Annotated in this window: 50 protein-coding genes, 1 tRNA gene and 1 pseudogene (1 of these 52 running past the window's edge); 32 read left to right on the top strand and 20 right to left on the bottom strand. The window is 69.0% G+C overall.

All coding sequences use genetic code 11. The annotated features are described in order from the left end of the window. The first annotated feature begins 869 nt into the window (after window positions 1-869). The 15 genes and pseudogenes from OHB41_RS38885 to OHB41_RS38955 all read left to right on the top strand — a co-directional run bounded on the left by OHB41_RS38885 (window position 870) and on the right by OHB41_RS38955 (window position 19,713). Complete coding sequence (locus OHB41_RS38885) at window positions 870-2,351, top strand: DUF3375 domain-containing protein (protein WP_266704122.1); 1,482 nt, start codon at window positions 870-872, stop codon at window positions 2,349-2,351. Beyond that, window positions 2,348-2,974, top strand: a complete 627-nt coding sequence (locus tag OHB41_RS38890; RefSeq protein WP_266704124.1) for a DUF4194 domain-containing protein — start codon at window positions 2,348-2,350, stop codon at window positions 2,972-2,974. Before OHB41_RS38885 ends, OHB41_RS38890 begins: the two co-directional genes overlap by 4 nt. Next, a complete protein-coding gene (locus tag OHB41_RS38895) occupies window positions 2,971-6,387 on the top strand; it encodes an ATP-binding protein (protein WP_266704126.1) in 3,417 nt (1,138 codons plus the stop codon). The genes OHB41_RS38890 and OHB41_RS38895 overlap by 4 nt, the downstream gene beginning before the upstream one ends. A 1-nt stretch (window position 6,388) precedes the next feature. Beyond that, entirely contained in the window at window positions 6,389-7,573 is a 1,185-nt protein-coding gene (locus OHB41_RS38900; protein WP_266704128.1) for a Wadjet anti-phage system protein JetD domain-containing protein, read from the top strand. A 172-nt stretch (window positions 7,574-7,745) separates the two neighbouring features. Continuing rightward, window positions 7,746-9,989: an SF1B family DNA helicase RecD2 gene (gene recD2 / locus OHB41_RS38905; RefSeq protein ID WP_266704130.1), complete on the top strand. Its 2,244-nt coding sequence runs from the start codon at window positions 7,746-7,748 to the stop codon at window positions 9,987-9,989. 341 nt (window positions 9,990-10,330) lie between these two features. Continuing rightward, window positions 10,331-10,663, top strand: coding sequence for an MHYT domain-containing protein (locus OHB41_RS38910; protein WP_526025012.1), 333 nt, complete (start codon window positions 10,331-10,333; stop codon window positions 10,661-10,663). Window positions 10,664-11,045: 382 nt separating this feature from the next. After that, window positions 11,046-11,293, top strand: a pseudogene (locus OHB41_RS38915) (single-stranded DNA-binding protein); the annotation flags it as partial. A 285-nt stretch (window positions 11,294-11,578) separates the two neighbouring features. Continuing rightward, entirely contained in the window at window positions 11,579-11,746 is a 168-nt protein-coding gene (locus OHB41_RS38920; RefSeq protein WP_266704134.1) for a hypothetical protein, read from the top strand. 345 nt (window positions 11,747-12,091) lie between these two features. After that, window positions 12,092-12,174 (top strand) — tRNA-Leu (locus OHB41_RS38925). Between the two features lie 274 nt (window positions 12,175-12,448). After that, window positions 12,449-13,672, top strand: coding sequence for an endonuclease domain-containing protein (locus tag OHB41_RS38930; protein WP_323138434.1), 1,224 nt, complete (start codon window positions 12,449-12,451; stop codon window positions 13,670-13,672). Next, entirely contained in the window at window positions 13,650-14,267 is a 618-nt protein-coding gene (locus OHB41_RS38935) for a restriction endonuclease (protein ID WP_266704138.1), read from the top strand. The genes OHB41_RS38930 and OHB41_RS38935 overlap by 23 nt, the downstream gene beginning before the upstream one ends. A 5-nt stretch (window positions 14,268-14,272) precedes the next feature. Next, on the top strand, window positions 14,273-15,004 hold the full coding sequence (locus OHB41_RS38940; protein WP_266704140.1) for a restriction endonuclease: 732 nt from the start codon (window positions 14,273-14,275) through the stop codon (window positions 15,002-15,004). 202 nt (window positions 15,005-15,206) lie between these two features. Continuing rightward, a complete protein-coding gene (locus OHB41_RS52740; RefSeq protein ID WP_266704142.1) occupies window positions 15,207-15,512 on the top strand; it encodes a hypothetical protein in 306 nt (101 codons plus the stop codon). 170 nt (window positions 15,513-15,682) lie between these two features. Beyond that, a complete protein-coding gene (locus OHB41_RS38950; protein ID WP_266704144.1) occupies window positions 15,683-17,839 on the top strand; it encodes an ATP-dependent nuclease in 2,157 nt (718 codons plus the stop codon). Next, window positions 17,839-19,713 (top strand): UvrD-helicase domain-containing protein, encoded by a 1,875-nt coding sequence (locus OHB41_RS38955; RefSeq protein WP_266704146.1) that lies wholly within the window; start codon window positions 17,839-17,841, stop codon window positions 19,711-19,713. The genes OHB41_RS38950 and OHB41_RS38955 overlap by 1 nt, the downstream gene beginning before the upstream one ends. Before the next feature lie 226 nt (window positions 19,714-19,939). Here OHB41_RS38955 and OHB41_RS38960 read toward each other — a convergent pair whose 3' ends face one another. From OHB41_RS38960 to OHB41_RS38980, 5 genes are all read right to left on the bottom strand, one after another. Then, the gene (locus OHB41_RS38960) at window positions 19,940-20,251 is read right to left on the bottom strand and encodes a hypothetical protein (protein ID WP_266704148.1); all 312 of its coding nucleotides are present in this window, start codon (window positions 20,249-20,251) and stop codon (window positions 19,940-19,942) included. 126 nt (window positions 20,252-20,377) lie between these two features. After that, window positions 20,378-21,235: a hypothetical protein gene (locus OHB41_RS38965; protein WP_266704150.1), complete on the bottom strand. Its 858-nt coding sequence runs from the start codon at window positions 21,233-21,235 to the stop codon at window positions 20,378-20,380. Further along, window positions 21,232-21,948, bottom strand: coding sequence for a ParA family protein (locus tag OHB41_RS38970; RefSeq protein WP_266704152.1), 717 nt, complete (start codon window positions 21,946-21,948; stop codon window positions 21,232-21,234). The genes OHB41_RS38965 and OHB41_RS38970 overlap by 4 nt, the downstream gene beginning before the upstream one ends. A 163-nt stretch (window positions 21,949-22,111) precedes the next feature. Next, the gene (locus OHB41_RS38975) at window positions 22,112-22,684 is read right to left on the bottom strand and encodes a helix-turn-helix domain-containing protein (RefSeq protein ID WP_266704154.1); all 573 of its coding nucleotides are present in this window, start codon (window positions 22,682-22,684) and stop codon (window positions 22,112-22,114) included. After that, window positions 22,681-24,189: a MarR family winged helix-turn-helix transcriptional regulator gene (locus OHB41_RS38980; protein ID WP_266704156.1), complete on the bottom strand. Its 1,509-nt coding sequence runs from the start codon at window positions 24,187-24,189 to the stop codon at window positions 22,681-22,683. The genes OHB41_RS38975 and OHB41_RS38980 overlap by 4 nt, the downstream gene beginning before the upstream one ends. A gap of 837 nt (window positions 24,190-25,026) precedes the next feature. Between OHB41_RS38980 and OHB41_RS38985 the strand changes: the two genes are divergently transcribed. Beyond that, window positions 25,027-26,004: a phosphotriesterase family protein gene (locus tag OHB41_RS38985; RefSeq protein ID WP_266704158.1), complete on the top strand. Its 978-nt coding sequence runs from the start codon at window positions 25,027-25,029 to the stop codon at window positions 26,002-26,004. A gap of 21 nt (window positions 26,005-26,025) precedes the next feature. Here the strand turns inward: OHB41_RS38985 and OHB41_RS38990 are convergent, their stop codons facing one another. Then, window positions 26,026-26,943, bottom strand: a complete 918-nt coding sequence (locus OHB41_RS38990) for a helix-turn-helix transcriptional regulator (RefSeq protein ID WP_266704160.1) — start codon at window positions 26,941-26,943, stop codon at window positions 26,026-26,028. A 579-nt stretch (window positions 26,944-27,522) separates the two neighbouring features. On the opposite strand from OHB41_RS38990, the gene OHB41_RS38995 reads away from it, so the two are divergent. From OHB41_RS38995 to OHB41_RS39035, 9 genes are all read left to right on the top strand, one after another. Then, the gene (locus OHB41_RS38995) at window positions 27,523-28,341 is read left to right on the top strand and encodes a crotonase/enoyl-CoA hydratase family protein (protein ID WP_266704162.1); all 819 of its coding nucleotides are present in this window, start codon (window positions 27,523-27,525) and stop codon (window positions 28,339-28,341) included. A gap of 1 nt (window position 28,342) precedes the next feature. Next, window positions 28,343-29,089: an acetoacetate decarboxylase gene (locus tag OHB41_RS39000; protein ID WP_266704168.1), complete on the top strand. Its 747-nt coding sequence runs from the start codon at window positions 28,343-28,345 to the stop codon at window positions 29,087-29,089. Beyond that, window positions 29,086-30,036 (top strand): 3-hydroxyacyl-CoA dehydrogenase NAD-binding domain-containing protein, encoded by a 951-nt coding sequence (locus OHB41_RS39005; RefSeq protein ID WP_266704170.1) that lies wholly within the window; start codon window positions 29,086-29,088, stop codon window positions 30,034-30,036. The genes OHB41_RS39000 and OHB41_RS39005 overlap by 4 nt, the downstream gene beginning before the upstream one ends. A 1-nt stretch (window position 30,037) precedes the next feature. Then, the gene (locus OHB41_RS39010; RefSeq protein WP_266704172.1) at window positions 30,038-31,270 is read left to right on the top strand and encodes an acyl-CoA dehydrogenase family protein; all 1,233 of its coding nucleotides are present in this window, start codon (window positions 30,038-30,040) and stop codon (window positions 31,268-31,270) included. Between the two features lie 5 nt (window positions 31,271-31,275). Then, window positions 31,276-32,505 (top strand): CaiB/BaiF CoA transferase family protein, encoded by a 1,230-nt coding sequence (locus OHB41_RS39015; RefSeq protein ID WP_266704174.1) that lies wholly within the window; start codon window positions 31,276-31,278, stop codon window positions 32,503-32,505. A 217-nt stretch (window positions 32,506-32,722) separates the two neighbouring features. Continuing rightward, window positions 32,723-33,394, top strand: coding sequence for an enoyl-CoA hydratase-related protein (locus OHB41_RS39020; protein ID WP_266704176.1), 672 nt, complete (start codon window positions 32,723-32,725; stop codon window positions 33,392-33,394). Between the two features lie 163 nt (window positions 33,395-33,557). Continuing rightward, window positions 33,558-34,460, top strand: a complete 903-nt coding sequence (locus tag OHB41_RS39025) for a LysR family transcriptional regulator (RefSeq protein WP_266706466.1) — start codon at window positions 33,558-33,560, stop codon at window positions 34,458-34,460. A gap of 136 nt (window positions 34,461-34,596) precedes the next feature. Then, window positions 34,597-35,757, top strand: coding sequence for a CaiB/BaiF CoA transferase family protein (locus OHB41_RS39030; protein ID WP_266704178.1), 1,161 nt, complete (start codon window positions 34,597-34,599; stop codon window positions 35,755-35,757). A 25-nt stretch (window positions 35,758-35,782) separates the two neighbouring features. After that, the gene (locus OHB41_RS39035) at window positions 35,783-36,547 is read left to right on the top strand and encodes a crotonase/enoyl-CoA hydratase family protein (protein ID WP_266704180.1); all 765 of its coding nucleotides are present in this window, start codon (window positions 35,783-35,785) and stop codon (window positions 36,545-36,547) included. 64 nt (window positions 36,548-36,611) lie between these two features. Here OHB41_RS39035 and OHB41_RS39040 read toward each other — a convergent pair whose 3' ends face one another. The 5 genes from OHB41_RS39040 to OHB41_RS39060 form a co-directional block, all read right to left on the bottom strand. After that, complete coding sequence (locus tag OHB41_RS39040) at window positions 36,612-36,824, bottom strand: hypothetical protein (protein ID WP_266704182.1); 213 nt, start codon at window positions 36,822-36,824, stop codon at window positions 36,612-36,614. 1 nt (window position 36,825) lies between these two features. After that, window positions 36,826-37,368, bottom strand: coding sequence for a TetR/AcrR family transcriptional regulator (locus OHB41_RS39045; protein WP_266704184.1), 543 nt, complete (start codon window positions 37,366-37,368; stop codon window positions 36,826-36,828). Window positions 37,369-37,562: 194 nt separating this feature from the next. After that, window positions 37,563-37,994, bottom strand: a complete 432-nt coding sequence (locus OHB41_RS39050; RefSeq protein WP_266704186.1) for a TIGR03668 family PPOX class F420-dependent oxidoreductase — start codon at window positions 37,992-37,994, stop codon at window positions 37,563-37,565. Next, window positions 37,994-38,818, bottom strand: coding sequence for an LLM class F420-dependent oxidoreductase (locus tag OHB41_RS39055; RefSeq protein WP_266704188.1), 825 nt, complete (start codon window positions 38,816-38,818; stop codon window positions 37,994-37,996). The genes OHB41_RS39050 and OHB41_RS39055 overlap by 1 nt, the downstream gene beginning before the upstream one ends. Before the next feature lie 442 nt (window positions 38,819-39,260). Then, on the bottom strand, window positions 39,261-39,599 hold the full coding sequence (locus OHB41_RS39060; protein ID WP_266704190.1) for a MerR family transcriptional regulator: 339 nt from the start codon (window positions 39,597-39,599) through the stop codon (window positions 39,261-39,263). 485 nt (window positions 39,600-40,084) lie between these two features. On the opposite strand from OHB41_RS39060, the gene OHB41_RS39065 reads away from it, so the two are divergent. Next, window positions 40,085-40,459, top strand: coding sequence for a GvpU-like protein (locus OHB41_RS39065; RefSeq protein ID WP_266704192.1), 375 nt, complete (start codon window positions 40,085-40,087; stop codon window positions 40,457-40,459). A 229-nt stretch (window positions 40,460-40,688) separates the two neighbouring features. Here the strand turns inward: OHB41_RS39065 and OHB41_RS39070 are convergent, their stop codons facing one another. The 6 genes from OHB41_RS39070 to OHB41_RS39095 form a co-directional block, all read right to left on the bottom strand. Further along, window positions 40,689-41,006, bottom strand: a complete 318-nt coding sequence (locus tag OHB41_RS39070) for an SCO5918 family protein (RefSeq protein ID WP_266704194.1) — start codon at window positions 41,004-41,006, stop codon at window positions 40,689-40,691. 58 nt (window positions 41,007-41,064) lie between these two features. Beyond that, a complete protein-coding gene (locus tag OHB41_RS39075; RefSeq protein ID WP_451289670.1) occupies window positions 41,065-41,406 on the bottom strand; it encodes a CBS domain-containing protein in 342 nt (113 codons plus the stop codon). A gap of 79 nt (window positions 41,407-41,485) precedes the next feature. Continuing rightward, complete coding sequence (locus tag OHB41_RS39080; protein ID WP_266704196.1) at window positions 41,486-43,042, bottom strand: DEAD/DEAH box helicase; 1,557 nt, start codon at window positions 43,040-43,042, stop codon at window positions 41,486-41,488. Between the two features lie 361 nt (window positions 43,043-43,403). Next, window positions 43,404-43,607, bottom strand: a complete 204-nt coding sequence (locus OHB41_RS39085; protein WP_030224351.1) for a cold-shock protein — start codon at window positions 43,605-43,607, stop codon at window positions 43,404-43,406. A 350-nt stretch (window positions 43,608-43,957) separates the two neighbouring features. Further along, window positions 43,958-46,957 carry a CHAT domain-containing protein gene (locus OHB41_RS39090; RefSeq protein ID WP_266704198.1) on the bottom strand — a complete coding sequence of 1,000 codons (3,000 nt, stop codon included), beginning with the start codon at window positions 46,955-46,957 and terminating at the stop codon, window positions 43,958-43,960. Continuing rightward, a complete protein-coding gene (locus tag OHB41_RS39095) occupies window positions 46,957-47,346 on the bottom strand; it encodes a hypothetical protein (protein WP_266704200.1) in 390 nt (129 codons plus the stop codon). Before OHB41_RS39095 ends, OHB41_RS39090 begins: the two co-directional genes overlap by 1 nt. Window positions 47,347-47,422: 76 nt before the next feature. Here OHB41_RS39095 and OHB41_RS39100 point away from each other — a divergent pair, with 76 nt between their 5' ends. The 4 genes from OHB41_RS39100 to OHB41_RS39115 all read left to right on the top strand — a co-directional run bounded on the left by OHB41_RS39100 (window position 47,423) and on the right by OHB41_RS39115 (window position 51,833). Continuing rightward, window positions 47,423-47,818 (top strand): hypothetical protein, encoded by a 396-nt coding sequence (locus OHB41_RS39100; protein WP_266704202.1) that lies wholly within the window; start codon window positions 47,423-47,425, stop codon window positions 47,816-47,818. Continuing rightward, a complete protein-coding gene (locus OHB41_RS39105; RefSeq protein ID WP_266704204.1) occupies window positions 47,797-48,723 on the top strand; it encodes a hypothetical protein in 927 nt (308 codons plus the stop codon). The genes OHB41_RS39100 and OHB41_RS39105 overlap by 22 nt, the downstream gene beginning before the upstream one ends. A 166-nt stretch (window positions 48,724-48,889) precedes the next feature. Beyond that, window positions 48,890-50,935 carry a phosphocholine-specific phospholipase C gene (locus OHB41_RS39110; protein ID WP_266704206.1) on the top strand — a complete coding sequence of 682 codons (2,046 nt, stop codon included), beginning with the start codon at window positions 48,890-48,892 and terminating at the stop codon, window positions 50,933-50,935. Window positions 50,936-50,987: 52 nt separating this feature from the next. Continuing rightward, on the top strand, window positions 50,988-51,833 hold the full coding sequence (locus tag OHB41_RS39115) for an LURP-one-related family protein (RefSeq protein ID WP_266704208.1): 846 nt from the start codon (window positions 50,988-50,990) through the stop codon (window positions 51,831-51,833). Between the two features lie 73 nt (window positions 51,834-51,906). On the opposite strand, the gene OHB41_RS39120 is transcribed toward OHB41_RS39115, so the two are convergent. Together OHB41_RS39120 and OHB41_RS39125 are read right to left on the bottom strand one after the other, a co-directional pair. Beyond that, window positions 51,907-52,902, bottom strand: coding sequence for a DMT family transporter (locus OHB41_RS39120; RefSeq protein WP_266704210.1), 996 nt, complete (start codon window positions 52,900-52,902; stop codon window positions 51,907-51,909). Then, a complete protein-coding gene (locus OHB41_RS39125) occupies window positions 52,899-53,741 on the bottom strand; it encodes a phosphatase PAP2 family protein (RefSeq protein ID WP_266704212.1) in 843 nt (280 codons plus the stop codon). Before OHB41_RS39125 ends, OHB41_RS39120 begins: the two co-directional genes overlap by 4 nt. Window positions 53,742-53,962: 221 nt before the next feature. Between OHB41_RS39125 and OHB41_RS39130 the strand changes: the two genes are divergently transcribed. Further along, window positions 53,963-54,577, top strand: coding sequence for a TetR/AcrR family transcriptional regulator (locus OHB41_RS39130; RefSeq protein WP_266704214.1), 615 nt, complete (start codon window positions 53,963-53,965; stop codon window positions 54,575-54,577). Between the two features lie 170 nt (window positions 54,578-54,747). Here OHB41_RS39130 and OHB41_RS39135 read toward each other — a convergent pair whose 3' ends face one another. After that, entirely contained in the window at window positions 54,748-55,755 is a 1,008-nt protein-coding gene (locus OHB41_RS39135; protein ID WP_266704216.1) for a DUF2510 domain-containing protein, read from the bottom strand. Between the two features lie 421 nt (window positions 55,756-56,176). On the opposite strand from OHB41_RS39135, the gene OHB41_RS39140 reads away from it, so the two are divergent. Continuing rightward, window positions 56,177-57,502, top strand: the 5' portion of a protein-coding gene (locus OHB41_RS39140) for an ATP-binding protein (RefSeq protein WP_266704218.1). It continues 1,356 nt past the right edge of the window; only the first 1,326 of its 2,682 coding nucleotides appear in the window; the start codon lies at window positions 56,177-56,179; its stop codon lies off the right edge, out of view.

Below are 57,502 nucleotides of genomic sequence, written 5' to 3' on the forward strand. Positions count from 1 at the left end.
CGCCCTGTGTGTCAGCCTCGACCGCCTGGACGTCGAACCCGACGAGAACGGGATCTACTACGTGGGAATGGAGCGTTCGCCGGTGACCGGTCCAGGTGTGGCACTGCTCGCGGCGGTCACGCTGCAACGGATGGGCCGGCGCCCCGAGGACTGTGCTTTCCCGCTCCTCGCGCCCCCCGCGGCGGAGGAGGCAGCAACGCTCTTGGCGGCGTGACGAGGACGCGCAATCAACGTCGAGAGTGGTTCAGGCTGATCAGCCCCGTCGCGCTCTACCGCCTTCTGTACTCGGTGACATCGCCGGGTGCAGAAGGCGTTGAGCGAAGGTGTATGACGTCACCGCGTCGGCTGGGTGGGTGTGGAGCCCGGAGCCGGAGAGTTACCAGGGTGTGGGGCGACGCCCGGGCCGAGACAGTGATCTTGCCGCCGTGTCACGCCCGACCGCAGCGGGCAGCCCTTCTGCCGCGTTCGTGATGGCCGTGCGGGAGTCCTGGTCGAGGGTGGTGGGCTGTTTGCTCTCCCTGTCGTGATCAGGGTGCGATGGGATGGTTTCTTGCTCCCGCAGATGACAGAGGCAGGGAATCGAAATTGTGTTCGTAAAGGGTGCGGTGGCGAAGGGGTGGGATCTATCTGAGATCCGGATGTGTCTGCCCTCCGGTCTGGCGTTTTGCTGCCCAGAGGTCGCCTTGCCCCATCCGCTCGTTGACTCTGCCGAGCTCGGTTGTCAGTGGTGGCCTCTACGGTTTCTTGTATCGGCGCGGAATGACGATGCATGGCTGCGCGGGCATGGGTGCCGGCCGAGTAGGGCGTGCGTTTCCGCCGTTGGCGGGAAATGCGGTCGTACCCGCCGGGGCAGTGAGAGGGCAGGATGTATGGAGTTGGACTACGACCGTCTGGTCGCCCTACGCAAGCAGAGCGCTGCTTGGCGGCTGCTGAAGGCCGACAACGCCGCGCTGATGTTGAGCTTCTTCAACAAGGTGTTCGTCGAGCAGGGAGCGCGCTCGATTGCGGGTGCGGAGCTTGTTGAACGGCTGGACGACGAGCTGTTCGCACTCAACGGTCGGCTGGGGCAGGGCACGTTTCCCAAGTCCGCGAAGGCGTATCTTGACGACTGGTCGGGGCAGGGAAACGGCTGGCTGCGCAAGTACTACCCGCCGGATTTGGACGAGCCGCACTATGACGCTACGGCTGCGGTTGAGAAGGCAATCGCGTGGGTCCGGTCGCTGGAGGAGCGTTCGTTCGTCGGTACGGAGTCGCGTCTGAACACGATCTTCGATCTGCTGCGGCAGATGACGTTCGGCACCGAAACCGACCCCGAAGCGCGGCTGGCGGAGCTCATGCGGCGACGGCATGAAATCGATCAGGAAATCGAGCGTGTTGCAGCCGGCGAGGTGGACGTCCTGGACAGCGCGGCGCTGCGGGACCGTTACCAGCAGGTGACGACGACGGCGCATGGGCTGCTGGCCGACTTCCGCGAGGTCGAGGCGAACTTCCGGGACCTCGACCGAGACCTGCGGAGCAAGATCGCCGCGTGGGACGGGGCCAAGGGCGAACTCCTGGATGAGGTGCTGGGTAGCCGCGAGAGCATCGCGGAGTCGGACCAGGGGCGGACCTTCCAGGCGTTCTACGACTTCCTCCTCGCTCCGAGCCGTCAGGACGAACTCAAGACGCTTCTGGCCGCGGTTGAGGCCATGGAGGCGATCGGCGAGCCCGATCCGCGGATGCGTCGCATGGCCCGGGACTGGCTGGAGGCCGCCGAACGCACCCAGAACACGGTGCGGCAACTGTCGGATCAGCTGCGCCGGTTCCTGGACGACCAGGTGCGCTCGGAAGACCGCCGCGTCCTGCACCTGGTGCGCGGGATCGAGACGCAGGCTCTAGCCCTGCGCGACGTGCCGGGTGTGAATCTCGTCGCCGAGATCGATGCGGCAGCCCCGGCCATCGCCCTGCCGATGGAACGGCCCTTGTACACGCCGCTGGTCAAGGCGCCCATCGACAGCACCGGCATCGAGGCGGGGGACGAGGAGTTCACCGCCGACGCCTTGTTCGAGGCCGTGTATGTGGATCCCGCTCGGCTCACGGCCGCGGTGCATCACGCTCTGGGCTCGCGCACACAGGTGTCCTTGGCCGAGACGCTGCGTGAGCATCCCCTGGAGCAGGGGCTTGCCGAACTGGTCGCCTACTTCGCGCTACCGGAAGACGGATTCACCACCGTGTTCGACGACCACCGCCAAGAAGAGATCACATGGACCGGTGAGGGCGACGTTCAGCAAGTCGCCACCGTGCCCGTGGTCACTTTTGCTCGCACCAGCCCCGGCATCGCCTGGGTCTCCAGCCCGAAGGAGGGGCGATGACCACACCTGCCACCCCCACCCCGCAGCAGCCGTATTCCCTCTCGCTGCCGGTCAACCAGCTACTCAAGGGCCCGGTCTTCCGCGACCAGCATGAGCGGGCCTGGGATGCCCTGCTGCATCACAGTGCCGGCGTGAAGGACTACATCGACGTCATGGGGCTGCGGGTGGTGATCGACGAGATGGAGGGCTACGCCTTCCTCCAGTCCAAACCCGAGGACGAAGACGATGCCCGCGATCCCCGCATGGCGCCGCCGCGGCTGATGCCCCGCCGCTCGCTGTCCTACCCCGTCAGTCTGCTGGTCGTGCTGCTGCGCAAGCGGCTCGCCGAATTCGACACCGGCGCCGACGGCACCCGCCTGATGATCACCCGGGACGAGATGGTCGAGATGATCCGTATGTTCCTCCCGGCCGGCAGCAACGAGGCACGCTTGGTCGACCAGATCGACGGCCACATCAACAAGGTGGTGGACCTGCAATTCCTGCGCCGAGCCCGCGGGCAGGAGCAGCTGTTCGAGGTGCAGCGGATCATCAAAGCCTTCGTCGACGGGCAGTGGCTCGCCGACTTCGACACGAACCTGGCCCAGTACGCGGCCACCCACACCTCTCAGGAGACGCAGCAGTGATCCCCGCCCAGCCTGGCCCCGCCAGCACAAGCGCCTCCACCGATCTGGTTGCGGCAGGCTTCCGACTGGAGCGTCTGGAGGTCTACAACTGGGGCACATTCGACAAGCACGTGTGGTCGTTCGGCCTCGGCGGCGCCAACGCCCTGCTGACCGGTGACATCGGTTCCGGCAAGTCCACCCTGGTGGATGCGATTACCACGCTGTTCATGCCCGCCCGCAAGATTGCCTACAACAAGGCGGCCGGCGCGGAGAGCGGCGAGCGCAGCCTGCGCTCCTACGTGCTGGGCCACTACAAGTCCGAACGCAACGAGACCACCGGGACGACCAAACCGGTGGCGCTGCGCAAGCCGGGCAGCTACTCCGTCATCCTGGGCGTGTTCACGAACCCGGCACTGTCCGCGACCGTCACGCTGGGCCAGGTGTTCTGGCTGGCGGACGCGAATGCCACCAGCCCCGAGCGGCTGTTTCTCGTCGCCGACCGGGCGCTCTCTGTCGCCGGAGACTTCGCTGACTTCGGCACCGAGGTGCGGGCGCTGAAAAAGCGTCTCGAAGCGGGCGATGTCCGCGTCCACAAGACGTTCCCGCCCTACAGCAAGGACTTCCGGCGCCGGATGGGCATCGAGTCCGAGCAGGCGCTGGAGCTCTTCCATCAGACGGTGTCGATGAAGTCGGTGGGCAGCCTGGACGACTTCGTGCGCAGTCACATGCTCGAACCATTCGATGCAGCGGCGATGACCGACAACATCATCAGCCACTTCGACGCGCTGACCACCACCTACAACTCCGTTCAGCGGGCCCGAGCCCAGATCGAGGCCCTCACTCCGCTGCTTGAGGACTGCGACGCGTACGAGGGCCTGGCCGCACGCATCGAGGAGACCGACGCCCAGCAGGCAGCCTTGCGGTACTTCATCGCCGAGCGCACGTCGGTGCTGCACGAAGCCCAGCGCGCCGAGGCGGAGCGGCTGCTCGCCCGTCTGGAGGGCGAGAAGAAGGCTGCGAAGGAGGAATTGGAGCGGCTGCGGGGCCAGGAGCGCCGGTGGGAACTGCAGCGTGAGGGCTTGGGCGGCGGGCGCGTGGGCGAACTGGAGCGTCAGATCAAGGAGACGGAGCAGCAGCGCGCCGCTCAGGAGAAGCGCGCCCGCCAGCACGCCGCCCTGCTGGAGGATGCAGGGCTGGCCCCGGTCACCGATCAGGCGCAGTTCACCGACCGCCTTGAGGAGATCGCCCGGGCCCAGCATGACGTCGCCGCGACGACACAGGAGACGCGCACGGCCCTGGAGACGCTCGCAGTTGAGGCCGCACAGTTGAAGCAGCAGGCCGAAGACCTGAACGCAGACCTGCTCAGTCTGCGCTCGCGCCGCAGCAACATCCCCCGCAAGCAGCTGGAGGTACGCGCGCGCCTGAGCCGCGAACTCGGCATCGAGGACAGTGCTCTGCCCTTTGCCGGCGAACTCATTCAGGTACGAGAGGAGGAACAGGCCTGGGCCGGAGCCGCCGAGCGGCTGCTGCGCGGCTTCGCCGTGTCCCTCCTGGTCCCCGGCGATCAGTACGCTCGCGTCTCCGACTGGATCAATGACCACAACCTGGGGACGAAGCTGGTCTACTTCCGCGTCCCGGACAAGCTCCCGCCGCGACGCCTGCCCACCGATGCGTCCACGGCGCTGTTCACCAAGCTCGAAGTGCGCGAGGACTCGCCGTTCGCCCCGTGGCTGGCCGGCGAGCTCGAACGCCGCGCCTCCCACGCCTGCGTGCCGACGATGGAGGACTTCCGGCACGCCGAACTAGCCATCACCGCACAGGGGTTGATCAAGGGGGTGCGGGGCCGCCACGAGAAGAACGACACCACCCGCATCGACGACCGCAGCACGTATGTGCTCGGCTGGACGAACCAGGCCAAGATTGATGCTCTCCTGGATCAGGCGGGACGGGTCCATGGCGCCCAGCGCGAGATGGAGAAGAAGAAGCTCGGGCTGGGAGCCGCCTACGAGGACGCCATCAGCCGTGACAAGGTCCTCGACCGGCTGACGGCGATGGTGGACTACAGCGAGATCGACTGGGCGTCCGCGGTACGGCGCATCACCGAGCTGACCGCGGAGAAGCAGCGCCTGCGAGCCGCCTCCGGCGATCTGGACGAACTCACCCGCCGCCTCGCCGAGATCGCCGACGAAATCACCGAACAGGGAGCCGTCTACGAGAAGGCCAGCCAGAGCTGGGGACGGGTCGACGGCGAGCGCGACGCCGCTGAACGCGCCTGCGACGAGGCCCTCGCGGTACTCGACGAACCGGCCGCCGACGCTGCACAGGCGCACTTTCCGGCCCTCGAACAGCGCTTGACCACCGCCCGCATGGCGTGCCGGACCGCGCAGGAGTGCGTGCAGACCGAAACCCGGCTGCGCGAGGAGATGACGGCGCACAAGCACCGCTGGGCCAAGGAGCAGACCCGCCTCGCCCAGACGATCGCCGCCCAGATGAGCTCCTTCCGCACCACCTATCAGGTCGAGACCAGCGAACTCGACGCCTCCGTCGCCTCCGCCCCCGGGTTCCGTGCGCTGCACCAGCAGCTCGTGGCCGATGACCTGCCGCGCTTCCAGGACCAGTTCCGCACCTACCTGAAGACCAACGTGATCCGCGAAATCGCCGGCTTTCACGCGCAGTTGAACATCTGGGCCGACGAGATCGGCGACCGCATCAACACCATCAACGAGTCGCTGGCCGGCATCGACTACAACCCCGGCCGCTACATCATGCTCAAGCCCGAGCAGACGCCCAACACCGAGATCCGCGAGTTCACCGCAGAACTGCGCGCCTGCACCAACGACGTCCTGTCCGGCAACGACTCCGACCTGTACTCCGAGGAAAAGTTCCACCAGGTCCAGCACCTAATCGAACGCTTCAAGGGCCGCGAAGGCCACGCGGACAGCGACCGCGGCTGGACCAAGCGCGTCACCGACGTGCGGTACTGGTTCGTCTTCAGCGCCAGCGAACGACGCCGAGAGGACGACTCGGAGTACGAGGTGTACTCCGACTCTGGCGGCAAGTCCGGCGGGCAGAAGGAGAAGCTCGCGTACACCATCCTGGCCGCTTCCCTCGCCTACCAGTTCAAACTCGACACCACCCCCAGCAGGAGCCGTACCTTCCGCTTCGTGGTCATCGACGAGGCCTTCGGACGCGGCTCGGAGGAATCCGCCCGCTTCGCCCTGGACCTCTTCAGGCGCCTGGGCCTGCAGCTCCTCATCGTCACCCCGCTGCAGAAGATCCATGTCATCGAGCCCTACGTGTCCGCCGTCGGCTTCGTCGACAACCCCAGCGGACACCACTCCCGCCTACGCACCCTGACCATCGCCCAGTACCGCCAAGAACGCCTCGCCCACACCCTGGCCGGCCTGCAGCCCGCCGCAGGACAGGGAGGTTGAGATGACGACGCATCAAGACTGCAACTGGACTACGCCGCAGGCCGTCCTCGAACGCCTCCGCAAACGTTGGAACACGGGGACCTACCTCACTCAACTCGCCGACGGGGCACCCTGGGAATCCGTCGAGATCCCACTACGCGGCCCCAAGGCCGGCGACATCACCCGCCACTACGACCAAGTCCTCGCCTGGACCGAATCGTGGGCGCCCAGCGCACACCGGCACCTGCGCATCGAATACCGCCGACTCGGCGGACGACTCGCCGGCGTGAACAACATCCCCGACCGCGTCTGGATCGACGACCGCGACGACCTCTGGCGCCTACTCGGCGTCACCCCCACGGTCGCCCGCTACCAAACCCTGTTGGCCTCTGCCCGGGAATCACTGCCCGCGCTCGTCGACTGGATGATCGCCCACCCCATGCAGGTCCTCCAACGGGAAGCCGACTGGCACCGCCTACAGGCCACGATCCGCTGGATCACCAACTACCGCGGCCCAGGCGTCTACCTGCGCCAGCTCGACGTACCCGGCGTGGACACCAAGTTCATCGAACGCCACCGCGCCATCCTGACCACCCTGCTCGAACAATGCCTTCCCGACGACCGCATCGACACCGGGGCCGAACGTGCTGACTTCGCCGCCCGCTTCCGCTTCCTGCGCAAGCCCGCCTACCTGCGGTTCCGAATCCTCGGCGGCCACTCGCTGGGCGGCTTCAAGGAACTCACGGTCCGCGCCAATGAGTTCACCGCGCCCCCGCCTGACATCACGACCGTGTACGTCGTCGAGAACGAAACCACCTACCTCGCCTTCCCGGACCAGCCCCACAGCATCGTGATCCACGGCAGCGGCTACGCCGTGACCCAACTGTCCGCCCTGAACTGGCTACACGACATGCGCCTTGTGTACTGGGGCGACCTGGACACCCACGGATTCACCATCCTCGACCGGCTGCGCCGGACCTTCCCGCACACCCAGTCCATCCTGATGAACCGGGACATTCTCCTGGAACACCGCAGCCAATGGGTAAAGGAAGACACCCCCACCCACCAGCCGCTCAGCACGCTCACCCCGGACGAAGCCGATGTGTACGACAGCTTCGTGGACGGCGAGTTCGGCCCCAACGTGAGACTCGAACAAGAACGCGTCCGGTTCCACCTGCTCGAAGACACCCTCAATGAGCCCCACTAGGCACCGTGCCTGCGGCAGGCCCCGGGTTTCAGCGTGAGTGAGCGCCGCGCGCCGAGCAGATCAGCGGGCGCCGTGCCATGACGTGCACCTGCCTAAACGTGGGCTTGGGCGGAGTGGCACAGCGTGGGTGGGTAGCGTAGGTCCGTGGATGGGGGCAGAACAGGATCGGGGGATGGGTGTGAGTACGGCCCAGGTGCCGCAGCGGCAGCTCGCCGAGGTGGAAGGGGTGCTGGAGCGCATCACCTACGCCAACGAAGAGACCGGCTACACGGTGGCCCGGGTCGACACCGGGCGCGGCGCGAATGATCTGCTGACGGTGGTCGGGGCGCTGCTGGGGGCGCAGCCGGGTGAGTCGTTGCGGTTGTATGGGCGGTGGGGGTCGCATCCGCAGTATGGCAAGCAGTTCACGGTGGAGAACTATATGACCGTGCTGCCGGCGACCATTCAGGGAATCCGGCGGTATCTGGGGTCGGGGCTGATCAAGGGCATCGGGCCTCGCTTTGCCGACCGGATCACCGAGCATTTCGGCATCGACAGTCTTGATGTCATCGAACAGGAGCCGGAGCGGCTGGTCGAGGTGCCGGGGCTCGGCCCGAAACGGACCGCTTTGATCACGGCGGCCTGGGAGGAGCAGAAGTCCATCAAGGAGGTGATGGTCTTCCTGCAGGGCGTGGGTGTCTCGACCTCCCTTGCGGTGCGGATCTTCAAGAAGTACGGCGACAGTTCGATCGGGGTGGTCAAGAACGAGCCCTACCGGCTCGCCTCCGATGTCTGGGGCATCGGCTTCCTGACCGCCGACAAGATCGCCCAGGCCGTCGGGATCCCTCACGACAGTCCCGAGCGGGTCAAGGCAGGCTTGCAGTACGCGCTCTCACAGAGCAGCGACCAGGGCAACTGCTTCCTCCCCGAGGAACGTCTGATCGCCGATGGCGTGAAACTCCTTCAGGTCGAAGCAGGCCTGGTCATCGACTGTCTCACCGAACTTGTGACCGAAGACGGCGTGGTCCGCGAAAGCGTCCCCGGCCCGGACGGACAGCCGGTGACGGCCGTCTACCTGGTGCCGTTCCACCGTGCCGAGACCTCCCTGGCTAACCAGCTCCTGAGACTCCTGCGCACCGGCACCGACAAAATGCCCGCCTTTTCACCCCGCAGCGACACACCCGTCGACTGGACGAAGGCACTGGGCTGGCTGGCACGCCGGACGGGCGCGGAACTGGCACCGGAGCAGCAGGAAGCAGTGAAACTGGCGCTGACCGAGAAAGTCGCGGTTCTGACAGGCGGTCCGGGCTGCGGCAAGTCCTTCACGGTGAAGTCCATCGTGACCCTCGCCCTGGCGAAGAAAGCGAAAGTGGTCCTCGCCGCACCCACGGGCCGGGCAGCGAAACGGCTGTCGGAACTCACCGGCGCCGACGCCTCGACCGTCCACCGCCTGCTGGAACTGCGGCCCGGCGGCGACGCCGCCTACGACCGCGACCGGCCCCTGGAAGCAGACCTCGTCGTCGTCGACGAAGCATCCATGCTCGACCTGATCCTGGCGAACAAACTCGCCAAAGCAGTCGCGCCCGGCGCACATCTCCTCTTCGTCGGAGACGTCGACCAACTGCCCTCCGTCGGCGCAGGGGAGGTCTTGCGCGACATGCTCGCCCCCCACAGCCCCATCCCCTCCGTACGGCTGACCAAAATCTTCCGACAGGCCCAGCAGTCCGGAGTCGTGACCAACGCCCACCGCATCAACCAGGGCCGCCCTCCGCTGACAGACAACCTCCCCGACTTCTTCCTCTTCCCCGAAGACGACACCGACACCACAGCTGGCCTCACCGTCGACGTCACAGCCAGGCGCATCCCGCGGAAATTCGGCCTCGACCCCCGCCGCGACATCCAGGTCCTGGCCCCCATGCACCGCGGTCCCGCCGGGGCCGGCAACCTCAACATCCTCCTGCAAGCCGCCATTACCCCCGCCCGCGAAGGACTACCCGAACGCCGCTTCGGAGGCCGAACCTTCCGAGTCGGCGACAAAGTCACCCAGATCCGCAACAACTATGAAAAAGGTCAGAACGGCGTCTTCAACGGCACCGTCGGCGTAGTCACCACCCTCAGCACCGAAGAACAGAAACTCACCGTCCTCACCGACGAGGACGAAGAAATCGACTACGACTTCGATGAACTGGACGAACTCGCCCACGCCTACGCCGTCACCATCCACCGATCCCAGGGAAGCGAATACCCCGCCGTCGTCATCCCCCTCACCACCTCAGCCTGGACCATGCTCCAGCGCAACCTCCTCTACACCGCCGTGACCAGAGCAAAGAAACTCGTGGTACTCGTCGGCTCCCGCAAAGCCCTCGGTCAAGCAGTCCGCACCATCAGCGCCGGCCGACGACACACCGCACTCGACCACCGACTCACCCCTGCGTAACCGGGATTATCCTGGCGCGGACCCTGAGGAGGCCCAGCATGGCCCACATGTCTCCAACTGGAAAGGCGGCACACTGCGGTGCACATCGCCGAAGAGGCTATGGCCACCGGACTGCCCGAAGTGTGACTGACCGGAAAGCCGCAAGCGTGCCCGCTAAAGCCTCCACTCGACCGAACACCCAGTATCCGCATAACCGCTGGTAATCTCCCTGCTGGCAGCGTGGCCCTTCTATCATCTGCGCGAGTGCCAGCAGCGAAATACCTACCGAGCAGACTCCGCACTTCAACGTGCAGCATCAACGATGCGGTACTGGTCCACAGGAGTGGATACAGGTTAGTGCGATGGGAGCGGCGGTGTCCGGTATGCACTACACCGGCATGGCAGCCGTCAGCGTGCAACTCGACACCCATGGCGGTCACACAGCGGCATGGCAGACGCCGACGTCGTTGCTGCTGCCGATGCTGATCGGCCCGCTCGCTTTCCTGGTCGTGGCCGCGGCGATCATCATGTTCGACCCGGTCCTCATCCTCGGCGCCGGTGAATGGACCTACGACACCACCACGTCCACCGGCCGTCCGCAGCAGACCAATCCAGCCCATGCACATGCTGTTGACCAGCAGGCTTTCGAACCGCGCTCCCAGAACCCGTCCGGCCACCACCCCAACTGGCCCTGACCACAGAGCCACCGCGCCCAGCGGGCGAGGTGGCTCACGCCGGCAGCCTCTCCTGCCGGCGAGGGGCGGGTATAGCTGTGGGGGCTGGCCCGCTATGGGTACCAGCCCCCACGGTCCGGTGTGCCTTCCGGACGGTGTCTGCCCACAGGCATGGGGAGGCAGGCAGACACACTCGGCGCGGTCGCCCCCCGGTTACCTTGCCGAGCTCCTCCCGCCACCAGGCAGGGTGGCGGGAGCTTCGATCTCTGCTACGTCCATCTGCCGTTTCGAGTTCACTGCACTTCTCTGCGCCGTGTGGGCGCTTGCCCGGCCCCGACTCTTCCGCGGCTCACTTCCTTGCCCGCGGCCGGTGTTGTCGGTGGGGTGTGGAACGCTTTGGGGTATGCGTAATGAGGTGCCGTTGACAGTGATGGGGAGCCTTGTGGACGATCCAGAGTTGCGGTTCACCGCTGCGGGGCTGCAGTGGCGCGGTTCACGGTGGCATCGACACCACGGACGTACGACCGGGAGACGAACGCATGGTGTGATGGCGAGACTTCATGATTGCAGCGCGTGGCGTCAGCTCGCGGAGAACCTGGCCGGGTCGGTGTTCGAGGGAGCCCCGGGTGGTGGTGACGGGCCGGCTGCACACGGACCGGTGGGATACATCCGAGTGGGAAAAAGCTCTCGCATGGTGCTTGATGACGATGGTGGGGGTGCTTTCATGACCTTTGCGACGGTGAAAGTCACGCGTACCGCCCGTCCTGCGCCGGCGCGAGAGAACGCGCCGGACGATCCCTGGGCCACCGCCAGTCCCGTCCAGCCGAATCCCCCTGCGGAGAGTGTAAACACTCCGACCACGCAGGCCACGCTCTGATGCCGCAGCCGTCCGCGAATACGCCGCGGGGTGACAAGCTGGAGGCAGCGGCTGCGGCTGTGACGGCAGCGCAGGAGGTCCTGCAGGCAGCGCGCCGGGACCTCAGGGCCGCCATCGTCGCGTCCCGGCAAGCAGGGGAGACGGTCCAGCAGATCGCAGGACGTACCGGACTGGACCCGGTAGTGGTCCGCAACATCCTGGCCGTACCCCCACCAGCCGCCTCCTGACTCCCCAGCGGTCGTCCTCTCGGGTGAACGCCGGTCCTCACTGGCGCACTTGCCCGCTGTCGCCGTCACGCCCCCGGGCGCCTAGTTGACGCCTGCCGCGCGCCGGTGTAATCCGTGCGGTCTGAGGCGATATTGCCGTGATCATGTTCCGCTGGTGGCGTGCGCTGCAGGCTGGATGTGGCAGACGCTAGAGCCCACGAAGTAGGCGGGAGCGGCGAGTTGGTGGGATATTATGGTGATCGCTTCACGGCACGGTGGTCCGTTTACGGCGTGACGGCGGTACACGGGTCCGCCCTCTGGTCCCGGGCTGAGTCGAGCCCGGGGCAGGGGCGCAGTGGAGTGCTGGGGAGTGTGGCGGAATTGGCAGACGCGCCGGATTCAAGTCCCGGTGTCCTATGGACGTGAGGGTTCGAGTCCCTCCACTCCTACCTCAACGACAGAGCCCGGGCCCGATTGCACGGCCAGCCAGAACTGGTAATTCTCGCGGCTGGAGAATCCGGGGCCGTAACGCGACGGGTTTCCGGTGACGGGGCCGGGAATTGCTGTGTTGTGCCGGGTGGCTAGCCTGGCGGCATGTCAGAGCGTGTTACCGCGACCCGCGCGGACGGGTTGATCTCTCTGGGCGCAGCGGATGCCTTGTGGGCTGGTTTGACGGCTGGCAGCGTTGTGCCGTCGGCTGCTGCGGTGTTCACCTCCTTTCCCGTGCATGCTCAGACGGAGTACGTGGTGCTCGGCGGGCGTGTGGTGGCGATGGTGAAGGCCAGCAGCGGCTCGTGGAGCGTTTCGGAGAGGGAGCTGCGCCGGGCGGCGGCGGAGTTGAGCGCGGTGGAGATGGACCGCCAGGACCTGGTCCGTATCGGCCCGTTCGGCCGCGCGCTGAAGCCGGAACGGAACGAGGGAACGCTGGTGCCGTGGCGCGAGCGTATCTCCCGGGATCTGCAGGAAGCGGGCCGCCCCCGGCCTCCAGGCCAAGGTGGAGACGCCCGGCCGTCCCATCTGGCGGGGATCGACTGGCGGAGGCTGCTCGTGCAACGGCCTCATGGCCGGGCGGCGCGGTCGTGGTGGCTGCCACGCGCGGTGGTCAGGCTCCTGGATGGGGCAGCCCACACGGAAACGCAGTGGCTACATGCCAGGCAGGCCCGCCAGGCGAACACGGCCGTGACCGAGCCATCCGTCCACCCTGGGCAGACCCCGGCCGCCGACGTCGGGCAGACTACGAGCCCCGATGCCCCAGCCGTCCCGCTGCGTCGCTATAACGGGGAACTGCAGGGCCAGCTGTACTCGGTGCTCAGCAGGAAGCCCGGCATGGCGCGGAAAGTAGCCGGGTGGGCGTGCGCGGTCTGCCGCACCGCACCCGCGGCCGTACTGGATCATTGCCATGAACACGGTTATGTCCGTGCCCCGGTCTGCCAGTCCTGCAATACACAGGAGCGCCCCGACCACCTCTACAGCAACGACATCCGCGTGGCCGGCCACTACATACGCCTCTTCGACACCCACGCTGCCGACTGGCTCCGGCACTGGCACCGTTGCCCCGGCTGCCGCGCCCGCACCACCCTGCCCCTCGCCCACCTCGCCGCATGGACCGCCCACGTAGCGTGCCGGTCACAGCGTCCGACCCACCGCGATCCCCGCAGCTCCCGCGGACGCAAACCCTGCGGCGCCCTGCGCGTTTCGTGGACGGGCAGTCACCACGCGCCCCATGCCTGCGTCCTCACGGTCGTCGTCGACTTCTGCCCGTCCGGCGAGCACCGTGTCCTGGCGCACGTCCCCTACCGCGAAGCTGCCGAACAGTTCCGTACCTGGTTGGCCGCGACGGCGCCTGCCGTGGCTGCCGAGGCCGGACCCGACCGCACCGACGACCTACCCGCTCAACCCCGGCCCGTCATCGCCGACACCAGCGGTGACGGCCTGGCCCTGTTCTGAGGAAACCGCACCCGATACGGCCGCGGCTCTCACCGGTCTGAGAGCCGCATGGCCGGCTGTTCTCCTGGGCGTTCTGTGCGCGGCCGTTGTTGTGGCGTGGCGGTTCGGTCGGGCCGCCGTGCGGCGGGAGCGTGACAGGCAGCGTCAGGCGGACCTGCGGATCACCCTCGCCGAAATTGACGCCTTGGACGACCGGCGTTTCGAGTACGCCTTGCGGGATCTGCTGGTCCGGGACGGCTGGCCCGCAAGCCGGGTAGGGGGCGGCGGGGACCAAGGCGCCGATGTCATCGGAGATCACCTGCAGCGCGGTCGGATTGTCGTTCAGGCCAAGCACACCCGTGTCGGAGGGAAGGTCGGCTCCTCGGTGATGTACGCGGTCAAGGGCACAGCCAGGCCTGTCCACAAGGCGGAGCACGCCGTGGTCGTCACCAACGGTGCCTTCACCCGCGACGCCATGACCTGGGGCGACCGGCACGGCGTCCACTGGATCGACCGGGAAAGGCTGCGCCACTGGGCCGAGAACGGCGCCGCCTTGCACGAACTCCTCGGCCTGCCCGCCCGCTCACGCCCCTTCCGTTTCAAACGGGCAGCGTGACCCGCGTGTTCCGCATCTACTTTCGAGCGTCCGGAGGTGTGGTGTTCGAGGAGGACGGGTCACTTGACCCGCTGCTGAAATTCCTGCTGTACGCGGTGATCGCGCTGGCTGTCGGCAAGATGCTGTGGAAATGGCTCACCGAAGACGTACTGCGGTGGATCACCGTGGACCTGTGGTGCCTGGTCGCAGACCATCCATGGTGGACTGCCCTCACCGTTGTCGGCGGCCTGACGCTGCTCCTGCTTCTCGCCGGCCTTCTCTCTGGCCTGTCCGGAGCGGGCGCCTATCGGTACGTGGACGAGGCCGAGACCGCTGACGAGCCGGAGGTGCTGACTTTCAAGATGAAGCAGCTTGCTTCGATGAGCGCGTCGGGGTTCGAGCAGGCGTGCGCCGACCTCCTGGCGCGCGACGGGTTTCGGCAGCCCCGGCGGGTGGGAGGCGCAGGCGATCTCGGCGCCGACGTCACGGCCTGGGACGGCGACGACCGCCTGGTGATCCTGCAGTGCAAGCAGTACTCCAGCCCCGTCGGGTCCGGCCATGTACAGCAGTTCAACGGAGCGGCCCGCCTGCATCATCGATCGGACGTGCCCATCATGATCGCACTGAACGGCTTCACACAGCCGGCGATGGACTTCGCCCGCAGACGCGCCCTGGTTCTCGTGAGTCGTCCGGAACTGAATCTCTGGGCCCACGGCCAGCACCTCTACGACGTCCTCGGCATCGAGAGTGCGGCGTAGCGTAAGGAATCCGGCCTGGAAAGCGTGGGTCCGTCGCCCCCCACAGTAGGGCGACGGACCCAGACAGCCAGTACCGCGGGACCAAGTCCCCGCGAGCGTCTCGCTGGTACTGCTCCAGTGACGGGACCCGGCGTTCCGGCACACTGGATGCGCGCCCGCGTGGAGCATGTCATCGAACGGATGAAGAACTACAGGATCCTGCGTGAGTGTCGGCAGGGTGATGGGGCTCCAACGTACCGTCCAGGCCGTCGACCGGATCGATACCTCACCCGCAGCGCGTGACCAGACGCGCCAGACGACCGGTTCAGCCCGGCTGATCGCGGCGTCCTGCGACACGCTTTGGCGTCGAGCGTGTGAGCGGCGAAGGGGGGTCGGCTTGATGCGTACGGCGGACGTTCGCGGCGTGACCAGCGTCTTGGTTCAGAGAAGGTATTCCATCCAGATTCAGTGCATTATGACCGGCTTTGTCGAGGCGGCTTGTGATAACCCGTTCAATGCCGATTACTGATCTGCTTTGATCGAAGTTGAATGAGTTACGAGAAATGTGCAGTGAGAGATTTGAGGTGGCAGGATGCGGCCCTGAAGCCCGAGGGGACGTGGACGCGGCAGGGGCTGTGCCCTGCTTGTCGCGTGCTCGCGTCGGTGCCCTTGGATACACATGCGCGGCAGGGAGCTGAGATGTCTCAAACCGGTACAAGTAATGCCATTCCAGGGCAGCGGGTTGAGCTGAACGGATCCCAGATCATCGAACCTCCCAGGCCGCCCCGCCTGAGCAGGGCCGTGATCCGCAACTTCAGGCTCCTGCGTGAAGCGGAACTGACTTTCGCTGACGAAGCGACGGTCTGTGTCGGCCGTAACAACACAGGAAAGACATCGCTGGCGAAATTATTTAAGCTGCTCACGGCAAGAAAAGATGCCAAGCTGCGCATCGAGGACTTCTCTGCGGACTGCTACGGCGAGTTCCTTGACGCGTACGATCTCTACGCCAAAGGTGAGACGCAGCAGGCGCACGGCCGCATTCCGAAAATCAGCCTGACCCTCCACATCTCCTACGACGCGGATTCCGGACAGTACGGGCCCTTGGCCCCCTTCGTCGTCGACCTCGACCCGAACTGCTCCGAGGTCGTGATCAACTTCACCTACGCCCTGAACGACGGAGCTCTGGAGGCGTTCCTCGGCGACCTGGTCTCTAGCACGGGCGCGCCCCTGGAGCGCCTTGCCAGACGCATCCCGGCACACTTCGGCCTCTCTGTGACTGCGGTCGACCCGACGGACAACACGAACCAACGGTCGGTCGACCTGGCGGACGTTCACAGACTCGTGAAATTGGACTTCCTCGAAGCCCAACGAGGTCTCGATGACGAAGACCGGGAGACCTCCCAGCCGATCGGAGCGATCTTCGAGCAGTTGTTCACTGCTGCCAAGGGCAGCAAGCGTGTGGAGTGGCTGGAGGACCTCGCCACACGCATCGACGAGAGGCTCACCCATACGTCGAACGACCTCGACACCAGCCTGCAGGACATCCGTAGCCAAGTGGCGCCGGCTCTGAAGTCCTTCGGCTATCCGGGGCTGGGTAATCATGAGTTCGTCACGGCTGCCCAGTTGGATTCCAGGAGACTCCTCAAGAACTTCGCACGCATCCACTACCCAGGAGCGGAAGGCGTCAGGTTTCCGGAGTCATACAACGGTCTCGGAACTCGCAATCTGGTGTTGATGCTGCTCAGGCTCTTCACCTTCTACCGAGAACACACAGCGAAGTCCCATGAGTGGGGAATCCATATGATCTTCTTGGAAGAACCCGAGGCGCATCTGCACCCACAGATGCAGGAAGTTTTCATCCAGCAACTCCTCCTGTTCCCCACACTCTTCCCGAAGCTCGACGCCGAGATGCGCGCAAACACCCCAGAGCGGACAGGTGCAGCGAACGAGAACGCCCCTGGCGCCAGGAACGAAGCATCTTGGAACGCCCAGTTCGTGGTGACCACCCACTCGGCCCACGTAGCGAACCGGGCCCGCTTCTCCAACATCCGGTACTTCCGTAAGGAGGAAGAAGCCGCCGAACCTGGCGAACAGCAGAGGCCCGCCCGAACGGTCATCAAGGACCTCTCCAAGCTGGCGAGCGACGAGAAGTTCCTGCTCAAGTATCTGACGCTCACGCGAGCCGACCTGTACTTCGCGGACAAAGCGATCCTTGTCGAAGGTGCCAGCGAGCGCGTCTTCGTCCCCGCAGCAGAAGAGAAGATCGTCGCCGGAACACCGGGCACGGTGCTGCCGCCGCAGTACGTAACGCTGATGGAAGTGGGAGGCTTCTTCGCCCACAAGTTCTTCCCGCTGCTCAGAATCCTCGGCATCCCAACTTTGATCATCACCGATCTCGACCCCGTCGACACGAGCCAGCCCAAGTCGCCCAAGTGCGCGGCGTCCGAAGGCGGACACACCTGCAATCCGTCCATCAAGGAATGGACCGATGAAGCAGGAACACACCGGGTGGCCGAGCTTCTCGAACGTGCCGAGACGGCCCCGCTCGTCTCCGCAAACCTCTGTCTGGCCTACCAGGTACCCGAACACCCCGAAGGTCCATGCGGTCGCACTTTTGAGGACGCGTTCGTCCTGGCAAACCCATCACTCTTCGACCTCGGAGCCACGGATGGGCTCACCAATGTAGAGGTCGAGAAGAGCGCTCGCGACAAGGTCGTGGGCAAGGCGAGCAAGGTCGACTTCGCCCTGGAGCACGTACTGGGTGAATATGAATGGGAAGTCCCGAAGTACATCAAGCGCGGTCTCGAATGGCTCATCGAGCAGGATGGAACGGCCACGAAGACGGAGTCCGAGTGATGACGACACCGATCAAGAACCTGACACACACGCCATCACAGAGCGTCGTCAACGTGTTCGCGTCCGAGGCGCAGGCCGTACAGGAGGCAATCCTCAGCACCCTGCACGACGGTCGCCACTTTAAGGTCGAAGCCGGAGCGGGCGCGGGCAAGACCAGCTCACTCATCGAGGCAGTGCAAGGCATCATCGCCCACCGACACCGCTACCTCCCGCGACGGGACCAGCGCGTCGCCTGCATCACATACACCAACGTGGCCCGCGACGAGATCATCAGCCGAACCGACAGCAGTCCCTACGTGTACGCGGACACTATCCACGGCTTCCTGTGGCGGCTCCTGTCGCCCTTCCCAAGACACCTGCTGCGCCATCTCGTCGAACTCGACGCCGTTAAGCCAAAGCTGGAAGGCCGAACGTCACTCGACGGCTACACCGTCGGCTACACCACAGGCTTCGCAAAGATCGACCACGAGACACTCCATGTGCAGCTGGCGCACAACGACCTGCCCGCCCTGGCCTGCAAGCTCTTCACCCTGCCTAAATTCCGGGCCATCGTCGCAGACCAATTCCCGGTCGTCTTCGTCGACGAGTACCAGGACACCCCCGCCGGCCTCGCAGAAGCCCTACTAGGCACGCCCGACGAGGAGACACGCTTCCGTGGCCCCCTGTGTGGATTCTTCGGTGACCACTGGCAACAGATCTACGACAACGTGTGCGGAACCATCACCGACCCCCGATTGAAACCGATCATCAGGCGGCGTAATCGCCGCTCCGAGCGCGCAGTGGTGGATTTCCTCAACTCGATGCGCCCTGAACTGAAACAGACCGCAAACCCAAGAGCAGATCAGGGCAGCGTCACGATCTACCACACCAACGACTGGGCCGGAACGAGGCTCACTCACCATCAGAAGGGTCAGATCGGGTGGGACGCGGCACACGCTGCCCGCAGCTGGGTACTGCAAGACGCCCGCACACACCATTGGCGCGCTGAGGAGTCAGTCGGCATCGCCGCCGCACAGACAGTCGCTCCCAACACCAAGATCCTCATGCTCACGCACGAGACCATTGCCGGCGAACTGGGCTACCAGCGACTCCACAAAGCCTTCCGGCGCAACGAGTCCTACGTGAAGAAAGAAGACCACATCATGGCCTTCTTCCTCGACGTCCTAGAGCCCGCCCTGCTCCACCACCGCAACAAGCGCTACGGTGCGATGTTCGACATACTCGGCCACCGCTCACTTCTCACTTCTCCTGCCGACAAGCGCACCTGGGCTGCAGTACTGCATGAAATCGATGAGACACGCGAAACGGGAACGGTTGGGGATGTCCTCGACCTTTGTCTGAAACAACGGTTGTTCGACGGCCTGAGTAAAATACGCGAACGCCAGCAGAAGTCCGAGACGCCAACGGATGACGGCGCGCAGGCCGCAGGCGACGACAAAGCCAAGGCGCGAGCAAAGGAGTACCAGGCACTACGGGCTGTGCCCTACGCGCAACTGCTGGCCCTGCATGACCATCTCGGCGGTGGTACACCCTTCGCCACACAACACGGAGTTAAGGGACAGGAGTTTGACCGGGTTCTCACTGTCATCAGCAAGGGGCACACCCGCTTCCAGATCCCCGAGATGCTGGCAAGCTATTCACGGCGTCACGAACTGACAGGGAAAGACCAGGAAGCGTTTGTCAGGGCGAGAAACCTCTTCTACGTGGCGTGTTCGCGAGCCAAGCAACACCTGGCTCTCCTGTTCACCGCGAGGCTTGACCCAGCCGCGCTCGACACTCTATGTGCCTGGGTGGGCAGTTCACGGATCCACTCTTTGCAGTTCGACGGAGACAGTGTGATGGGTGGTGCTCCCGAAGCGAGCAGTGCCGTGTAGCGAACGCATATCTCTGCTGCTGGCCGGAAGAAGGAAGTTCCAGGGAGGGTGCAGTAACTCCACGGCACTTGGCCGACAGTGAATAGACGACGGGCTGAAGAAGTGGGACGGCTCTACATGACCCGAGAGCGAGCGGAGGCTTCCTTGGGCTCGCAGCTAGAACTTGATTCTCGTCAGTACTCTTTGAGTCGGGGCCTGCGCAGCAGGAGGTAGTGATCGGCTCCGCTCACGAGATATCTGCCTTGGGCGGTTTGACGTCGGGCGGGTAGCCCTTGGCGCGAAGGAATGCGTCGAGTGCAAGCGCGACGATGTCGCCGTGCTGGATGCCATGGTCTGCGTGGTATCGGCGGATGCGCCGCTGGAGTTGAAGAGCGTCGGGGACGGCGTAGTTGATCTGTCCCCGACTGGTGTGGCGGCCGTTGATGACCTCCAGTGTGTCCGGATGAGGCGCCAACGGGTTGTCGGTCGGGTCGGATTGCGCGTCGAGAGCGTCAGCCAGTTCACGCAGCTGACGGGCGTGGTGCGAGAGATCGGGCATGGGCTGCTCCAGGCCGGTCCACTAGTCGACTAGCTAGCCGCCTAGTCGACTAGTGGAATAGTCGGTGGGACGGGTGTCCGCGAACGGGCTGACCGTTCGCGGACACCCTGGGAGATGCACGCGGCGTCAGAAGCCGCGTGCGGTGAGCCATTCGTCCAGGGCGACGGAGACGATGTCGCCGATGGGCAGGTGGTCGAGTTCGTTGTCGAGCGCGAAGCGCTTGATCCGCTTTTTGAGCTTCAGCGCGGCGGGGACCGACGAGTCGAGGCTCTCGCGGGTGATGATGCGCTGGTTGAGGATCACGGCCGTCTCAGGGATGTCCTTGGGACGACCAGGGCCGTGAGCCCATGGCGTTCCTTCGCTGGGTTCTGCATCCGCTCGCACGTACTGCTCCTGGTGAGATCCCGGACCATCGGTCCTCACCGGGAACGCGGCACCGCCCGCGAATGGTGGAGCTGCTGGACGAACTGCCACCTCGGCGGCCGGAGTCGCGCCAGCAGCCGCGGACGTGACGGGAGACGGGCCATGCTGCGCAGCGGGTTCGCTCGGCTGCGCCGGCCGCACCGCAGGAGCTGCAGGTTCGTGGGCCAGGACCACAGGCGTCACCTGCTGCTCCACCGGCTCCCCACCGGGCGCCGCCTCGGGGGCGACGACCTTCACACCAACCGGCGCACTGGCGGCCGACTCCGGCACGAAGCCGGCCGGTGTCTGGGCGGTCTGCTTCGCGTAGCTCTGTGTGACTTCGGGTACCGCTTCAGTTCGGCCCTGCGCCGACGCCTCGGTGGGAACGGCGGGAGGCGTGGACTGAGCCTGCGGCTCGCTGGCAGAGGGATGGCCTTCGTCCTGGGGGGTGGCCTGTTCGGCGGCGTACTGCTCGGGGGTGAGTTCGGCGGTCGGGGGAGGGGGCGGAGGGGTCGTCTTCTTGGCCCCGCTGCCGAGGGCGCGACCCGCGCGGCGGGCCGGGGGTTTCATACGTTCGGTCATGCTGCGGTCAGCTCCTTCATCAGCTTGGCGTACTCGCTCAGTTCGGTCGGGATCTCGCCGAAGGCCTCCATGTAGTGCACCCAGGAGTGGATGGTGGTCTCGGCGAGTGGGAAGGCCTCGTCGCGGTCGGGGCCGATGCCCTCGCCCTGGGCGGGGTCGAGGAGCTGGTCCTTTGCCCGGCTGGGCAGGCTGGTGCGGTCGTCGGCCTTGACCATGACGACGTGGGCGGTGACGCCGTGGTCGTTGCGGGCGGCGGCGCGCTCGGCCTCGTCGAAGGTGGCCACGAGCTTGCGGCGCTCGATCTTGGTGGGGGCGACCGGCACGAGCAGCAGGTTCGCCTCGGTGACAGCCTCGTGGAAGATGCGGGCGCTGCCGCCGCCGGCGTCGACCACGATCGCGCCGAACTCGGTGCGCTTGGCCCGGATGTACTCGGCGATGTCGTCGAACGGGTACCGCTCGACCACCAGGTTCTCGGGAACCTCGAAGCCGGCGGCCTGAGCGACCTTGAACCAGTCGTAGGCGGACTGACTGGTCGCGTCGGCGTCCAGCAGCAACGTGGGCAGGCCGAGGACGAAGGCGTAGTAGAGGGCGATGAACCAGGCGGAGGTGGTCTTGCCGGTGCCGCCCTTGAGCATGCCGACGACGATGACGAACGCGTCCCAGACGTGTTCTGTGGCCGCGGCCAGGGTCTTGTGGCGGGTGTTCTCGTTCACGTGTGCTTGATCTCCTGAAGGGTAGGGGTGTTGTTTGGTGCGCGCGTTGGCGAGCGGGCTGGCGACGGGGGTGCCCGTGCTGGCTTCTGGCGGCCGGACTGGCACACGGCCGCCTTCTTGATCTGCCGGGCAAGGTGGGTAACACCCGCGAGGACGTGGTGGCTCATGGCTGCTTCCTCGTGTCGTGGGCCGGTCCGTGGTGGTGCTGGGGCCGCATGCGGGTGCCTGCTTGGTGCAGGAGGCGGTAGACGGTGGCGACGGAGTAGCTGTGCTCCCTGGCGAGTTCTGGCACCGTGGCTCCGGCCTCGTACCGTGTGCGCAGGGAGAGCGCGGCCTTGTGCCGCTCGGCGGCCCGGGCTGTCGAGCGCATCCGCTGGGTCTGCTGGGTGGTGCGCACGGTGCCGCCGGCTTCGATCAGCAGGCGCCGGGCGCCGCGCCTCGTCTCGCCTGCCGCTGCGGCGAGTTCGGTGAGGGTTGCGCCGTGCTGCTCGTACAGGGTGCGCAGGTGGGCGGCGAGCCGCCTGCGGGCTTGTGGGTTCTGACGCATCCGGCGTGTCTGCCAGGAGCTGCGCATGACGGTCCCGGCGTCGTGCAGCCGGTTGAGGACGGTGCCGTACGACAGGCCGCTGGCGGTGACGAGTTCGTCGACCGTCGCACCGGCCTCGTACTGCTGGCGCAGGGCCTGGGGTGTCACCGTCTCGTGCGTGTCAGGGGTGGCCGTGGGTTCTGGGTTCATGCGACGGACTCCCATTCGCTGAGGGCTTCGGCATGGGCAGCGGCCAGCTCGTCGTAACTGCGCTGGTCCGATGGGGTGATGAGGATCAGGCGGCCGTCGGTGGCGACCCGCCAGTCGGCGGCCGGACGTCCTGTGACCGGGTCGAGGACGCGCCCGTCCGGGGCGTGCCATGTCGGTGGGATCTCGTCGGGGCGCGGCATGGGTACCAGGACCTGACGGCCGTCGCGGACGATCACGAGAGCCCTGCTGCGGTGCTGGGTCAACCGGTCCAGTGCCTCCTGGTAGGCGGCCCGCTCGGCCATGTGCAGGGCCTTGCGCCGGGCCGCGATGCCCCGGGTGCCGTGTTGCTCGGCGACCTTGTCCCAGCCCTGTGCTGGCGCTGCGGTGTGTCCGTTGTCGGTGTCCGGGAGGCGGATACCGAAGCCCTCCAGCGCACGTGGCGCGAGGGCCCAGGCCTCCCCGGTGTGCTGGACGAGGCGGTGGTCGGCGAGGCGTTTCAGGGTCCGGTAGGTGGTGGCGCGCGAGACCGAGGAGGTACCGACGAGCTCGCCGACGGTCTGGTTGGGGCGCTGGTGGAGAGCACTGATGATCACAAGGGCGGCACTGCCGAGGCCATCGTGGGCGAAGGCGTCGTGGCTCATCAGACGTGCAAGGACGGTGGAGTCGATGTCGGCTGTCGTGGCCGTCTCAGGGGTAGTCCACTCCCCAAGTGCCGGGTCGGGGGGGAACTGAGTGGACCGGAAACGAGACAGCAGAGCCGGGTCACCGTGACCGAGAACGCTCCCGGCGCCCAGGTACCAGGTCGAGCCCTCCTGGCCATGGCCGACCCGCAGGCGGCGAAGCCAGCCTCCCGGCTTCAGGATGGTCTCGTAGACGGCCCGCAGTGTCGTGCGGGAGATGCCCGCCTCTTCGGTGGTCTGCCGCTCGCTTGCGTGGTGCAGGGGGCCGCCCGCGATCTCGGCGAAGTTCAGATGCGCCCGCAGCACCCGCAGCGCGGTCCGCCCCCGCTCCCCACGCCAGGGCGTGGTCTCGATCCGGTCCCGCAGGGCGGCGAGGACCTCGTACGCCTCGTGCCGGGAGCCCAGCGCGATGGTGCTGCTGACCGTTTCCGAGGCGCTGGCCCACACCCGGCGGATGTAGTCCAGGGCGCGTGTCTGCCCGGAGCGCAGCGCGATGCTGCGGGTGTGCCGTCCGCCTTCGTGCTCGGGGTGCAGCAGAAGCTGCGTCAGCTGGTCGATGCTGCCGCCGGCGCGGGCGACGTGGCAGGCGATGGCCGCGGTGATCCGGTGTCCGTGCTCGGCCGCGCCCTGGCGGTCCCCGCGCGGGATCACGGTCCGGCCGTCGGAGGAGAGTCGGCTGTAACTGCCGGTGGCGTAGCGGCCGGTGAGATCGCCGAGCAGAATGAGATCGGTTGCGGCCGACGGAAGTTGGGCGTAGCCCAGAACAACGCCGTTGAATTGGGATGCGTTTGGTCGAGAGAGGTCGTGATGGGTGTTGTGCGTCACGGTGGGGTCGTCTCGCAAAGACGTGGACGCCACCCAGGCCCGCTAAAACCACGGGTGGTGTCCGGGACCGACCTCCATCGGCGTCGGCAAGGTCTCCAGGATTGCCGTCCTGGAGGTCCTGGTCATACCGGCCCCGAGCGGAGGCAGGCGTCCCCATCGCAGCTCGACCGAGGTCGAATCAGAGCCCCGCCAGAGTCGCTCACTCTTGATCCACACCGGCCAACTCAGGTCCCTCAAAGGCCAGTTTCAGGGGCTGATGCCTCTGACTGCCTCCGAGCGACCCGGGTCGAACCGGGGTCGAATCAGAGCGTTTTCCTCTGACTGCCTCCGATCGCCTCTGCAACCCGACCTAGCAGGTCACAGCCTCATCGCCTCGCATAAGCCCAGGTCAGAAAGATGCGCTAGCTGTACCACTGGTTCCTGGCGAAGGCGGTCGTGTGCGGCATGCGTGCGACTCCCGTCTGTCTTCGGTGGTGGCATCGTCCGGAAGGGCGTCACAGCGCCGCAACACCACTTCCGCCTCACGGAAGGGAATCGGTGAACCGCCTTGTCAGGGCAGGGACTCGCCCGCGCGAGCGTTGCCGGGACCGGGCCGGGCAGGTAGGTGTCCGCCGGGTTTCCCGGCACCCTGCGCCCGCGGACAACGTCTGTGCGCCGACGCGAAAGACACCCCGGTCGTGCTGCCCGAGAGTGGACGTCGTGCCGACCCGCGGCCGACGGATCGGCCGCCGGTGCGGACCCGGCGCGCGGCGAGTCCGAGCTGCCAGGGCCGGACCCCCGCCCTCACTCCGATCAAGCCGCCGCCGTTCGGGCGCGGCAAGAATCCGAAGGACTTCCATGACCTCCCCCTCCCAGGTGCAGACCGTCCGCGGCCCCGTGTCGGTCGACGACCTCGGTACCGTCCTGATGCACGAGCACGTCTTCGTCCTGAGCGAGGAATTCCGCCAGAGCCTCCCGGAAACCTGGGACGAGCAGGAACGCGTCCGCGACGCGGTGCGCCGGCTGAAGGACCTGGTGGCCACCGGCGTCACCACGATCGTGGACCCCACCGTGATAGGCCTCGGACGCGATGTCGGCCGGGTCGCGCTGGTGAACGAGCAGATCGACCTGAACATCATCGCGGCCACGGGCATCTACACACTGGGCGACGTCCCGAACTTCTTCCGGTATCACGGCCCGGGCACGATGCTCGGCGGTACCGAGGGGATGACCGAACTGTTCGTCCGGGAGCTCACCGAAGGCATCGCCGACACGGGCGTCAAGGCCGCGTTCCTGAAGTGCGCGATCGAGGAAGAGCTCACTCCTGGTGTGGAGCGGGTGATGCGGGCGGTGGCACAGGCACATGTGCGTACCGGAGCACCGATCACCGTCCACACCGACGCGGTCGCCCGCGCCGGCCTGGTGGCACAGGAGATCCTGCGCAGCGAGGGGGTGGACCTCGGGGCGGTGGTCATCGGCCACAGCGGTGACACCGACGACCTGGACTACCTGCACCGGCTCATCGACAACGGCTCGTACGTCGGCATGGACCGCTTCGGTCTCGACATCCTGCTGCCGGGCGACCGGCGCGTGGCGACTGTCGCGGCCCTGGCCCAGGAGGGACTGGCGGACCGGATGGTGCTGTCCCATGACGCGTCGTGCCACGTCGACTGGTTCCCTGCCGGTGTGCGCGAGCAGATCGCGCCGAACTGGCACCACACGCACCTGCACGACAACGTGCTCCCCGCGATGCGCCGGGCCGGGGTCACCGAGGAGCAGCTCACGACCATGCTGGTCGACAACCCGCGTCGGTACTTCAGCCCGCTGGGCGGCTGACCGGCCGACGGCGGAGCACGTTCATCGCGGTTCTGTCCGGGGCGGGAGGGCGCCGCGCCGGGCATCGCGAGGTGTCATGCCGAATTCCTGCCGGAAAGCGGTGCTGAACGACGCATGACTGCCGAATCCGCAGGAGTGGGCGATCTGCGCCACCGAGTGTCCGGTCCAGTTCGCGCTGGCCAGCCGGGTCCGGGCAAGGCGCAGCCGTTCATGGCGTATGAGGTCACGCGAGGTCGTGTCGGCTGCCTGCAGCACGTGCTGGATGTAGCGGGCCGACCAGCCGAGTGCGCGCGCGACGGTGGCGATGTCGAGGTCGTCGTCGCACGCGTGGCGGCGGATGTAGCGGCGCACCTCCGCCTCGACCGCCGCTCGCCGGTCCGACGGTGCCGAGTCGGTCGCGCCCTCGGCGGCCAGGCACACCAGGTCGAGCACGCGCTCGCAGGCGATGTCGAAGGTCGTCTCGGAGAACTGTTCACGCTCCTCCTGCAACGTGGTGACCATCGTGCGGATCACCCGGCCGAGACCGTTGGCCGCGCTGAGCATCTGTGGCTCGCGGACTGCGGCCGGGTTGCGGTGGGCAACCTCGCGACCAGGCACGATCAGCGCGATCGACAGGAAGTCGTCGTCGTGGGCGAAGGTCACCGGCCGGTCCATGTCGCACAGCGCCATGGCGCCGGGCCGGATCTCGCCGGCCGAGTGCCCTTGCTCCACCCAGGCCGTCCCGGCCAGGGGAACGAGCAGTTCGTAGGTGCCGCGAGGATCGGAGGTGATGTGCCGGGCGTCCCGGACGACCGTCTCCTGGCCGCCGCTGCACAGGGCGATGCCGTAGGTCTGGGTCCGCTGGGAGTCGAGACGCCCGGTCCAAGGAGCGGTGCGATCCGGCACGGTGATGCGACTCGCCCCGTGCAGACCGGTGAACGCGTCGTTCCAGTCGCTCACCGAGGGTATGGGGGCAGCCGGGGTCCATCGGTACACGCGTCTCCTCTCCCTCCGCCCGCAGCGAGAGCAACCGCGGTGGCCCCTTTTCCCTTTTCCGGTGGGAACGACATTGTCGCGTCCGGCATCGCCCGTGGCGACCACGCGATCGATGCCCCCAGCGTAGTCGGGCGGGGCCGGCGGCCCGCCCGGCCGGCCATCGGATCGTCGGCGTCGGCCGCTCCCCGCGGAGGCCGCGAAGGTCGCCGACGGGCTCGGAGCCGACGGTTTCCTCCTCGGACCGGCCTTCGTCGGGCACCGGAGCGGAAGACGGAGCAGCGCCGCCCGCAAGTCCGTGCCGGAGGCGGTCGCGGGACGACAGAAAATCCGGGACGCGAATATCGGCTGGAGAGCCATATCCGTGGAGATTTTCAATGCCAGAGATCAGCGGATGGAACTCCGGATAAATAGCCGAGGTAATTCTGAAAACGGTGTGACTAATGTGGTCACACCGCCGTCACCCTTTTGATGATTCCGTCATCCATCGCTCTTCCTTAACGTTATGTGTCAGGAACGACGACCCACGAACGAAAGGAAGAGGCGATGGCGGAACCCTTCGTCACCGGGCCGCTCGACACCGACCGGGGGACCGTTACGAGCACCGCGGTCGTGCGCACCCGACGGGTGGGCACGACCCTGCTCATCACGATCGACCGCCCGCACGCACGCAATTCCGTCAACGCCGAGGTCGCCGCCCTGCTGGCGAGCGCCCTGGACGAACTCGAGGCGGACCCGGGACTCCGGGCCGGCGTGCTGACGGGCGCCGAGGGCACCTTCAGCGCCGGCATGGACCTGAAGGCGGCCCTGCGGGGCGAGTCGCCGAACATCCCGGGGCGCGGATTCGGCGGCGTGACCGAGGCCGACCGGACGAAGCCGCTGATCGCCGCCGTGGAGGGCTGGGCCATGGGGGGCGGCTTCGAACTGGCCCTCGCCTGCGACCTGATCGTGGCCGCGCAGGACGCGCACTTCGGTCTGCCGGAGGTCAAGCGGGGACTGATCGCCGCCGGCGGGGGAGTGATCCGACTGCCCCGGCGCATCCCGTACCACCTCGCGATGGAACTGCTGCTGACAGGCGAGCCGGTGAGTGGCGGCCGGGCCGGTGAGCTGGGTCTGGCCAACCGGGTCGTGCCCGCCGGCCAGGCCCAGCCGGAGGCCCTCCTGCTCGCCGAACGGCTGGCGGCGTACGCGCCTCTGGCACTCGCCGCGGTGAAGAAGGTCGTACGGGCCGCGGACGGCGCACCCGAGGACGACGCCTTCGCCGCGCAGCGCACGGTGATGAGCGGGCTGATGGCGACGGCCGACGTCCGGGAGGGCATGACCGCCTTCGCCGAGCGCCGGGCCCCGCAGTGGACGGGGAAGTGACATGCGGATCGAAGACGTCCGGCGGCACTCGACCACCCCGCTGACCAGCCCGGCGTACGCGCCGACCGTTCCCCGTTTCACCGACCGCGAATACCTCAACATCGTCTACCGCACCGACCCCGACGCGCTGCGAGCCGTCGTTCCCGAACCCCTTCGGATCGACGAGCCCCTGGTCCGCTTCGAGATCATGAAGATGGGCGACGTCAGCGGATTCGGTCCCTACACGGAGGCAGGACAGGCGATCGAGGTCGTCTTCGAGGGCGAGCGGGGCGAGTACCTGCACGCGATGTACCTCGACAACTTCCCGGCGACGGCGGCGGGACGCGAGGCCGGCGCGTATCCGAAGGTCATCGGCGCACCCGGGCTGTACGTCGACAACGGGGCGCTCGTCGGCACGCTCGACTACGGAACCCTCCGCGTCGCCACCGCGACCATGGGCTACAAGCACCGGGCTCTCGACGAGGCCACGGCCAGGGACCAGATCACCGTGCCGACCTTCATGCTCAAGGCCGTCCCGGGCCACCGCCGTGACATGCGCGTCCAGGAACTGGTGCGCACCGAGATCACCGACGTCGTGGTCAAGGAGGCGTACACCGGCCCCGCACGGCTCCAGCTCTTCGCCCATGTCCTCGCCCCGCTGGCGGACCTGCCCGTCCTGGAGGTCGTCTCCGCCAGCCACATCCTCACCGACCTGACCCTCGCACCCGTCGAGCCGGTCTTCGACTACCTGAAGGAAGCCACGCAGTGACGCACCCGTTCCGTACCGCCGCCGTGATCGGCGCGGGCACCATCGGACTCTCCTGGACAGCGCTGTTCGCCGCACACGGCCTGAACGTCCACGTCAGCGATCCCCGCCCCGACCTGCCGGAGGCGATCACCGAGGCGCTCGCCGCGTTCACCCCGCACCTGGCCGCCCAGGGCCTGGACACCGAGGGCCTCGCCGACCGCGTACACGTCGCGGCCGACGTCACCGAGGCCGTCCGGCACGCGGACGTCGTCCAGGAAAACGGCCCCGAGCGCGTCGAGTTCAAGAAGGAGCTGTTCGCCCGGCTGGTCCGGGAGGCCCCCGGACACGCGCTGCTGCTGAGTTCGTCGTCGGCCATCCCCGCGACCGCCTTCACCACGGAGCTCGAAGACGCCGGCCGCGTCCTCGTCGGGCACCCCTTCAACCCGCCCCACCTGCTGCCGCTCGTCGAGGTCGTACCCGGCGAACGCACCACCGGGGAAGCCGTGCGGGCGGCCGTCGACTTCTACACCGCCGTCGGCCGCACCCCCGTCGTCGAACGCCAGGAGATCCCCGGGTTCGTGGGCAACCGGCTCCAGAACGCACTCAGCCGCCAGGCCGTCCATCTCGTCCAGCAGGGCGTGGTGACCCCCGAGGACCTCGACACCGTCGTGACCCACTCGCTCGGTGTCCGCTGGGCGACGGTCGGACCGTTCCTCGGCGCGCACCTGGGTGGTGGCCCCGGCGGCTACCGCCACATCACCGAGCACATCGGCTCGACCATGCAGCGGATGCCCCTCGGTGAGCCTTCGCAGGACCCCGAGGACCGGGAGCGAGTGATCCAGGCGGTGGAGAGGGCGTACGCCTCCACGCCGTACGCCGACCTCGCCGAAGCCCGCGACCACAGGCAACTCGCCGTCCTGTCCGCCCTGGAAGACGTTCGCCGAACTGAGCACACCGAGGAGATCTGAGATGAGCACCGCCACCGCTGCACCCACCGTCACCACCCCCACCGCAGAGCCGGACGACCAACTGGCCGCCGACTTCTACCAGTACGAGGCGCTGCTCTCGGACGAGGAGCGCGAGATCCTGCTCAAGGCCCGCGCCTTCCTGCGCAAGGAGATCAAGCCGCTGGTGAACGAGTACTGGGGCAAGGGCGAGTTCCCCTTCGAGATGATCGAGAAATTCCGCGCCAGCGGACTGGCCGCACTTGCCTACGAGGGCTACGGCGAGCACAAGCCGGCCGCCAGCCACCTGCTCGGCGGCATGCTCGCCACCGAACTGGGCCGTGTCGACGCCTCGACCGCCACCTTCTTCGGCGTCCACAACGGGCTCGGCTTCTACTCCATCTACTACGGCGGCGACCAGGAACAGCGCGACAGGTTCCTGCCCGCCATGGCCTCGATGGACAAGATCGGCGCCTTCGCCCTGACCGAACCGCTCGGTGGCTCCGACGTCTCCGGCGGCATGCGCACCACCGCCAGGCGCGAGGGCGACGACTGGATCCTCAACGGCGCCAAGAAGTGGATCGGCAACGCCACCTTCGCCGACTACGTCGTGGTCTTCGCCCGGGACGTCGACGACAACAAGGTCAAGGCCTTCGTCGTCGAGAAGGGCACCCCCGGCTTCCGGCCGGAGAAGATCGAAGGCAAGATCGCGCTGCGGATCGTGCAGAACGCGGAGATCACCCTGACCGACGTCCGCGTGCCGGAAGCCGACCGGCTGCACAACATCAAGGGCTTCCGGGATGTCGCGGAGGTCCTGCGCGTCACCCGCGGCGGGGTCGCCTGGCAGGCCCTGGGCGTCATGATCGGCGCCTACGAACTCGCAGTCGACTACGCCAAGGAGCGCATAGCCTTCGGCCGCCCGATCGCCAAGTTCCAGATGGTGCAGGACCTCCTGGTCAAGAGCCTGGGCAACATCACCGCCTCCTGGGGCATGCTGGTTCAGCTCGCCCGGCTCCAGGACCAGGGCATCTTCCGCGACGAGCAGTCCGCGCTGGCCAAGGAGTACGTCGCGGCCCGCATGCGGGAGTCCGTCGCCTGGTGCCGCGAGATCTTCGGCGGCAACGGCATCGTCCTCGACTACGACGTCGCCCGGTTCTTCTCCGACGCCGAGGCTCTCTACTCCTACGAGGGGACCCACCAGATGCAGACCCTCATCGTCGGCAAGTCCATCACCGGCCACAGCGCCTTCGTGGGGTGAGCGCGATGACCACCGAATCCGTCTTCACCGGCCTGAAGGTCCTCGATGCGTCCTCGTTCATCGCGGGACCGGCGGCGGCGACCATGCTCTCCGACTTCGGAGCGGACGTCATCAAGATCGAGCCGCCGGGGATGGGCGACCCCCAACGGCGGCTGAGTTCCGTGCCGCCCAGTCCGCGGGCCCAGGCCAACTACGGCTGGCACCTCGCCAACCGCAACAAGCGGGGCATGGTCATCGACCTGAAGTCACCGGCTGCTGTCGAGGTCCTCGAGCGACTCGTCCGGTGGGCCGACGTGGTGATCACCAACTTCCCGCACGGCACACGCGAGAAGCTGCACCTCGGCTACGAGGAGGTCGCGGGCTGGAACCCGAAGGTCGTCTACGCCGACATCACCGGCTTCGGGGACGCCGGCCCCGACGCACGGCAGCCGGGCTTCGACCTGACCGCCTACTGGTCGCGCAGCGGCCTGCTGGCCTCCACCCGCGACGCGGGAGCCCCGCCGACCGTCCCGGTCTGGGGCAGCGGCGACTACACGACCGCGATCGCCCTCTACGCCGCGATCACGACCGCCCTCTACCGCCGCGAACGGACCGGACAAGGCGCCGACGTCGGAACCTCGCTGCTCGCCACCGGGGTCTGGGCCACGGGAACACTCGTGGCCGGCGCACTCGCCGGCGGCACACCGTTCGAGCTGCACGACCGGAACGTACCGGTGAACGCGCTGACCAACCCGTACCGGACCGCGGACGGCCGCTGGTTCATGCTGGCCACCTCGTCCGTGCACTGGCCGGCACTGGCGCGGGCCATCGGGCGGCCCGAACTGCGAGCGGATCCGCGCTTCGCGGACATCCAGGGCTCCGCGAAGAACGCCGCCGCCCTGAGCGAGCTGCTCGAGGCGGCGTTCAGCGCCCGTCCTTTCGCGCACTGGCAGGAGGTCCTGACCCGGGAACGCATCACCGTCGGCCTCATCCAGACACCCGAGGAGGCGGCGCAGGACCCGCAGTTGCGCGAGAACGACGTCGTCGTGCCCCTCGAAGGGGTCAGCGGACTGGACTACACCGTCAGCAGCCCGGTCAACCTCCGAGGGGTGCCGAAGGCCCCGGCCAGGCGAGCGCCTGACCTGGGCGAGCACAACGACGAGATCCTCGACGAGCTGGGATTCGGCCCCGCAGAGATCGCCTTGCTGCGCGCTCGGGGAGCGGTCCCCGGCACGACGGAAGCCGAAGCGGCGTAATGAGCCGGGTCGCGGCCGACAGGCGGGGGCAACGACCCGCCGGCCGCGATGACGGGCCCGTACGCGGGCCCGGCCCCTCGGCGCCCCCACCATCGTGAGCGGGTGCGGTCGTACGCCATGCACGGCATCCCGACGACTCCCATGCTGGAACTGCGACAGCCCGCCCGCCCGATCCCCGCCCGTCCCCCGACACCACGCAACCCCCGCAGGAGCGCACATGCCTACCCTCGACCGCCAGGACAACGTCTTCGTGCTCGACCTCGGAGACGGTGAGAACCGCTTCCACCCCGACTGGATCGCGTCCGTCGACGCCGCCCTGAACGAGGTGGAGAAGGCGGAAGGACCGCGAGCCCTGGTGACCGCCGCGACGGGCAAGTTCTATTCCAACGGCCTGGACCTGGAGTGGCTGTCCGCCCACGCGGACCAGCACGACGACTACATCGTCTCCGTCCACAAGCTCTTCGCCCGCCTGCTGTCCCTGCCGATGATCACCGTGGCGGCCCTCCAGGGGCACACCTTCGCCGCCGGCGCGATGTTCTCCCTCGCACATGACTTCCGCGTCATGCGGAGCGACCGCGGCTTCTGGTGTCTGCCCGAGGCCGACATCAACATGCCCTTCACCCCCGGCATGTCCGCCCTGGTCCAGTCCCGGCTGGCGCCGCAGACCGCGCACGAGGCCATGCTCACCGCCCGCCGCTACGGCGGGTCGGATGCCGCGGCCGCGGCGATCGTCGACCGGGCGGTCGCCGAGGACGTCGTACGGTCCACGGCTCTGGAGATCGCCCAGGCACAGCTGAGCAAGGCCGGCGACACACTCGGCACCATCAAGGCGCGGCTGTACGGCCCCGCTCTGGCAGCCCTGCGCGAGACGGCCACTCCGCGCGGCTGACACGGCCGGCCCTTCGGCGGGGCGTGTGTGCGCGGATCGCGCCGCGCCGGCGATCCGCGATCGGCCGTCCGGGGCCGCCCACGGTCACGCCGCGGGATCCACCGCCCCGAAGCACGACGCCTCGGAACCGACTCGTGGATCGGGTTAACGTGTCAATGTGGAGATGCTGCATCTGCGCTACTTCGTCGCGGTTGCCGAGGAGCTGAACTTTTCCGCGGCGGCCCGACGGCTGCACATGGCCACGTCACCGCTGAGCCAGCGGATCAAGGATCTGGAGCGGGAGCTCGACCATCGGCTGTTCGAGCGTGACACGCACAGTGTCACGCTCACGCCGGCCGGTGAGGCGCTGCTCCCGATCGCGCGGGACGTGCTGGAGCGGGTCAACCGCATTCCGTGGCGACTGCGCGAGGTGACACGGTCGGAGCGCGGCACCATGTTCGTGGGGATCCCGTCCGGGCTCCACCCGAGGCTGAGGGAACTCGTCAACACCCTCGCGGAGCGCGCCGACGAGTGGTGCGAACTCCTGCGCTGGCCCGGCACCTCCAAGGCTCTGGTCACCGGCGTGTGCGACGGGAGGCTGGCGCTCGCGCTGGCCCGGCTGCCCATCAGCGATCCCGCACTGGACGTGCTGCCCGTCATGTCCGAACGGCTCGGCGCGGTCGTGCCCGCCGACCAGTTCACCGGGCGGGATTCCGTGGCGCTGGCCGAACTGGCCGACCTCTGCTTCGTCGTCGCACCGCAGGAGATGAAGTTCTCCTACTTCGATCAGCTCGACCGGGAGATGGCGGAACGGGGGGTCAAGAAGCGTGTCAAGCTGACGGATTCCAATTATGGCGGAATCGCCGAAGTGGTTTCCAGCGGGATAGCGTTCTACTTCTCCATGCTGAACGCGGAAAGCCCCATGCACGGCTACGCCCTGGAGAACACGAAGGTCCTGCCGTTCACCGATTTCGAACCCGTCCTGGACACCTCCCTCATCTGGCGGCGGGACCGGGCCATCGGCGGTGACCTGGACGAGGTCATCGCAACGGCCCGCGAGGTCTTCGCCGATCCGCTGCACCTGTGATCCGGAGCGGAATTCGATTGCTGATGTCGGTATGACCGCTGCGGTCACGCCGATATCAGCAATACGATGATTCCAATATCCGTGCGGTTCCCTTAGCGTTCTTTACCTGGGCAGTCGAGGAAGAAAGGACGCGACAATGGCGGACACACGGAGTCCTGGGCCGCTCGACGGCATACGGGTCATCGACCTCTCGACGGTGGTCATGGGTCCGTACGCGGCCCAGATCCTCGGAGATCTGGGCGCCGACGTCATCAAGATCGAGTCCCCCACGGACTCCCTGCATGTGGGCCGGTACCGCAACACGCCGGGCATGACCCCGCTGCACCTCAACGTCAACCGCAACAAGCGCAGCGTGTCCCTCGACCTGAAGGACGAGGCGGAGCACGCCCGGGCTCTCGAGCTCATCCACACCGCCGATGTGCTGATCACCAACATGCGTCCGCGCGCGCTCGCCCGGCTGAGCCTGACCTACGAAGACCTCGCCGCCGCCGACCCGGGCCTCGTCTACGCGCACGCCGCCGGCTTCCGCGACGACTCCGACCGGGCCGACGCCGCCGCCTACGACGAGACCGTGCAGGCCGCCTCCGGGCTCGTCGACATCGCCGACCGCGCGCTGGGCACGCCGCGCTACCTGCCGAGCATCCTCGCCGACAAGGTCTCCGGCCTGACCATCGTCTACAGCGTGCTGGCCGCCCTGGTGCACCGGGACAGGACCGGTCACGGCCAGCGGATAGAGATCCCGATGACCGACACACTGATCGCGTTCAACCTCGTCGAGCACCTCGCCGGCCACACGTTCGAGACGGCGACCGGCCCCACGGGCTACGCGCGGTCGCTGTCCGAGCAGCACAAGGCGCGGCGCACCAAGGACGGCCTGGCCGCCGTGCTCCCGTACACCCCCCACAACTACCGTGACTTCTTCGCCGCCGCCGGCCGTCCCGACCTGGCCGCGGACCCACGCGTCAACGGTCCCGTCCTCGACACGGCCGACGCCGACGACCTGTTCGCCCTGGTCGGCGAGTGCACCCCGGCGCTGACCACGGCCGAGTGGGCCGAGGTGTGCGCGAAGCACAGCATCCCGATGAGCCCGGTGCTGGAGCTGGACCACGCGCACGAGGACCCCTACGTCCGCGACGGCCACCTCCTCGACACGTTCGCGCATCCCACCGAAGGCCCGCTCCGCACGATCGGGATCCCGGTGAGGTTCTCCGCCACTCCCGGCTCGATCCGCCGCCTGGCCCCGGTTCCCGGCCAGGACACCGCGGAGGTCCTCGCCGACCTGGCCGCCTCCCGCTGAGCCGCGGAAAGCCGTAGGAGAAGCCATGAGCAGCAACGGCGTGCGCGTCCAGCGGGTCTGTTCCTCCCTGCTGGTCACGATCGACCGCCCCCGGGCACGCAACTCGGTGAACGCCGCGGTCGCCGCCGCCCTGGCCGCCGCGCTGGACGAGCTGGAGGCCGACACCGGACTGCGCGCCGGTGTCCTGACCGGAGCGAAGGGCACCTTCAGCGCCGGTACGGACCTCAAGGCCGCGCTGAAGGGTGAGTCGCCCACGATCCCGGGCCGCGGCTTCGGCGGCCTGGCCGAGGCCGGACGCACGAAGCCGCTGATCGCCGCCGTGGAGGGGCTCGCCCTGGGCGGCGGGCTCGAACTCGCCCTGGCCTGCGACCTGATCGTCGCAGCCGAGGACGCGACGTTCGGCCTGTCCGAAGCCGAGCGCGTTCCGTTCGCCGGCGGAGGCGCGATCCGGCTGCCCCGGCGCATCCCGTACCACCTGGCGATGGAGTTCCTGCTCACCGGCGAGCCGGTCGGCGGTGCCCGCGCCGGGCAGCTGGGCCTGGCCAACCGGGTCACCGCGCCCGGTGAAGCGGTGGCCGTCGCCCTCGGACTCGCCGACCGGCTCGCACCCAACGCACCGCTCGCGCTCGCCGCGGTGAAGAACCTCGTACGCGCCGCCGACGAGGTGCCGGAGGCGGACCTCCTCGCCTTGCAGGGCAAGGAACTTGACGCCCTGATGGCCTCGGCCGACGCACGCGAGGGCATGACCGCTTTCGCCGAGCGCCGCGCCCCGCGATGGACGGGGAAGTGACGTGAGGATCGAGGACGGTAACTCGTGGGGGGGGCGAGCGGACGGTCAGCCCGCGGTGGTCGCGCTACCCGCAGTGGTCGGAGTGGTCGAGGTGGTCGTGGTGCGGTAGAACGCCGCTCCGCCGCGGTGACGGAGGCGGGGACGACGAGCCCAGGCCCACGGAGCGGCTCCGGAAGTGGCCGCCGGTCCAGGCCAGTACCTGCCGGCCGTGTTCGGCGACCACGGCCTCCGGTGCCATGGTGCTGCCGACCAGGGCGGCGTCGATGCTTCCCCGCACGTCACGGGCCCACCTCCTTCTCCTCGTCGCGGGGCGTGGGGATGGCCGCCCGGTGTTGCTCCTCGTCGACGCGGGGGTGTGCCGAGCGGATCGCCCCGTAGAGCACCGTGTCGACGGTCGCCCGCAGCAGGTCGGCCGCGGTCCAGTCGAGTTCGCGCGGCAGTTGCGAGGTGAGCAGCCGCTCCAGCGCGCCGCGGGTGATCTCACTGAGCAGCTCGGGCGGAGCCGGCAGCAGTCCTTGCCGGTGCCCTTCCCGGTACAGCTCGTCGAGTCGTCGGTAGACCACCGTGTCGACACGTTGTTCCACGTACTGACGCAGCATCACATCGCTTCGTCCCGCAGTGAGTTGAGCCGCGCCGATCCGTCCGAGCTCGCTGCCCGCGGCGATCAGGAAGCGCTCCGCCCGCACCCGGAACGGTTGTCCCTCCGCCTCCTCGGCAGCCGCCGCCAGCGTGGCCTCGACCACGGCGAACTGCCGGTCCAGCACCGCGGTCAGCAGGCTGCGCTTGTCCGGGAAGTGCCGGTAGATCGTCTTCTTGCTCATCCCGAGCTCATGAGCGAGATCGTCCATGCTCGTCCGCGCGAAACCCGATGCGAGGAAGAGGCGGCCGGCCGCCCGCACGATCGCATCGGCACGCTGCCTGTCACCATCGGAAACTTTTGAAACTGATTGAGTTTCCATGGTTCTATGCTGGATCTTCGTCCGGACGCTGTCAAGACACCCGGACCCGGGGTGGTTCAGCTCGCCCGCCACCCCGTCCAGCGGGTGACTCGTACCTCCACCACCTCGCCTGCCGGCGGACGGCCGGTGTACTGCAGGGGGTACTTCGCGGTGAGCAGCTCCGTGTACCGGGCCGCGTCGGCGGACCGGCCGGCGGGTGGGAGCACGTGGGCCCGTCCGTCGGCGCGGGTCCACCAGAGCTGGTCCCAGTCCTCCTGGTAGTGGTCGGCGAGGAGGGCGACGGCGGGGTTGGCGAGGATGTTGGAGAGCCGTTTGAGGTGGGTCGACCGTTTGGGCTTGTGGTCGACGGCCATGGCCACCGTGTCCCCGGTCACCACGAAGACCACCGGCACCAGGTGCGGGCGGCCGTCGGTGTCGGCGGTGGCCAGGCGGGCGACCCTGGACGCCGCGAACCGCTCGCGCGCCTCGGCCGCGGTCAGGGCGGGCATCAGCGGAAGCGGGCGGCGACCTCGGCGAACCGGTCCAGGTGGGCCAGGGTGGCCGGTTCGGGATCGGACGGCAGATTGAACAGCACGCGCTCCACGTCCAGTTGCGCGTAGCCCTCGACCGCCTCAGGGGTGGCGGGCACATCGTAGACCGTCACCGGGACCGCGCGGCCGGCCAGGGCCCGCACTTCCTCGATCTGCGGCGCCAGTACCTCGGGCGGGACGCCGTTGGCGAGCCAGACGTCGCCGAGTTCGGCGACCCGTGGGAAGGCGCCTCTGCCACCGCCGACGAAGATGGGAGGGTGCGGCTTCTGCACCGGCTTGGGCCAGGAGTAGACGGGGTCGAAGTCGACGAACTCTCCGTGGAACTCGGCCTTCTCCTTGGTCCACAGTTCGAGGATGGCGCGCAGTCGCTCGTCGACGAGCTTGCCCCGAGTGGCCGGGTCGGTGCCGTGGTTGGCCATCTCCTCGCGGTTCCAGCCGACGCCGACACCGAAGACGGCCCGGCCGTCGGAGACCAGGTCGAGCGAGGCGACTTCCTTGGCGGTGTGGATCGGGTCGCGCTGCGAGACCAGGGCGATGCCGGTGCCCAGCAGGAGCCGTTCGGTGACGGTGGCCGCGGCGCTCAGCGCCACGAAGGGGTCGAGCGTGCGGTAGTAGATGTCGGGCAGTTCCCCGCCCGGGGGGTAGGGGGAGCGGCGGTCGACCGGGATGTGGCTGTGCTCGGCGATGAACAGCGAGTCGAACCCGCGCTCTTCGATGGCCCGCCCGAGAGGGGCCGGCCGGGTGCTCAGATCGGTGATGAAGGTGGAGATCCCGAATTTCACGCGGCTCCTTCGTCGCTGGATCCCGGGGGGTGCCGGTCCAGTGCCGGTCCCGGTCCGGTCGTACCGCCGGCCCCGGATGCTGCCGGTGGCCCGGGCTGCCGCTCATTGTCAGCGAGGGGGACGGCCGGTGGGCGGGTGGCGCGCCGGTCCGTGCTCCGACTGCGCGTGACCGTCGCCGCCCGTGGGGAGCTGTCGCGGGAATGCCGGCGGAACCCGTGTGGTTCTAACCGATGTGGTGGTGAAGGGAACTGTGTCCCCGGGCCTCACCTTCATGCCCATGAGGACGATCGTTCGGCTGAAGCCTCATGGAGCCCTCGCCGCGGAGGCGACCGCCCTTCACTGCCACGCTCGTCGTCGACCCCCGGCCGGGGTACGGCCAGGGCACACGTGACTTCGTCGGTGCGTGATCGCTCGTCCGGGCGGCATCACCGCCTCCGTGCACTCAGGACGCGTTCTCGGTCCCCTTGTCGGTGGAGCGGCGGTACTCGGCGTTGATGCGCTGCGCTTCCTCGAGCTGGTCCTCAAGAATGATGATGCGGCACGCGGCCTCGACCGGGGTGCCCTTGTCCACGAGTTCGCGGGCGCGCGCGGCGATCCGGAGTTGGTAGCGGGAATACCGGCGGTGTCCGCCCTCCGAGCGGAGCGGAGTGATCAACCGGGCCTCGCCGATGGCACGGAGGAATCCGGGGGTGGTGCCGAGCATCTCGGCGGCCCGGCCCATCGTGTACGCGGGGTAGTCGTCGTCGTCCAGACGGCCACCGAGCGGAGTATCTGCTGTCATTTCACCTCGTTGAGCAACGCGTCGAGGGGCCCCGATGCCGTACGGCACCAGGGCCCCGAAGGAAATTCAACACCATCTGTCGGCCTTACTGCTGCGCCGACCTTCTGTTTCCGCTACCCGGCCCCGGTGAGGGGCGGGAGTGCGGGGATCGAGGATGCGTAACCGGGGACCACCTTCCGTTCCGGGGTCGTGCGGTACCCGGCCGAATGGTGCTCGGGCCGGGCGATCCTGATGGCGTCCGTTCCTCCGTTCTTCCTCTGTGTCCACCACGCGTCGCCTGCGTGTCGCAGGTGGCCCCTCCGGTTGCGGGCTCTCCGTGTGGCGGTCATGTCTATGTGAGAAACCTTAGCCACGCTGCCGACCAATGTCTACTCTGACAAAGATAGATTTTGGCGTCGGCGTGTCGCAGGTATCAGGGGGGCCGCAGGTCACCAGGATCGCGTTCGTGCCCCCATCGGCCGGCGACGCCCATAGAATCGGCTTTCATGTCGAACCCTGACGAGCTGCTCGTGGACATCTCCGCCATGGTGGAGTCCGGGCAAAGCAATCAGATGTCGCTGACCGTGGTCGTCGGCGGAGCCGTCATCACCGGCCGGCTGGCTCCCGAAGCCGTGTGGCGGGAGCGTGTCTCGGAGGTCCTGAAGGACTCCGACCACCTCGGCCCGTTCTCCGATGTCTTCACCGCGGGACGGGCGGAGGGCCGGCCGGATCGTGGCGAGCCTCCCACGCATCTGCACTTCCACCTCGCCCGGATCCTGCAGGGCAACGTCGGAATCCCCGAGACGGGCGGGATGTACCGCGTCGCGATCGAGGACGTCAGCGCCTGGACCGTGGGCGACTTCAGCTACTTCGACCAGTGAGACGCCGCGTCGCCGGCTCGTCCCCGCCCGGCCGGGAGTCCGCGTCCGGCCGGGTGCCGTGGCCCGGACGGTGACGCACGACGAGGGCCCGGCCGACATGTGTCGGCCGGGCCCCTCGTCGTGCGTCCTGGCGGCGGCTTCCGTCAGTGGCTTCCGCCCGTTGCTCCGGTCAGGAGTCCGTCGGTCCGCGCGGACGCGCAGTCCTCGGGTCCCCCTGGTTCCCGGCTCGTCAGAGTCCCAGCGGGGCCGGGCTGCCGAGCAGCGCCGACGCGTTCTGCAGCGGCGTGAGGACACGGGTGGGCTGTACGGTCCCGTGGCCGCCCTGGCAGGTGAAGCCGAGGCGGGTCATGGCCCGGGTGACCTCACCGCTGGTGAAGTCGCGGCGGTCCTGACGGGTGATGACCTCGCCCACCTGCTTGACGGGGTAGTGGCGACGACCGATCAGGACGGACTCACCGGTGATCGGCTCGGGCTTGACGCCCTTCATGGAGGCCAGCACCCCGCTCTTGGAGAGGTCGAACGGGAACCTGGCGATGACGCAGCGCATGATGCCTCACAGGGGAACGGGGAAGAGGAGGAAGTGGGTCCGACCGGGTGAGACGGAATCAGCGGGTGAGAGCGAGAGCACCCGGGACGCTGTCGCGTTCACCGGCGCCGAGGACGTCCCGCACCCGGATCCGGTCCGTGTAGCCGGAACTGTCGCGGACGGCGGTGAGCTGGGCCCGGGTGATCGCGCCCGTGCACTGCTCGTCCTCGTCGCACAGGAGCAGGTACCCGACACGGGCACTGGCCATGACGGACAGGGCGACCTCGACGGTCATGTCGTCGCAGACCCGCGGTCCGGATACGTCCATGGCGTCGAGCGGGATCGGGGCGGTGGCGGCGGTGTCCGCCGGGCGTTGCCGCGTCTGAACCGTCGTCAGTGTCAAGGCCAGTGCCAGTGTCAAAGGGTGCCTCCTGCGAAGTGGGGTGAGCTGTCCCGTCACGAAGTGCGAAGCCGCCGGCGGTGGTGCGGCGGTACCCGGCCTAGGCCGCGGAGTCGAGGGCCGACGGCCGCCGTCCCGTACGACGCGCCGCCTCGCCGGCGGACCGTCCCTGCCCGGCGCCGCCGCGCCGGCCCCGGGACGAGCCGGAACCCCGGGACGCGGAGGAACTCCGCGAGGCGGAAGAGGTGCCGCGGCGGGCGCGTTCCACGACCGGCGCGGTGATGACCACCGGTACGCCCGAGGGGGTCTGGGCGCCCGTGATGCGGCTCAACTCCTCCTCGCCCGAACGTACTTGGGTGGTCCGAGGGGTAATGCCGGCCGCAGCCATCAGCCGGCTCATGTCGCGGCGCTGCTGGGGAGTCACCAGCGTGACGACGCTGCCGGACTCACCGGCACGCGCGGTGCGGCCGCCCCGGTGCAGGTAGTCCTTCGGGTCGCTGGGCGGATCGACGTTCACGACCAGGTCGAGATTGTCGACGTGGATCCCGCGTGCCGCGACGTTGGTCGCCACCAGGACCGTCACGTGCCCGGTCTTGAACCGGGCCAGGGTCCGGGTGCGCTGCGGCTGGGACTTGCCCCCGTGCAGGGCCGCGGCGCGGACGCCGCTCTGCAGCAGATGCTCGGTCAGCCGGTCCACGGCGTGCTTGGTGTCCAGGAACATGATCACCCGGCCCTCGCGAGCCGCGATCTCGGTGGTCGTCCGCTGCTTGTCCGCGCCGTGCACATGGAGTACGTGGTGCTCCATGGTGGTGACCGCGCCCGCGGAGGGGTCCACGGAGTGGACCACGGGGTCGGTGAGATAGCGGCGGACCAGCAGGTCGACGTTGCGGTCCAGGGTGGCGGAGAACAGCATCCGCTGGCCCTCGGGGCGTACTTGGTCGAGCAGCGCGGTGACCTGCGGCATGAAGCCCATGTCGGTCATCTGGTCGGCTTCGTCGAGGACGGTGATGTCGACCCGGTCGAGGCGGCAGTCACCACGGTCGATGAGGTCCTTGAGCCGCCCCGGCGTGGCGACGACGACCTCCGCCCCGCCGCGCAGCGCGCCTGCCTGCCTGCCGATCGACATCCCGCCGACCACGGTGGCCAGTCGCAGCCTGACGGCGCGGGCGTACGGGGTGAGCGCGTCGGTGACCTGCTGGGCGAGTTCGCGGGTGGGCACGAGGACGAGGGCCAGCGGCTGCCGGGGCTCGGCGCGGCGGCCGGCCGTACGGGCCAGCAGGGCGAGGCCGAAGGCGAGGGTCTTGCCCGAACCGGTGCGACCGCGGCCGAGCACGTCACGGCCGGCGAGCGAGTTCGGCAGGGTGGCCGCCTGGATCGGGAAGGGTACGGTCACGCCTTCGTGTCCGAGCGCCTCCAACAGCGGGGCGGGCATGGCGAGATCGGCGAACGCCTCGACGGCGGGCAACGCGGGGGTGAGCGTCGCCGGCGGTGCGAACTCGCCCTGCGGCGCGCTCTGCCGACGTCCCTGGCCCTCGGAACGCCGCGGACCTCCGGAGCGGCCGGGGGTCGAGGCACCGAAGCGGCTGCCGCCCCTCGCGGAGCCGGAACCCCCGGTGCGGGTACGGGAGTAGCGGTCGTTCGTGCGCGTGCGGTTCATGCGGAACCTTCCTTGATGCGGCGCGTATCAAGGAATTCCCGCAGCAAATGGCAGCGCAGAGAATCGCAAGAACGAGCCGGGACAGTGCGGAACCGATGCGGATCCGCGAGGGAATGCTCAGGGGAAACGTCGCTCAGAAAAATGGCGCGGTTCCGGTGGCGGAGCTCGGCCACTCCATGGAGAGGGTGGATATGCGCACCCGGAGTGCTGGCGGAGCATTCCCGTGGGTCGGGGAGTGAATCCTGTGCGTCATGCCGCGGGTGAGAACGCCGCGGTCGGGCGGAGAGACCGTGCCCGAAAACGCCGCGAGCCGGGGCCCGCACCCCATGGTGCGGGCCCCAGCTGCGAAGTGCGTGATGCGTCAGGCCGGAACGATGTTCTCGGCCGTGGGGCCCTTCTGGCCCTGAGCGATGTCGAAGGACACCTTCTGGCCTTCCTGGAGCTCACGGAAGCCCTGGGCGGCGATGTTCGAGTAGTGGGCGAAGACGTCGGCGCCGCCGCCGTCCTGCTCGATGAAGCCGAAGCCCTTTTCCGCGTTGAACCACTTCACGGTGCCGGTAGCCATGTAGATCTCCTTCGGGGCGGTGTTCGGAGTGCGCGGTGTGCGGACTCCGCGTCGCCGTGATGATCACCCCGCCGGAAAATGAATCCGGAGATAAAAAGGAGCTCCACCGGCGTGGAAAAGCCGGTGAGGGCACTCGCAAGTTTTAGGGAACCACAACTGCAACTGACATCGACAGTAGCACGGTGCGATCGATCATGTGCGGTGGATAACTCTGCTCCGCCTGTCGGGCGAGGAATCTTCCTTGTGCGTCATATTCATTTCTCACTTCGCTGTCACAGATATTGTGGGCCGGCCGGTGTCCGCGGCCGCGGCAGCACGTGAAGGGTGGGCGTGGCCCCGGGCGCGGGCGACTACGGCCCGACGTGGATGTAGGGAGCCCACAGACTGGGGTTCTCCCGGACCCCCTCGACGTTCTCGCGGATCTCGCGCACCGCCTCGTGCAGCGCGTGTGCCGTGTGCCCGGGGAAGGGGTGGGAGGGGTCGAAGACCGCGTAGAACCGGTCGGTCACCTCCAGGGAGGTGTCGTCCGCGACCGCCCACAGGGTTCCGACGACATGGGTGAACCCGGCCATGTGGAACGCCCCGGTGATGTGCAGCGCCTCGTCGGCGAACTCCCTGCGCCCGCTGGTGGTCTCGCACGCGGAGAGATAGGCCAGTTCCGCTTCCGGGAGCCGGAGCCGGGCGATGTCGGAGAGGGTGAGCGGAGCCGTCGCGTGGTCGTGCAGCACCACGTGACCGGCCGCCGCTCCGGAGAGCGCGCCGACGGCGTGACACGCGAAGTGCGCCCACGCGTGGTGGGGGAGCGCGTCCAGCACGGACTGCCGCACCGCGTCCTCGGCCAGGAGCAGACGGGCGCCCGGTCGTCGGGCCAGCCGCGTCGCCTCCTCCCTCACGCCTTCCAGGGGTGGGGATCCGGCGTCCGGTGCCTCGGCGACAGCGACGATCAGCGGGGCGGTGGGCTCCGGCCGGACCGGGTCCGGGCGTTCGGCCTCGCGCCGCCGGGCGTGCACGAGACTGTTGACGGTCGGGGCGTACGAGCAGACCGCGCGGTCGAGCAGACTCTCCCCGCCGTTCTCGTGCCGGCCGGCCGCGTGCAGTGGCAGCGCGGTGAGCGGGCCCGTCGGAACCCACCACAGGCGGCCCGGTTCTCCCGCGGGATCCTCCCCGGGCCATCCCCAGCCGGCGAGCGCGTCCAGGACCGGTCGGGCCAGGACCGTCCACAGCCATTCGAGTGTCTCCCGGACCTCTGTCTGCGCGTCCCGCTGCGCGGACAACGGCAGGGCGTGGTCGCCCGTCGCCCGGATCGCGGCGAGGAAGGCGTCCGCCCGCCGTTCGGCCTCCGCGTGACGCAGCCCCTCCAGTCGTACGGGCCGCACGTGCCCCTGGTGCAGGACGAGCGCGTCGCAGCGCAGCGGGCTGACGTTGACGACGACGACCGGGCCCGCGTCCGCGATACCGGCGAGCATCTCGTGGGTGCGGGGGAGCCGCAGGAAGCTCTCGCAGCCCGGCACCCGCCGGATCGTCTCCACGAGCCGCTCCCATCGCTCGGCCAGCGCGTGCCGGTCCTCGCCCGTCAACGGGTCCTCCGCCGCGGGGCCGTCCGTCCCGCCCGGCTCCGACGAGGTGAAGACGGCGGCCTCGGGACGGTCGAGCTGTGGGACCAACCACCGCCATTCGGCGAGGAGTTCGTCCGGCACCCGGCTCAGCAGCTCCGAGGTCTCCGTGCGGGCGTCGAGCGCCTGCCCGAGCAGCACGCCGCGACCCTGTTCGAGGAGCCGCAGGGCCAACTCGGCACCGGCCGCGTCCGCGTCGACCGCCTCCGCCCCGGCCGGTTCCGCACGGCCTGGTTCCGCGCCGGCCCCTTCCGCATCGGGCGGCCGGGCGTCGGCGAGGTCCAGCGCACACGCGGCCGCGTCGCCGGCGAGACCCGCGAAGTCGCCCAACTGGCGTGCGCGGTCCATGCGTCCGACGCGGTACGAGGCCGTACGCGGCAGCAGTTCGACCGCGAGCCGGTACGGTTCCATCGCCGCGGCCCGGCCGTGCGCCGGTGAACCCCCGCCGTCGAGGACACTCAGCGCCCACAGCCGCGCGCAGCCCACCCGGACGCTCACGTCCATGGCCGGGTCGCGCGCGGCCCGCCGGTACAGCGCGATCGCCGCGTCCCGGGCCCGCGCGTCGTCCTCGGTCACCGCCTTCGTGGCCAGGGCCGAACCGTGGTGGAGCAGGGCGAGTCCGCGCAGCGCATGCCCTTCGGGGGTGGCGGCGTACGCCTGACCGGTGGCCCGGATCCAGGCCCGCAGGGCCCGTTGCTCGCGCCGCGCCGGACGACGACGGGCGCCGGCGACGGCCGGGACCCCGGCGGCATCGGGGCGTGCGGCCGCACCGGGGCCGGGAGCGCCGGGGTCCGTGACATCGAGGCCGGTGGCACGGCCACCGACGCCGACGAGTTCCAGGCGGCGCACGGTCGCCAGGACCGCGTTGCGCTGGACGAGGTTGGGATGTCCCGCCGGGGTGGCCGCGACCGCACGGCGGGCGGCGCGGGCGGCCTCGCGCAGGTCGGCGGGGTCCGCGCGGGCCGTGTGCCGGTCGGTCAGGACCAGGGCGAGGTTCGACAGGAACCGGGGATACAGCCGGTGGCGCCGGGAGACTCCGGCGAGCACCTCCCGTGCCAGCCCCGCGGCTTCGTCGAGCGCCTCCGGGGCGCCGTCGGGGGACCAGCGGTGGTGGTGGCGGAGGGCCTCGGCGAGGCTGGAGCGGGCCCAGACACCCTCGTCCGTACCCGGTTCGGTACAGGCCACCGCCTCCCGGAAGCGGCTCACGGCCTCGGCGAGCGCGCTGGAATCACCGTGCAGCTGGAAGAGGTTGAGCAGGGCGTCGCCCAGGCTGTTGAGACGGTTGGAGCGCAACGGGCCGCTGGGCGGTGTCGAGACCAGGGCCGTTCTGACGGCGTCGACGGACGCGCCCAGGTCCCGTACGTCGTGGGTGCGCAGCCAGCGCAGTCGCAGTGCGCCGGACAGGTTCGTCCAGTAGGAGGGCGTGGTGACGGTGACTTCCGCTCCGTAGGGGGCCAGAGCCTCACGGAACAGGGTGATGGCGCCGTCCAGGTCCGCCGGTTCCCCGAACCGCTCGTAGCGGGCCCAGAGCACCATCCCGACGCCGTTCATGGCGGCGCTGCGCAGATCGATGTTCTCCGCTCTCGCCAGCAGCGCGTCGAAGAGCACCAGGGCGCGTTCGAGATCGGAGAGGCGGCCGGCCCGCTCGTAGCGGGCGAGCGCCTCCTCGGCACCTCCCAGTACGGCCAGCAACTGCTCGTACCCGGGTGTGCCGAACAGGTCGTACGGGGTGGCCATCAGCGAGCGGGCCGGCCGGCGGACCCCGGAGCGTCGTCCTCGTCGCGCCGCTCCCGGATGCGGCGGGCCATCGCCTCGCCCATCGGGCCGTTCCGCTCGAACCAGGCGGCGGCCTCCTCGCCGCGCCCGAGTGAGAGCAGGGTCAGGGCCAGATTGGCCGTGGCGTCCTGATGGCCGCCCTCCGCCGCCGGGGTGAGTACCTCGACGGCCTCCTCGAGGCGTCCGTCGATCCGTAACTTGACGCCGTACTGGTTCAGTGCCTGAGGGGATCCGGTCTCGGCCGCCCGGCGCAGCTCGGCCTCCGACGGCATCGCGCGGAAGGTGAACCGCGCTCCGTCCGACCCGCCCTGCTCCGCCCCGCGTGCCCGTGCGCGTCGACGCCAGAACATCGGCATCACCCCCCGTGATCGTCGGTGAGCGCCCAGTATCCTCGCAACTCGGTTGTCGTGTAGGGAGGTTGCACGGATGGGTGACACCGGCACCGGTGACGCGAGCGGCGGGGCGACGGCGATGAACGCCGACATCTGCGCCCGGCTGGACCAGATCCGGGACGTCGTTCCCGCCGACCACGGGCCGGAGTTGGAGGAGATCCTCGCGTCGCTGCGGGACGGCGGCGACCCCGCCGCCCCTCAGGCGGAACTGCACCGGCTGCTGCGCCGCAGCGGGGTGGCGGCCGGCCTGCGGGCCTTCCGGGGCGCGGGGATCGGCGGGCTCCCGGCGGCCGTCGAGGGACACCCCGTGGTCGAGGCGTACGTCTGCCCGAGCGATCGGTGCGACCGGCGCAGCCCCGCCCGCAACCAGCCGGTCCCGCCCGTCTGCCGGTTGTACGGCGAGCCGCTGTGCCGTCGCAGGGTCTCGTGAACGCCGTCCTCGCCGAGCTCGGTAAGAACCTCGCCGCGCGCTGGCTCACCTACCTGGTGCCCTCGGGCCTGCTGTTCCTGGCGGTCGCCGGGGCCGGACGGCTGCTCGGCCAGGCGCACTGGTACGACGTCGGGCGGATCACCCGGGCGCTCGACGAGCTGGCCGGACACCCGGCGAGCCGGTCGCCCGGAGGTGTGGTGCTGGCGGCCTCCGCGACGGTGATCGCCTCGGCCGGACTGGGCCTCGCCGCCCAGGCTCTGGGCGGTGTGGTGGAGCGGTGCTGGGCGGGGGACTGGCCGGGCCCCGCGAAGGTCCCGGGGCGCCGGCTGACCGAGCGCAGGCGGCGGAGGTGGCGGGCGGCCGAGGACGCCTACGCGCGGGTGGAGGCGCGAGCCGTCGGGCTGGGGGCGCCGCTCGACCCCGGCACCACCGCAGACCTTGCGCGCCACGCGGCGGCCCGCAACCGGATCTCCCTGGAGGAGCCCGCCCATCCCTGCTGGATCGGTGACCGGGTGCGCGCCCTGGACCTGCGGGTCCACCGGGCGTACCGGCTCGACCTGGAGTCGGCCTGGTCCCGGCTCTGGCTCGTCCTGTCCGCTGACACCCGCACCGAACTGCGCGGCGCGCGTGACGCCTACGACGCGGCCGTCCGGCTGGCCGCCTGGAGCGCGCCCTATCTGCTGGTCGCCGTCCGGTGGTGGCCGGCCGCGCTGATCGCGGTGGGTCTCGGGGCCGTCGGCCTGCGCCGGGGGCGGGCCGCCATGGACGCGTTCGCCGAGCTGGTGGAGTCCGCGGTCGACCTTCACGGCCGTGAACTGGCCCTCGCGCTGGGTGTGTCCTGCCCGGGCCGGCTGGACCGGGAGGCCGGTTCGGAGATCACCGCCATCCTGCGCAAGGGCGTCTGAGACACCGTTCCCGGCGCGGAGGCCGGGGGCGCCGCTGTTCGCATCGCGGACTCCTGCCGGTCACACAAGCGCCACGGGGTCTTCCCCGGCATTCGTTCCTCTTGGAACACTCCCCCCGCGCAGGTCCCATCCCACGCACCACGTCAGGACAAGAGGTCACCCAGTCATGCCTCAAGTGAACCGACGCCGATTCCTCCAACTCGCCGGTGGCACAGCGGCGTTCACCGCACTGTCGAACAGCATCGAGCGTGCCGCCGCACTGCCCGCGCACCACGCGTCCGGCACGATCGACGACGTCGAGCACATCGTCGTGCTGATGCAGGAGAACCGGTCCTTCGACCACTACTTCGGGTCGCTGAGAGGTGTCCGGGGCTTCGGGGACCCGCGTCCGGTCACCCAGCCGAACGGCAAGACGGTCTGGCACCAGTCGGACGGCACCAAGGACGTGCTCCCCTTCCGGCCCGACGCCGACGACCTGGGCCTGCAGTTCGTCCAGGACCTGCCGCACGGCTGGAGCGACGGCCATGCCGCCTTCAACCAGGGCAAGTACGACAAATGGGTGCCGACCAAGTCGTCGACGACGATGGCGTACCTGACGCGTGAGGACATCCCGTTCCACTACGCGCTCGCCGACGCGTTCACGATCTGCGACGCCTACCACTGCTCGTTCATCGGCTCCACCGACCCGAACCGCTACTACATGTGGACGGGTTACACCGGCAACGACGGCAAGGGGGGCGGCCCGGTCCTCGGCAACGACGAGGCGGGGTACGACTGGACGACGTACCCGGAGCGGCTGGAAGCGGCCGGGGTGTCGTGGAAGATCTACCAGGACGTCGGCGACGGCCTGGACGCGAACGGCTCCTGGGGCTGGATCCCGGACGCCTATCGGGGCAACTACGGCGACAACTCGCTGCTGTACTTCAACCAGTACCGCAACGCCAAGCCCGGTGACCCGCTCTACGACAAGGCGCGTACCGGCACCGACGCCCGCAAGGGCGAGGGCTTCTTCGACCAGCTCAAGGCGGACGTCAAGGGCGGGAAGCTGCCCGAGATATCCTGGGTCGTCGCACCCGAGGCGTTCACCGAGCACCCCAACTGGCCCGCCAACTACGGTGCCTGGTACATCGCGCAGGTGCTGGACGCGCTCACCTCCGACCCCAAGGTGTGGGCGAAGACGGCGCTGTTCATCACGTACGACGAGAACGACGGCTTCTTCGACCATCTGGTGCCGCCCTTCCCGCCGCAGTCCGCCGCGCAGGGCAGGTCGACGGTCGACGTCGGCCCGGATCTGCACAAGGGTGACGCCGCTCACGCCGCCGGGCCCTACGGGCTGGGCCAGCGGGTGCCGATGCTGGTCGTCTCGCCCTGGAGCAAGGGCGGTTACGTCTGTTCCGAGACGCTCGACCACACGTCGATCATCCGGTTCATGGAGCGTCGCTTCGGGGTGCACGAACCCAACATCTCGCCCTGGCGGCGCGCGATCAGCGGCGACCTCACCGCCGCCTTCGACTTCTCCCGCAAGGACACCAAGCCGGTCGCGCTGCCGGACACCGACGGCTACCTGCCGCCGGACCACGACCGTCACCCCGACTATGTGCCGACCCCGCCCGCCAACCCCGTGCTGCCCAGGCAGGAGCGCGGCTCGCGCCCGGCCCGCCCGCTCAAGTACGCACCCCTGGTGGACGGTTCGGCGGACCCGGCGGCCGGGAAGTTCACTCTCACCTTCGGCTCCGGGGCCAAGGCCGGTGCCGCCTTCCTCGTCACCTCCGGCAACCGCACCGACGGCCCCTGGACATACACCGCCGAGGCCGGGAAGACGGTGTCGGACACCTGGAACTCCGCGTACTCGAACGGCTCGTACGACCTGACGGTGCACGGGCCGAACGGCTTCCTGCGGGTCTTCAAGGGCCCCGGCAAGGTCGCGGGACCGGAGGTCACCGCGCGCCACGTCGGCGCCGACGTGGAGCTGACCTTCACCAACAGGGGTTCGGGCACGGCCGATCTGAAGCTCACCGACGGCTACGGAGGGCGGCCCCGTTCGTTCAGGGTGCGGCCGGGCGCGACGGTGCGGCATCGGGTGGATCTGCGGGCGAGCCACCGCTGGTACGACCTGACCGTCGAATCCGCCGCGGGCTTCTCGCGGCGGTTTGCCGGACATGTCGAGAACGGCCGTCCGGGTGTGAGCGACCCCGCGATCGTCACCGGCTGATGGCCGGCGGGACAGGGGTCAATTTCCGGCCGATGCGAGGTAGTGTGCCCCGGTGACCACGCATTCGAACACTCCTGCAGGTTGGTACCCGGATCCGCACGGGGCGCCCAAGACGCTCCGCTACTGGGACGGCTCGCAGTGGACCGAGCACACGAATGCGGACCAGCAGGCCCCGGCCGGACAGCAGGTTCCGCAGCAGGCGCAGCAGCCGTACGGGCAGCCGGCGGCGGCCCCCGACCCGCGCGTGCAGAAGCAGGTGCACCAGCAGGCCGGGGTCGCGTCCGGCGGTGCCGGTGGTGGCACCCTGTTCACCGAGCCGGTCCTGGTGGTGAACCAGAAGGCCAAGCTGATCGAGCTGACCAACGAGTACAAGGTCATGGACCAGCAGGGCAACCAGCTCGGCGCGGTCGTCGAGGTCGGTCAGAGCGGTCTGAAGAAAGCGCTGCGCTTCGTCTCCAGCGTCGACCAGTACATGACGCACAAGCTGGAGATCCGTGACGCCCACGGGCAGCCGGTGCTGCGGCTCACGCGTCCCGCGAAGTTCATCAAGTCGCGGGTGATCGTGGAGCGTCCGGACGGACAGCCGGTCGGCGAGATCGTGCAGCAGAACATGATCGGGAAGATCAACTTCGCGATCAACGTCAACGGCCAGCAGGTCGGCGCCATCAAGGCGGAGAACTGGCGTGCCTGGAACTTCGCCATCGTCGACCACAGCGGCAACGAGGTCGCCCGGATCACCAAGACCTGGGAAGGCCTCGCCAAGACGATGTTCACCACGGCGGACAACTACGTCCTGCAGATCCACTACCAGCTCCCGGAGCCGCTCCTCAGCCTCGTCATCGCGACGGCGCTGACCGTGGACACCGCGCTCAAGCAGGACTCCCGCGGGCTCGGCTGACCTGGCACGGACACAGACGGGGAAGGGCGGCCGCGGATCTCTCCGCGGCCGCCCTTCCCCGTTGCCGTCCTTCTCACAGGGGCGTCAGATGCCCCGGATTCGTCAGACGGCCCGGGTTCGTCGGCTCTCCCGGGTTCGGCTGGTTCGGGACCAACGAGGGCGTGTACTTCGCGGCCTCGGCCTCCAGCGCCAGTACCGCGGCGACCGGGTGCTCGTCGTCCTCGAAGGGCTCGGGCGCGGCGGGCACGCGCTCCGGCGCCGAACGCGACAGCGTCACCACGCCCCAGGACGCCACTCCCGCGCCGAACGCCGCGAGCAGCAGGCCGGCCGGGCCTCCCTGGAGCTTCTCCCCGAGCAGGGAGAGACCGATCGCCGCGGCGGCGACCGGATTGGCGAGCGTCACGACGGCCAGGGGAGCGCCGAGTCCACCCCGGTAGGCGGTCTGCGACAGGAGCAGTCCGGCGGTCGCGAAGGCCGCCACGAGCAGCGCCACCACGATGACCTGCACGCTGAGGATCGGTCCGGAGCGGTCCGTCACGGCCACCGTCACCGTCTGGGTGAGCGCCGAGGCGACACCTGAGGCGAACCCGGAGGCGGTCGCGTGCCGCAGCCCCGGCCGTGTGCCGGGCCGCGACAGGACGCCGATCGCCACGGAGGTGGCGGCGGCCACGGCCAGCGCCTGCGGCACGCTCAGCACGTCGTCGGGCGCCGGCCCGGACGCCGTGACCAGCAGTGCGGACAGCCCGACCAGGGTGAGCGCGGTGCCACGCCACTCGACCGCGCTGACCCGTCGCCCGGCCACCCGCGCGCCGAGCGGTACCGCGGCCACCAGCGTGAGGGCGCCGAGCGGCTGCACCAGCGTGAGCGTTCCGTATTTGAGCGCGGCGACATGCAGCAGCGCTGCGGACGCGTTCAGCGCGACCGACCACCACCACGCGGCGTGGCCGAGCATGCTCAGGACGCCCGGTTCGGTGGTCCGGGACGCGAGCCTTTCCTGTGCCACGGCCGCGGCGGCGTAGGCGACGGCCGAGAACAGGGACAGCACGACGGCGGCGAGCGTGGCGTTCATCGACCTGCCCCCACGAGCTCCGGTACGGACTCCTTGACGTCTCCCGCGACGGCGCGTTCCTGCGCGCGCCCGGCCGTCGTCTCGGTCCGGTGCGGTAGGTGGATCACGGCCAGGGCGACGCCGAGCAGCGCGGCCGCGGCGACGGAGTCGAGCCAGTAGTGGTTCGCGGTGCCGACGATCACCAGCAGGGTGACCAGCGGGTGCAGCAGCCACAGCCAGCGCCAGCGGGAGCGGGTCGCGGCGATCAGACCGATCGCCACCATCAGCGCCCAGCCGAAATGCAGTGAGGGCATCGCCGCGAACTGGTTCGCCATCTCGTCGGTGGCCGGGTGCGCTCCGTACACCGTGGGCCCGTACACCTGTCCGGTGTCCACCAGGCCCGCGACGGCGAGGAGCCGGGGCGGCGCGAGCGGGAAGGTGAGATGCAGCACCAGGGCGGCGGCGGTGATCACGGCCAGGACCCGGCGCGCCCACACGTAGTGGACCGGGCGCCGCAGGTACATCCAGACCAGGAAGGCCGCCGTGGCCGGGAAGTGGACGGTCGCGTAGTAAGCGTTCGCCAGGTGCACCAGGGTGTCGCTGTGCAGCAGCACGCCCTGTACGGCGCCCTCGCCCGGCAGGTGCAGGGACCGTTCCCAGTCCCAGACGTGGCCGGCGTTGCGGAAGGCCTCGGCCGTGTGTCCGGTGGCCAGTTGCCGGCCGACCTTGTAGACGACGAAGAGTCCTGTGACGAGCAGGAGTTCACGGACGAGCGGCGGCCGCCCGGCGGTGTCGCGCCGTGACGGCCGACGTATGGCCGCGGCGGGATCCGGTTCTGCAGGCTCGGTTCGGGAATCCATCCCCCGGCCCCTTTGCTGACGTTCTTGAGTGAGGTGGTGTGCGGTGAGCCCAGGACAGGCTCCACTCGGCGTCTGTTCGACAGGGGGTGGATCCTGACCAAGGCTCATCGATACGACAGTGTACCGATACGACAGTGTACCGATACCAATGCGTTCCGGTACACTGGCGTATCGATTAGACTCTGTGAAACCGACCACCCGCACGAGCGAGGAGAAGACCCATGACGTCGCAGGCCGCGGAGGGACCGGAGTCGGTCATCGCCTCGCGCCGCTCCAAGATCACGCCCGAGCGTGAGCAGGAGTTCTACGACGCCGTGCTCGAACAGATCCGTGCGTGCGGATACGACGCGTTCACCATGGAAGGCGTGGCCGCGAGCACACGCTGCAGCAAGTCCACGCTGTACCGGCAGTGGAAGACGAAGCCCCAGTTCGTGGCCGCCGCACTGCGCGCCAACCAGTGCCCGCGGTTCTCGGGAATCGACACGGGCTCGCTCGTCGGCGATCTGCGCGCGATGGCACGCGCCGCCGGGGACTGGTCGGGCCGTGACACCCAGCTGCTCCAGGCACTCGGCCACGCCGTGCTGCAGGACAAGGAGCTGCGGGAGGCCCTGCGCGAGGCGCTCATCGAGCCCGAGATCGGCGCGGTCAAGCAGATCATCGCCCGCGGGGTCGCCCGGGGCGAGGTCCCCGCCGACCACCCGGCGCTCGAGTTCATCCCGGCGCAGCTGTTCGGTGTGGTGCGGGTGCGTCCGGTTCTGGAGGGCGAGTACGCGGACGCGGCGTATCTCACACAGTTCGTGGAGGCCGTGGTGATTCCGGCACTGGGCCTGACCTGAGACCCAGGTCGCCGTCCGCGGGATGACCGGACGTCGGCCTGCTCGCGCCGCACCGTGGGGACGGGGGCGGCGCGCACCCCCGGCCGGGTGGGGCTCCTCTTGAGCGGAGAGGGGCTCCACCCGGCCGATCTGTGTCCGGGGGCGGGCGCGGGGAGGCGCGGGCGCGGTGGTCAGACGTTCTGTCCGTCGCCGCCCGCTCCGGACGCCGGCTTGATGCCCTTGGTGATGTCGTCGATCACGGACTGCTGAGGACCCTTGGAGCCGGCGTCGACGCCGAAGCGGACGACGACCAGCGACTTGGGGTCGGCGGGGGAGGGGAGGACGAGTGATTCGACGTAACCGTCGTCGCCCTTGCTGGTGACGACCTTCCAGCGGACGAGATAGCCCTTCTCGCCGGCCACGGTGACCGCCCTGGACGCGAGTTCCGTGTGCGACGTGATCTTCCCGTATCCCTTGCCGTAGGACTCCTGGGCGTTCTTGGAGATGTCCTCCTTGGCCGCCGCCTCCGGCGTGGTGGACTTGATGCCCTGGTACCGCGCGGGTGCCGAGTACGCGCCGCCCCGCTGACACTTCTGCGAGGTGTCGCCAGGGCACTTGTAGGTGTCCTTGGTCGACAGCACCGCGCTCGCCATGCCGCTCTGGCCGGTCCAGTTGTCGGGCACCGGCATGCTGATGCCGCTGTACGCGTCTGTGGCGTAACCGTCCTCGGTCCGCGGCACCCCTGACCGGCCCGGCGCCGGGGTCTGCCCCTCCGGTCCGCCCGAGCCACCTGATCCGCCCGAGCCGCCGGGAGCGCCGCCCGGGCCGCCCTCCGGTCCGCCCGCGCCGCCGAAGCCGCCCTGGCCGTTCTGCCCGCCGGGCCTCTGGGCGTCGGCGCTGTTCCCGCCGTTGCCGTCGTTCTTGGTGAGGGCGTACACACCGCCCCCGATGCCCGCGAGGACCGCGATCGCGGCGGCGACGGCGATGCCGGTGCGCAGCCCGCGCCGTCGGGGCCCGGGGGGAAGGACCGGGTACGGTCCGGCGGCCGGCGGCTGTCCCGGGGGACCCCACGAGGCGCCGGACCCGAGGGGGCGGGTCTGCTCCGTCCATGCCCTGCCGTCCCACCAGCGTTCGGTGGCGGGACTGTCACTTGTCTGCCCGGGGTCGGGATACCAGCCGGGGGGAGTCACCTGCGTCATGGACCCCACCGTATGAGCCCTGGGTGAAAGGCGGATGAGAGGGGACCGGTCGACCGTCCGCGGAGACCGCACCCCTCGCCCGGTACGCGTCGGCGGGCGCCGGCGGCGTGTCCTGCGCGTCGCCCACCCCGTACGACGTCCCGTGCGGCGGGCCGGCCACCCCCATCTGCCCAACTCCCCGAATCCGTAAGGCCTTTCACTTGGGTCCGTACCGATTCCGACGACGCGAGACCCGACGGCATTCGACGGCTGCCGACCGTCCACGACCTCCCCGCCCCAGCTCGGCGCCCCGTCGCGTCGCCTTCGGGTGAGCGCCGTCACCCGTCTCGGCCACCGGTGCCCTGACCCACCTCCGCATCGATCCGGGGACGGCTAGGCTCGATGTCTGTACGTCGTCCGTGCGGCCCGGGGAGGTAGCGGTATGACGCAGGCGCGGCCGGGACCGGCGGCCTCGGCCTCACTCTGGGAGCGCGAGGCGGAGATCGCGGATGTCGCACAGGCCGTGGACGCGCTGCGCGCGGACGCCTCGTCCTCGGGCAGTCTGCTGGTGTTCGGCGGCGAGGCCGGCATCGGCAAGACCGCACTGCTCGCGGAGGCCCGCAGGATGGCCGAGGCCAAGGGCTGCACGGTCTGGTCGGCCCGCGGCGGCGAGACCGTCACCTCCGTCCCCTTCCACGTCATACGGCAGCTCCTCCAGCCGGCCATCGTCTCGCTGATGCCGGAAGAGGCCCGCGAATACCTGGGCGACTGGTACGACATCGCCGGCCCTGCTCTCGGCATCGCCGAGCCGGGCGACCGCCAGGCCGACCCGCAGGGCGTGTGCGACGGACTGGTCGCGGCCGTGCGGCGGCTGGCCAAGCGCGAGTGGCCGCTCGTCCTGATGGTCGACGACGCGCACTGGGCCGACCAGGAGACCCTGCGATGGCTGGCCGCGTTCGCCGAGCGCCTCGACGACCTGCCCGTCCTCGTGGTGGTCGCGCGCCGCCCCGGCGAGGTCACCGGCGAGCGGGCCCTTCACCTCGACGCCGTCGCCGCCGCGGCCCGCCCGATCGTCACCCTCAGCGCGCTGACCCCCGACGCCACCGCGGGACTGACCCGCGCCACCCTCGGCGAGCACGCGGACGCCCCGTTCTGCCGCGAGGTGTGGGCGGTCACCGGCGGCAACCCCTACGAGACCGTCGAACTCCTCGCCAAGGTGCAGGACACCGAGCTGTTACCGGTCGAGGCGTCGGCCGCCGAACTGCGCGCCCTGAACCGCTCCGCGCGCGGCCGCGGACTCGTCGCCCGCCTCGAAGGGCTCGGCATCGACGCCACCCGCTTCGCCTGGGCGGCCGCGATACTCGGCACGGGCATCTCCCTCGACCTCGCCGCCCAGCTCGCCGGAATGCCGCGCGACGAGGCCGAGCGCTGCGCCGAACTGCTCGGTGTGGCCCGCATCCTCACCGACGTCGAACCCGCGAACAGCCAACTGACCGGCAGTGAGCTGGAGTTCGTGCACCCCCTGATCGCCAGCGCCGTCTACCGCTCGATCCCCGACGCGCTGCGCACCGCGATGCACGGCCAGGCCGCCTGGGCGGTCACCGAGTCGGGCCGCGGCGCCGCGGCCGCCTCCCGCCACCTCCTCGAAGTGCACCCCGACGACGACCCCGAAGTCGTCGAGCAGATGCGCGAGGCGGCCCGCGAACACCTCGCCGTCGGCGCGCCCGACGCGGCCCGGCGCTGTCTGGAGCGCGCACTCAGGGAGCCC

The organism is Streptomyces sp. NBC_01571, from assembly GCF_026339875.1.
GTDB lineage: Bacteria > Actinomycetota > Actinomycetes > Streptomycetales > Streptomycetaceae > Streptomyces.

Excerpts from the sequence above, each read along its gene's own strand:
- OHB41_RS38910 (WP_526025012.1), top strand. The coding sequence starts at position 10,331 with ATGGGAGCGGCGGTGTCCGGTATGCACTACACCGGCATGGCAGCCGTC.
- OHB41_RS39130 (WP_266704214.1), top strand. The coding sequence starts at position 53,963 with ATGACGTCGCAGGCCGCGGAGGGACCGGAGTCGGTCATCGCCTCGCGC.
- OHB41_RS38885 (WP_266704122.1), top strand. The coding sequence starts at position 870 with ATGGAGTTGGACTACGACCGTCTGGTCGCCCTACGCAAGCAGAGCGCT.
- OHB41_RS39135 (WP_266704216.1), bottom strand. The coding sequence starts at position 55,755 with ATGACGCAGGTGACTCCCCCCGGCTGGTATCCCGACCCCGGGCAGACA.
- OHB41_RS39125 (WP_266704212.1), bottom strand. The coding sequence starts at position 53,741 with ATGGATTCCCGAACCGAGCCTGCAGAACCGGATCCCGCCGCGGCCATA.
- OHB41_RS39065 (WP_266704192.1), top strand. The coding sequence starts at position 40,085 with ATGTCGAACCCTGACGAGCTGCTCGTGGACATCTCCGCCATGGTGGAG.
- OHB41_RS39000 (WP_266704168.1), top strand. The coding sequence starts at position 28,343 with ATGCGGATCGAAGACGTCCGGCGGCACTCGACCACCCCGCTGACCAGC.
- OHB41_RS39030 (WP_266704178.1), top strand. The coding sequence starts at position 34,597 with ATGGCGGACACACGGAGTCCTGGGCCGCTCGACGGCATACGGGTCATC.
- OHB41_RS38960 (WP_266704148.1), bottom strand. The coding sequence starts at position 20,251 with ATGCCCGATCTCTCGCACCACGCCCGTCAGCTGCGTGAACTGGCTGAC.
- OHB41_RS38995 (WP_266704162.1), top strand. The coding sequence starts at position 27,523 with ATGGCGGAACCCTTCGTCACCGGGCCGCTCGACACCGACCGGGGGACC.
- OHB41_RS39100 (WP_266704202.1), top strand. The coding sequence starts at position 47,423 with ATGGGTGACACCGGCACCGGTGACGCGAGCGGCGGGGCGACGGCGATG.
- OHB41_RS38965 (WP_266704150.1), bottom strand. The coding sequence starts at position 21,235 with ATGACCGAACGTATGAAACCCCCGGCCCGCCGCGCGGGTCGCGCCCTC.
- OHB41_RS39045 (WP_266704184.1), bottom strand. The coding sequence starts at position 37,368 with ATGAGCAAGAAGACGATCTACCGGCACTTCCCGGACAAGCGCAGCCTG.
- OHB41_RS39020 (WP_266704176.1), top strand. The coding sequence starts at position 32,723 with ATGCCTACCCTCGACCGCCAGGACAACGTCTTCGTGCTCGACCTCGGA.
- OHB41_RS39035 (WP_266704180.1), top strand. The coding sequence starts at position 35,783 with ATGAGCAGCAACGGCGTGCGCGTCCAGCGGGTCTGTTCCTCCCTGCTG.
- OHB41_RS39110 (WP_266704206.1), top strand. The coding sequence starts at position 48,890 with ATGCCTCAAGTGAACCGACGCCGATTCCTCCAACTCGCCGGTGGCACA.
- OHB41_RS39085 (WP_030224351.1), bottom strand. The coding sequence starts at position 43,607 with ATGGCTACCGGCACCGTGAAGTGGTTCAACGCGGAAAAGGGCTTCGGC.
- OHB41_RS38975 (WP_266704154.1), bottom strand. The coding sequence starts at position 22,684 with ATGAACCCAGAACCCACGGCCACCCCTGACACGCACGAGACGGTGACA.
- OHB41_RS38950 (WP_266704144.1), top strand. The coding sequence starts at position 15,683 with ATGTCTCAAACCGGTACAAGTAATGCCATTCCAGGGCAGCGGGTTGAG.
- OHB41_RS39010 (WP_266704172.1), top strand. The coding sequence starts at position 30,038 with ATGAGCACCGCCACCGCTGCACCCACCGTCACCACCCCCACCGCAGAG.
- recD2 (WP_266704130.1), top strand. The coding sequence starts at position 7,746 with ATGGGTGTGAGTACGGCCCAGGTGCCGCAGCGGCAGCTCGCCGAGGTG.
- OHB41_RS39060 (WP_266704190.1), bottom strand. The coding sequence starts at position 39,599 with ATGACAGCAGATACTCCGCTCGGTGGCCGTCTGGACGACGACGACTAC.
- OHB41_RS39070 (WP_266704194.1), bottom strand. The coding sequence starts at position 41,006 with ATGCGCTGCGTCATCGCCAGGTTCCCGTTCGACCTCTCCAAGAGCGGG.
- OHB41_RS38955 (WP_266704146.1), top strand. The coding sequence starts at position 17,839 with ATGACGACACCGATCAAGAACCTGACACACACGCCATCACAGAGCGTC.
- OHB41_RS38890 (WP_266704124.1), top strand. The coding sequence starts at position 2,348 with ATGACCACACCTGCCACCCCCACCCCGCAGCAGCCGTATTCCCTCTCG.
- OHB41_RS39015 (WP_266704174.1), top strand. The coding sequence starts at position 31,276 with ATGACCACCGAATCCGTCTTCACCGGCCTGAAGGTCCTCGATGCGTCC.
- OHB41_RS39050 (WP_266704186.1), bottom strand. The coding sequence starts at position 37,994 with ATGCCCGCCCTGACCGCGGCCGAGGCGCGCGAGCGGTTCGCGGCGTCC.
- OHB41_RS38985 (WP_266704158.1), top strand. The coding sequence starts at position 25,027 with ATGACCTCCCCCTCCCAGGTGCAGACCGTCCGCGGCCCCGTGTCGGTC.
- OHB41_RS39090 (WP_266704198.1), bottom strand. The coding sequence starts at position 46,957 with ATGGCCACCCCGTACGACCTGTTCGGCACACCCGGGTACGAGCAGTTG.
- OHB41_RS39120 (WP_266704210.1), bottom strand. The coding sequence starts at position 52,902 with ATGAACGCCACGCTCGCCGCCGTCGTGCTGTCCCTGTTCTCGGCCGTC.
- OHB41_RS39095 (WP_266704200.1), bottom strand. The coding sequence starts at position 47,346 with ATGTTCTGGCGTCGACGCGCACGGGCACGCGGGGCGGAGCAGGGCGGG.
- OHB41_RS39080 (WP_266704196.1), bottom strand. The coding sequence starts at position 43,042 with ATGAACCGCACGCGCACGAACGACCGCTACTCCCGTACCCGCACCGGG.
- OHB41_RS38900 (WP_266704128.1), top strand. The coding sequence starts at position 6,389 with ATGACGACGCATCAAGACTGCAACTGGACTACGCCGCAGGCCGTCCTC.
- OHB41_RS39025 (WP_266706466.1), top strand. The coding sequence starts at position 33,558 with ATGCTGCATCTGCGCTACTTCGTCGCGGTTGCCGAGGAGCTGAACTTT.